At 64.9% G+C, this 54,061-nt stretch carries 57 protein-coding genes (2 of these 57 only partly in view); 20 read left to right on the top strand and 37 right to left on the bottom strand.

All coding sequences use genetic code 11. The annotated features are described in order from the left end of the window. The 6 genes from ACODSD_RS02570 to ACODSD_RS02595 all read right to left on the bottom strand — a co-directional run. Window positions 1-2 carry a 2-nt sliver of a hypothetical protein gene (locus tag ACODSD_RS02570; protein ID WP_019102036.1) on the bottom strand. The gene continues 214 nt to the left of window position 1, outside the view, so only 2 of the gene's 216 nt are visible here; the start codon is cut by the window's left edge — 2 of its three bases fall inside, at window positions 1-2; its stop codon lies beyond the left edge, outside the window. A gap of 14 nt (window positions 3-16) precedes the next feature. Then, window positions 17-214, bottom strand: coding sequence for a TraR/DksA family transcriptional regulator (locus ACODSD_RS02575; RefSeq protein ID WP_043589247.1), 198 nt, complete (start codon window positions 212-214; stop codon window positions 17-19). After that, a complete protein-coding gene (locus ACODSD_RS02580; RefSeq protein WP_146176760.1) occupies window positions 211-789 on the bottom strand; it encodes a hypothetical protein in 579 nt (192 codons plus the stop codon). Before ACODSD_RS02580 ends, ACODSD_RS02575 begins: the two co-directional genes overlap by 4 nt. Continuing rightward, complete coding sequence (locus ACODSD_RS02585) at window positions 789-1,013, bottom strand: hypothetical protein (protein ID WP_227105798.1); 225 nt, start codon at window positions 1,011-1,013, stop codon at window positions 789-791. The genes ACODSD_RS02580 and ACODSD_RS02585 overlap by 1 nt, the downstream gene beginning before the upstream one ends. Beyond that, window positions 1,010-1,432 (bottom strand): M15 family metallopeptidase, encoded by a 423-nt coding sequence (locus tag ACODSD_RS02590; RefSeq protein WP_107801257.1) that lies wholly within the window; start codon window positions 1,430-1,432, stop codon window positions 1,010-1,012. Before ACODSD_RS02590 ends, ACODSD_RS02585 begins: the two co-directional genes overlap by 4 nt. A gap of 150 nt (window positions 1,433-1,582) precedes the next feature. Further along, window positions 1,583-1,996: a Mor transcription activator family protein gene (locus ACODSD_RS02595; protein WP_048415913.1), complete on the bottom strand. Its 414-nt coding sequence runs from the start codon at window positions 1,994-1,996 to the stop codon at window positions 1,583-1,585. A gap of 329 nt (window positions 1,997-2,325) precedes the next feature. Between ACODSD_RS02595 and ACODSD_RS02600 the strand changes: the two genes are divergently transcribed. Both ACODSD_RS02600 and ACODSD_RS02605 read left to right on the top strand, forming a co-directional pair. Then, entirely contained in the window at window positions 2,326-3,045 is a 720-nt protein-coding gene (locus ACODSD_RS02600; RefSeq protein ID WP_158274387.1) for a S24 family peptidase, read from the top strand. A gap of 61 nt (window positions 3,046-3,106) precedes the next feature. Then, the gene (locus ACODSD_RS02605; protein ID WP_107801259.1) at window positions 3,107-3,691 is read left to right on the top strand and encodes an SIS domain-containing protein; all 585 of its coding nucleotides are present in this window, start codon (window positions 3,107-3,109) and stop codon (window positions 3,689-3,691) included. Between the two features lie 146 nt (window positions 3,692-3,837). On the opposite strand, the gene ACODSD_RS02610 is transcribed toward ACODSD_RS02605, so the two are convergent. Both ACODSD_RS02610 and ACODSD_RS02615 read right to left on the bottom strand, forming a co-directional pair. After that, on the bottom strand, window positions 3,838-4,773 hold the full coding sequence (locus ACODSD_RS02610) for an alpha/beta hydrolase (protein WP_107801260.1): 936 nt from the start codon (window positions 4,771-4,773) through the stop codon (window positions 3,838-3,840). A 324-nt stretch (window positions 4,774-5,097) separates the two neighbouring features. Next, window positions 5,098-5,973, bottom strand: a complete 876-nt coding sequence (locus ACODSD_RS02615) for an HD domain-containing phosphohydrolase (protein WP_235085663.1) — start codon at window positions 5,971-5,973, stop codon at window positions 5,098-5,100. A 283-nt stretch (window positions 5,974-6,256) separates the two neighbouring features. Between ACODSD_RS02615 and ACODSD_RS02620 the strand changes: the two genes are divergently transcribed. The 5 genes from ACODSD_RS02620 to ACODSD_RS02640 all read left to right on the top strand — a co-directional run bounded on the left by ACODSD_RS02620 (window position 6,257) and on the right by ACODSD_RS02640 (window position 11,093). Beyond that, the gene (locus ACODSD_RS02620) at window positions 6,257-7,615 is read left to right on the top strand and encodes an SGNH/GDSL hydrolase family protein (protein WP_488876728.1); all 1,359 of its coding nucleotides are present in this window, start codon (window positions 6,257-6,259) and stop codon (window positions 7,613-7,615) included. Between the two features lie 247 nt (window positions 7,616-7,862). After that, the gene (locus tag ACODSD_RS02625; protein ID WP_107801262.1) at window positions 7,863-8,876 is read left to right on the top strand and encodes a class I SAM-dependent rRNA methyltransferase; all 1,014 of its coding nucleotides are present in this window, start codon (window positions 7,863-7,865) and stop codon (window positions 8,874-8,876) included. A gap of 261 nt (window positions 8,877-9,137) precedes the next feature. Further along, window positions 9,138-10,472: an SGNH/GDSL hydrolase family protein gene (locus ACODSD_RS02630; protein ID WP_488876729.1), complete on the top strand. Its 1,335-nt coding sequence runs from the start codon at window positions 9,138-9,140 to the stop codon at window positions 10,470-10,472. Window positions 10,473-10,544: 72 nt separating this feature from the next. Next, window positions 10,545-10,736: a Lar family restriction alleviation protein gene (locus ACODSD_RS02635; RefSeq protein WP_227105808.1), complete on the top strand. Its 192-nt coding sequence runs from the start codon at window positions 10,545-10,547 to the stop codon at window positions 10,734-10,736. 9 nt (window positions 10,737-10,745) lie between these two features. Continuing rightward, window positions 10,746-11,093, top strand: a complete 348-nt coding sequence (locus ACODSD_RS02640; RefSeq protein ID WP_107801265.1) for a DMT family protein — start codon at window positions 10,746-10,748, stop codon at window positions 11,091-11,093. Window positions 11,094-11,099: 6 nt separating this feature from the next. Here ACODSD_RS02640 and ACODSD_RS02645 read toward each other — a convergent pair whose 3' ends face one another. After that, window positions 11,100-11,891, bottom strand: coding sequence for an inositol monophosphatase family protein (locus ACODSD_RS02645; protein ID WP_048408466.1), 792 nt, complete (start codon window positions 11,889-11,891; stop codon window positions 11,100-11,102). A 90-nt stretch (window positions 11,892-11,981) separates the two neighbouring features. Between ACODSD_RS02645 and ACODSD_RS02650 the strand changes: the two genes are divergently transcribed. Beyond that, complete coding sequence (locus ACODSD_RS02650) at window positions 11,982-12,707, top strand: 16S rRNA (uracil(1498)-N(3))-methyltransferase (RefSeq protein WP_227105810.1); 726 nt, start codon at window positions 11,982-11,984, stop codon at window positions 12,705-12,707. A gap of 28 nt (window positions 12,708-12,735) precedes the next feature. Here the strand turns inward: ACODSD_RS02650 and ACODSD_RS02655 are convergent, their stop codons facing one another. Beyond that, window positions 12,736-13,950: an HD-GYP domain-containing protein gene (locus ACODSD_RS02655; RefSeq protein ID WP_107801266.1), complete on the bottom strand. Its 1,215-nt coding sequence runs from the start codon at window positions 13,948-13,950 to the stop codon at window positions 12,736-12,738. Window positions 13,951-14,443: 493 nt separating this feature from the next. Between ACODSD_RS02655 and ACODSD_RS02660 the strand changes: the two genes are divergently transcribed. The 4 genes from ACODSD_RS02660 to pyrI all read left to right on the top strand — a co-directional run bounded on the left by ACODSD_RS02660 (window position 14,444) and on the right by pyrI (window position 19,015). Then, the gene (locus ACODSD_RS02660; RefSeq protein WP_227105813.1) at window positions 14,444-16,519 is read left to right on the top strand and encodes a methyl-accepting chemotaxis protein; all 2,076 of its coding nucleotides are present in this window, start codon (window positions 14,444-14,446) and stop codon (window positions 16,517-16,519) included. A gap of 28 nt (window positions 16,520-16,547) precedes the next feature. Beyond that, window positions 16,548-17,162: a LysE family transporter gene (locus ACODSD_RS02665; RefSeq protein WP_488876730.1), complete on the top strand. Its 615-nt coding sequence runs from the start codon at window positions 16,548-16,550 to the stop codon at window positions 17,160-17,162. Between the two features lie 453 nt (window positions 17,163-17,615). Beyond that, a complete protein-coding gene (gene pyrB / locus ACODSD_RS02670; protein ID WP_107801269.1) occupies window positions 17,616-18,536 on the top strand; it encodes an aspartate carbamoyltransferase in 921 nt (306 codons plus the stop codon). Window positions 18,537-18,556: 20 nt separating this feature from the next. Continuing rightward, the gene (gene pyrI, locus ACODSD_RS02675; RefSeq protein WP_107801270.1) at window positions 18,557-19,015 is read left to right on the top strand and encodes an aspartate carbamoyltransferase regulatory subunit; all 459 of its coding nucleotides are present in this window, start codon (window positions 18,557-18,559) and stop codon (window positions 19,013-19,015) included. A 105-nt stretch (window positions 19,016-19,120) separates the two neighbouring features. Here the strand turns inward: pyrI and ACODSD_RS02680 are convergent, their stop codons facing one another. The 3 genes from ACODSD_RS02680 to ACODSD_RS02690 all read right to left on the bottom strand — a co-directional run bounded on the left by ACODSD_RS02680 (window position 19,121) and on the right by ACODSD_RS02690 (window position 21,637). Beyond that, the gene (locus ACODSD_RS02680; protein ID WP_107801271.1) at window positions 19,121-19,639 is read right to left on the bottom strand and encodes a GNAT family N-acetyltransferase; all 519 of its coding nucleotides are present in this window, start codon (window positions 19,637-19,639) and stop codon (window positions 19,121-19,123) included. 239 nt (window positions 19,640-19,878) lie between these two features. Further along, window positions 19,879-20,745, bottom strand: a complete 867-nt coding sequence (locus ACODSD_RS02685; RefSeq protein ID WP_107801272.1) for an NYN domain-containing protein — start codon at window positions 20,743-20,745, stop codon at window positions 19,879-19,881. Between the two features lie 88 nt (window positions 20,746-20,833). Then, window positions 20,834-21,637: a substrate-binding periplasmic protein gene (locus ACODSD_RS02690; RefSeq protein WP_488876731.1), complete on the bottom strand. Its 804-nt coding sequence runs from the start codon at window positions 21,635-21,637 to the stop codon at window positions 20,834-20,836. Window positions 21,638-21,749: 112 nt separating this feature from the next. Between ACODSD_RS02690 and ACODSD_RS02695 the strand changes: the two genes are divergently transcribed. Beyond that, complete coding sequence (locus ACODSD_RS02695) at window positions 21,750-21,974, top strand: hypothetical protein (RefSeq protein ID WP_488876732.1); 225 nt, start codon at window positions 21,750-21,752, stop codon at window positions 21,972-21,974. Between the two features lie 89 nt (window positions 21,975-22,063). Here the strand turns inward: ACODSD_RS02695 and ACODSD_RS02700 are convergent, their stop codons facing one another. The 3 genes from ACODSD_RS02700 to ACODSD_RS02710 form a co-directional block, all read right to left on the bottom strand. Beyond that, window positions 22,064-22,606 carry a DUF2059 domain-containing protein gene (locus ACODSD_RS02700; RefSeq protein ID WP_107801275.1) on the bottom strand — a complete coding sequence of 181 codons (543 nt, stop codon included), beginning with the start codon at window positions 22,604-22,606 and terminating at the stop codon, window positions 22,064-22,066. 113 nt (window positions 22,607-22,719) lie between these two features. After that, entirely contained in the window at window positions 22,720-23,670 is a 951-nt protein-coding gene (locus tag ACODSD_RS02705) for a substrate-binding domain-containing protein (protein ID WP_235085637.1), read from the bottom strand. A 171-nt stretch (window positions 23,671-23,841) separates the two neighbouring features. Beyond that, window positions 23,842-24,414, bottom strand: a complete 573-nt coding sequence (locus ACODSD_RS02710; RefSeq protein ID WP_107801277.1) for an RBBP9/YdeN family alpha/beta hydrolase — start codon at window positions 24,412-24,414, stop codon at window positions 23,842-23,844. Between the two features lie 210 nt (window positions 24,415-24,624). On the opposite strand from ACODSD_RS02710, the gene ACODSD_RS02715 reads away from it, so the two are divergent. Next, window positions 24,625-25,623 (top strand): sulfate ABC transporter substrate-binding protein, encoded by a 999-nt coding sequence (locus tag ACODSD_RS02715; protein WP_235085634.1) that lies wholly within the window; start codon window positions 24,625-24,627, stop codon window positions 25,621-25,623. 61 nt (window positions 25,624-25,684) lie between these two features. On the opposite strand, the gene ACODSD_RS02720 is transcribed toward ACODSD_RS02715, so the two are convergent. Next, complete coding sequence (locus ACODSD_RS02720; RefSeq protein ID WP_488876733.1) at window positions 25,685-26,182, bottom strand: M48 metallopeptidase family protein; 498 nt, start codon at window positions 26,180-26,182, stop codon at window positions 25,685-25,687. A 54-nt stretch (window positions 26,183-26,236) separates the two neighbouring features. Then, complete coding sequence (locus tag ACODSD_RS02725; RefSeq protein WP_158274389.1) at window positions 26,237-26,764, bottom strand: GNAT family N-acetyltransferase; 528 nt, start codon at window positions 26,762-26,764, stop codon at window positions 26,237-26,239. Window positions 26,765-26,878: 114 nt separating this feature from the next. Between ACODSD_RS02725 and ACODSD_RS02730 the strand changes: the two genes are divergently transcribed. Together ACODSD_RS02730 and ACODSD_RS02735 are read left to right on the top strand one after the other, a co-directional pair. Beyond that, window positions 26,879-27,184, top strand: a complete 306-nt coding sequence (locus ACODSD_RS02730) for an antibiotic biosynthesis monooxygenase family protein (RefSeq protein WP_488876734.1) — start codon at window positions 26,879-26,881, stop codon at window positions 27,182-27,184. Between the two features lie 143 nt (window positions 27,185-27,327). Continuing rightward, on the top strand, window positions 27,328-27,531 hold the full coding sequence (locus ACODSD_RS02735) for a hypothetical protein (protein WP_107801282.1): 204 nt from the start codon (window positions 27,328-27,330) through the stop codon (window positions 27,529-27,531). Window positions 27,532-27,681: 150 nt separating this feature from the next. Here ACODSD_RS02735 and ACODSD_RS02740 read toward each other — a convergent pair whose 3' ends face one another. Beyond that, on the bottom strand, window positions 27,682-28,218 hold the full coding sequence (locus ACODSD_RS02740) for a YaeQ family protein (RefSeq protein ID WP_107801283.1): 537 nt from the start codon (window positions 28,216-28,218) through the stop codon (window positions 27,682-27,684). A 237-nt stretch (window positions 28,219-28,455) separates the two neighbouring features. Next, a complete protein-coding gene (locus ACODSD_RS02745) occupies window positions 28,456-29,142 on the bottom strand; it encodes an MliC family protein (protein WP_107801284.1) in 687 nt (228 codons plus the stop codon). Between the two features lie 378 nt (window positions 29,143-29,520). Here ACODSD_RS02745 and ACODSD_RS02750 point away from each other — a divergent pair, with 378 nt between their 5' ends. Both ACODSD_RS02750 and ACODSD_RS02755 read left to right on the top strand, forming a co-directional pair. Then, window positions 29,521-30,954, top strand: a complete 1,434-nt coding sequence (locus ACODSD_RS02750; RefSeq protein ID WP_488876735.1) for a DEAD/DEAH box helicase — start codon at window positions 29,521-29,523, stop codon at window positions 30,952-30,954. 451 nt (window positions 30,955-31,405) lie between these two features. After that, complete coding sequence (locus ACODSD_RS02755) at window positions 31,406-32,206, top strand: substrate-binding periplasmic protein (protein WP_199225955.1); 801 nt, start codon at window positions 31,406-31,408, stop codon at window positions 32,204-32,206. A 13-nt stretch (window positions 32,207-32,219) separates the two neighbouring features. On the opposite strand, the gene ACODSD_RS02760 is transcribed toward ACODSD_RS02755, so the two are convergent. After that, window positions 32,220-32,831 (bottom strand): EAL and HDOD domain-containing protein, encoded by a 612-nt coding sequence (locus tag ACODSD_RS02760; protein ID WP_107801286.1) that lies wholly within the window; start codon window positions 32,829-32,831, stop codon window positions 32,220-32,222. A 138-nt stretch (window positions 32,832-32,969) separates the two neighbouring features. Here ACODSD_RS02760 and ACODSD_RS02765 point away from each other — a divergent pair, with 138 nt between their 5' ends. Further along, window positions 32,970-33,584, top strand: coding sequence for a 3'-5' exonuclease (locus ACODSD_RS02765; RefSeq protein ID WP_227105838.1), 615 nt, complete (start codon window positions 32,970-32,972; stop codon window positions 33,582-33,584). A gap of 15 nt (window positions 33,585-33,599) precedes the next feature. Here ACODSD_RS02765 and ACODSD_RS02770 read toward each other — a convergent pair whose 3' ends face one another. The 10 genes from ACODSD_RS02770 to tkt all read right to left on the bottom strand — a co-directional run bounded on the left by ACODSD_RS02770 (window position 33,600) and on the right by tkt (window position 44,363). After that, window positions 33,600-35,291: a bifunctional metallophosphatase/5'-nucleotidase gene (locus tag ACODSD_RS02770; RefSeq protein ID WP_488876736.1), complete on the bottom strand. Its 1,692-nt coding sequence runs from the start codon at window positions 35,289-35,291 to the stop codon at window positions 33,600-33,602. 179 nt (window positions 35,292-35,470) lie between these two features. After that, window positions 35,471-36,055, bottom strand: coding sequence for a molybdenum cofactor guanylyltransferase MobA (gene mobA, locus ACODSD_RS02775; protein WP_488876737.1), 585 nt, complete (start codon window positions 36,053-36,055; stop codon window positions 35,471-35,473). Beyond that, entirely contained in the window at window positions 36,052-36,510 is a 459-nt protein-coding gene (gene moaE, locus ACODSD_RS02780) for a molybdopterin synthase catalytic subunit MoaE (protein WP_107801290.1), read from the bottom strand. The genes mobA and moaE overlap by 4 nt, the downstream gene beginning before the upstream one ends. Window positions 36,511-36,512: 2 nt before the next feature. Beyond that, the gene (gene moaD / locus ACODSD_RS02785) at window positions 36,513-36,764 is read right to left on the bottom strand and encodes a molybdopterin converting factor subunit 1 (RefSeq protein ID WP_488876738.1); all 252 of its coding nucleotides are present in this window, start codon (window positions 36,762-36,764) and stop codon (window positions 36,513-36,515) included. 137 nt (window positions 36,765-36,901) lie between these two features. Continuing rightward, on the bottom strand, window positions 36,902-37,966 hold the full coding sequence (fba, locus tag ACODSD_RS02790; RefSeq protein ID WP_107801293.1) for a class II fructose-bisphosphate aldolase: 1,065 nt from the start codon (window positions 37,964-37,966) through the stop codon (window positions 36,902-36,904). Window positions 37,967-38,052: 86 nt separating this feature from the next. Further along, a complete protein-coding gene (locus tag ACODSD_RS02795; RefSeq protein ID WP_107801294.1) occupies window positions 38,053-38,682 on the bottom strand; it encodes a LysE family translocator in 630 nt (209 codons plus the stop codon). Between the two features lie 90 nt (window positions 38,683-38,772). Next, entirely contained in the window at window positions 38,773-39,948 is a 1,176-nt protein-coding gene (locus tag ACODSD_RS02800) for a phosphoglycerate kinase (RefSeq protein WP_488876739.1), read from the bottom strand. Further along, complete coding sequence (locus ACODSD_RS02805) at window positions 39,935-41,050, bottom strand: serine endopeptidase (RefSeq protein WP_227105846.1); 1,116 nt, start codon at window positions 41,048-41,050, stop codon at window positions 39,935-39,937. The genes ACODSD_RS02800 and ACODSD_RS02805 overlap by 14 nt, the downstream gene beginning before the upstream one ends. 186 nt (window positions 41,051-41,236) lie before the next feature. Then, window positions 41,237-42,247: a type I glyceraldehyde-3-phosphate dehydrogenase gene (gene gap, locus ACODSD_RS02810; RefSeq protein WP_048408492.1), complete on the bottom strand. Its 1,011-nt coding sequence runs from the start codon at window positions 42,245-42,247 to the stop codon at window positions 41,237-41,239. Between the two features lie 130 nt (window positions 42,248-42,377). After that, a complete protein-coding gene (gene tkt, locus ACODSD_RS02815; protein WP_227105848.1) occupies window positions 42,378-44,363 on the bottom strand; it encodes a transketolase in 1,986 nt (661 codons plus the stop codon). A gap of 429 nt (window positions 44,364-44,792) precedes the next feature. Between tkt and ACODSD_RS02820 the strand changes: the two genes are divergently transcribed. After that, on the top strand, window positions 44,793-45,548 hold the full coding sequence (locus ACODSD_RS02820) for a BPSS1780 family membrane protein (RefSeq protein ID WP_488876740.1): 756 nt from the start codon (window positions 44,793-44,795) through the stop codon (window positions 45,546-45,548). A gap of 61 nt (window positions 45,549-45,609) precedes the next feature. Here the strand turns inward: ACODSD_RS02820 and hutH are convergent, their stop codons facing one another. The 6 genes from hutH to hutC all read right to left on the bottom strand — a co-directional run. Beyond that, complete coding sequence (gene hutH / locus ACODSD_RS02825; protein WP_107801298.1) at window positions 45,610-47,139, bottom strand: histidine ammonia-lyase; 1,530 nt, start codon at window positions 47,137-47,139, stop codon at window positions 45,610-45,612. A 141-nt stretch (window positions 47,140-47,280) separates the two neighbouring features. Then, window positions 47,281-48,666, bottom strand: coding sequence for an amino acid permease (locus ACODSD_RS02830; RefSeq protein ID WP_107801299.1), 1,386 nt, complete (start codon window positions 48,664-48,666; stop codon window positions 47,281-47,283). A 521-nt stretch (window positions 48,667-49,187) separates the two neighbouring features. Beyond that, window positions 49,188-50,861, bottom strand: a complete 1,674-nt coding sequence (gene hutU / locus ACODSD_RS02835) for a urocanate hydratase (RefSeq protein ID WP_107801300.1) — start codon at window positions 50,859-50,861, stop codon at window positions 49,188-49,190. 75 nt (window positions 50,862-50,936) lie between these two features. Continuing rightward, window positions 50,937-51,860, bottom strand: a complete 924-nt coding sequence (gene hutG / locus ACODSD_RS02840) for a formimidoylglutamase (RefSeq protein ID WP_227105852.1) — start codon at window positions 51,858-51,860, stop codon at window positions 50,937-50,939. A 15-nt stretch (window positions 51,861-51,875) separates the two neighbouring features. Beyond that, window positions 51,876-53,123, bottom strand: a complete 1,248-nt coding sequence (gene hutI / locus ACODSD_RS02845) for an imidazolonepropionase (protein ID WP_488876741.1) — start codon at window positions 53,121-53,123, stop codon at window positions 51,876-51,878. A gap of 254 nt (window positions 53,124-53,377) precedes the next feature. Beyond that, window positions 53,378-54,061: the 3' portion of a histidine utilization transcriptional repressor HutC gene (hutC, locus tag ACODSD_RS02850; protein WP_199225959.1), read on the bottom strand. 33 nt of this gene lie beyond the right edge of the window; only the last 684 of its 717 coding nucleotides appear in the window; the start codon falls outside the window, past its right edge; its stop codon occupies window positions 53,378-53,380.

Here is a 54,061-nt window from a genome sequence, read left to right on the forward strand (position 1 = left end):
ACGTGAAACCCGCCTTTCAGCCTTCGGCCAGTTGTTGGCAAATCACGCAGCGGGTGCAGCTGGGCATGATCGCCCGTCGCGCGGACGGAATGGGGTCGCCGCAATCCTCGCAGTGGCTGTAGCCTGTCTGGTCGAACTGCTGGTAATGGCGGGCAATCGCTTGCTCGCGGAACTCGGTTTCCAGCTCGCTGGCCCGATCGAAAAAGTCGCTCATGGTTGTGGTCCTTCGGAAGTAAACAGCCCGCCGAGCGCCGTCAGCCTTTGTTCCAGCTGCTGGCACCAGGCGCCGTAATCGGCGGCGTGAGCCAGGAGGTCTGCTGCCGGTAGCCCGGCGCCGGCGGAGGCGGCTTGATGGGGATTTGCAATAGATACGGGGTCGGTTGCGGGCACTGCGGCGGCGGCGTAGCCGAGGACTTGCCGGTAGAGGCGCAGGCTGTCAGGGCCAAGGCCGCCATAGCGGCCGCCATCCTGTTGCACGACATATTCGATCCTTTGTTTCTGGTCTCGCAGCCGCTGCTGCAGATCCTGTTGCTGACTCAACAAGCGCGCCTCCTGCCTGCCCAGCAGTTCGCGCAGACGTTGCTGCTGCTGCAAGGCCGCCTGCAGTTGCAATTGGGCGCGCTCCGCTTCCGCGGCCTGGCGGCCTTGATCCGCCGCCCGCTGTTCGGCCAAGCGCGCGCGCCAGTTCTCCGCGCCGTGACGCAGCCCCAGCGGGTAGGCCAGGCCCGCCGCCAGCAAGGGCGGCAGCAGCCAGCCCCCCAATTTCAGCCATGCGAAGCCCGGCCCCATCAGCGCCCGCCTCGATCGCGCCAGGCGGCGATCAGCCGCAAGCCGGCGGAGTAGCCGCCGACGATGCCGAGATAAATCAGCCAGATATCCGCACCCAGGGTGCCGCGCAGCCCTTCCACCACGAACAAGAGCGTGGCCGCCGCGCAGGCGATGTTCGCCCACAGCCGGGAATGGCTCAGCCGGCGGCCGCCGGGCCGGGTCAGCAAGTCGGACAGACGCATCATTTTTTCTCCTTGTCGAGGTCGGTCGGATTCAACTCAAAGTGGGGAAACTCGCGGAATGGCGCGTCCGGTCGGCCATACCAATTCAGGCCTAGCGCGGCGCCGATCTCGCCCATCAGCTGCCAGTGCGGATGGTGGGCGTCCCAGACCGGCTTGCCGCCAATCAGCGGCACCACGTCGAAGGCTCGCGCGGCCGGACTGCCGTGCAACATGGCGTTGTGCGCGGACTGGCCCGCGCGGGCGTTGGTGACCTTGAGACCGGGCCGGCTGCGGCCCTGCGCGTACAAGGCGTCCTGTTCCGCGCCGGAGCGCCAGGTGCAGGTGATCAAAGCCTCCACGCCGGCGTCGCGGCAGCGCCGCACAAAGGCCTCGGCCAGGGGTTGCAACTGCGGATGCAGGTCGGAAATAGCTCTGCTGGCCATGAAAACTCCTTGTTGTTGGCGAAACGTGGCTCATCGGCCGGCCGCAAGCCGGCCGCCTTGCGCGGCGCGCGCGCTGCCCTGCCAGGCAGAGGCGGAACCGGCTGAAAACAAACAGGAGAAATCGGAAGAGAGGAGAAGCGGAGTACAGCCTTAATGCAGATCTTGACTGGGCGTTTTCAGCACGCGCCACACCATGCGGTCGCTCAGTTGGAAGCGGATGGCCAGCACGCTGACCGCCTCGTTGGCGCCCAGGCCTTGGTCCAGCAGCTGATCGAAGTCGCTCAACAGCTGCTGATTGCGCGCCAGACGCAAGGCTTGGCTGCAACGCGGCACGTACAGGATGTCGCCGCCAAAATGATGGGTCAGACTGGCGGCGGCGTCCTCCCCTATCACCTCCACCAACGCGGCGAAGCGCAGCTGGCCCGCCTTGCTTTGGTTTTTGGAGATGGGCAAGGTGGTGCCGCCCAGCGCCTGCACCAGTTGCAAGGTGCGCGGCAGCCCGATCAGCTCAGCCACCAGGCGCATGGTTTCGGGCAGGGCCGGGGCAATATTGGCTACGGTCATCGCGGAAATCTCCTTGTGAGCACGGAACAAAGACGATAAGTTCTAAATGAGTTATAATTAATCAAGGCCATGTACGCCGTTCGCATTTAGAACTCGTGTTCTAAACGCTGTCAAGCCCATGAATTCTATTGAAATCGGCCTCGATAGCATATTCTTCTACGGGGGGATGGCTGGGGGCATATTTGTTTTGAACTTTACCCAGGTGCATGAGTGCCATTTTAGTTCAAAATATAAAACCGATCAATTAGTACGATGTCACTACCTGTCCTTTTGTACAGGGCATTTGACCGGGCCGGGGCGCCGGCCTCGCACGCCAAATGGAGTTCTATATGGAAAAAAACTTGGAACAGAGTGACTTCAAACAGCGGCTGGAGTCGTTGATAGGCGCGGAGAAGCCCTACGCCTGGGCCACTCGCATTGGAATCAACAAAGGCTCGTTCACCAATATGTGGTATCACGGCGGCGTGCCGCGCGCGGCCACCGCCAGCAAGATTGCGGAGGCCAGCGGTTGCAGGCTGGAATGGCTATTGCACGGCAGCGGCCCGCAGTACGACGCGGCGCCGCCGGTAGGCGCCTCGATTAGACTAGAACGCGATTCGGACTGTTTTGTACCCGACAACGTCCATGATGAGTTCTGTTTCATCCCGCGCTATAACCTGAAGGCTTCGGCCGGCTTTGGTTCCAATGCCAGCGAAGAGGCGCCGATGTTCTATATGGCCTTCCGCAAATACTGGATCAAGAACCATCTGAACGCCTCCGCCCGGGACTTGGCGGTGATCAGCGTCAAGGGCGACAGCATGAGCGGCGTGCTGGAGGATCGCGACACCATCCTGGTCAACACCGCCGAGCACTCCCCCGGCGAGGGCCTGTACGTGATCCGCATGGGCGAGGACATCTTCGTCAAACAGTTGCAGCGTTTGCCCGGCGGCGCGGTGCAGGTGCGCAGCGCCAATCCCTTGTACGAGACCTTCACCGTGGACCTGCAACGCAATACCGGCGAGTTCGAGGTCATCGGCCGCGTGGTCTGGTTTGGCCGCCAGATCGGCTGACCCGGACCCGACGCGGGTGTAAACTGCTGTTTTGCCGCACCGCATGAAACGAGACACCACCATGATTCAACACATCGAAGCCAGCCTGAGCGAGGCGCAAACCGCCTTGGCCAATCTGCTGGCCAACCCGGAAGCGCTGGCCAGCATCGACGCAGCGGCGCAAACCCTGATCGCCAGCCTGACGGCCGGCGGACGCGTCTTTTCCTGCGGCAATGGCGGTTCGATGTGCGACGCCATGCATTTCGCCGAGGAACTGACCGGCCGCTATCGCAAGAACCGCCGCGGCATGGCCGCGGTCGCCATTTCCGACCCCAGCCACATGACTTGCGTGGCCAACGACTACGGCTACGAGTTCGTGTTTTCGCGCTATCTGGAAAGCCACGCCCGCGCCGGCGACGTGCTGATCGGCATCAGCACCAGCGGCAACAGCCAGACCATCGTCAACGCCGCGGAGGTGGCCCGCGACATGGGCGTCAAGGTCATCATCCTCACCGGCCGCGCCGGCACGCGGCTGGAGCCGCTGGCCGACGTCTACGTCAACACGCCCGGCGGTCAGTTCGCGGACCGGGTGCAGGAACTGCACATCAAGGTGCTGCACATCCTGATTGAATTGGTGGAACGCCACTTCTGCCCGGAAAACTATTGAGTTCCCCTTTCGTCACGCTTGCCATTGTGCGGAAGACGCGCGCCGCGCCCTATGCGACGCCTGTCAGTACAACGGCATGACGGCGCCGCGTAAAAAACCGCCGCCCGGTCAACCCGGCGGCGGTTTTGCTTTACGGCGGCGCGGCGCTAGCGGTTGAGGAAGGCGCCGATGCGCTGATACACCGCGCGGCATGCCTCGGGCACGATGGCCTCCAGATTGAGAAAGGCGTGCACCATGCCGTCCAGGTGCATGTGCTCCGCCTCCACCTCCGCCGCGCGCAGCTTGTCCGCGTAAAGAAACGCCTCGTCGCGCAGCGGATCGAAACCGGCCGACACCAGCAGGGTCGGCGGCAGTTTGCGGCTGAAGCCGCCATGCAGCGGCGAAGCCTGCAGCCGGTTCTCGGCATGCTGGAAGTAATTGTCGAAATACCAGGCCACCCGCGCCTTGGTCAGCAAATAGCCTTCGCCGTTCTCGTCCACCGAGGGCTGGCTCAAAGTGTAGTCGACGCTGGGATAGATCAGCACCTGACGCTTGATCCGCAAGGAGGCGTCGTACTGGCCCAGGCCGCTGAGGCTGGAGGTCAGCGCGCCGCCGGCGGAATCTCCGGCCAGCGACAGCTGACGCACATAGGGCAGCTGGCGCGCGTCCAGCGCCTGCCACAAACCCTTGGCCACGACGGCGGCGTCCTGCAGGCCCGCCGGATACGGGCTTTCCGGCGCCAGCCGGTAGTCGGCGGCCACCACCACGTGCTGGCTGGCGGCGGCCAGGCGCCGGCAGATCGGGTCGTAAACGCTGACGCTGCCCACCATGTGTCCGCCGCCGTGGAAAAACGCCAGCACCGGCAGCGCGCGCTTCGGGTCCGGGTGGTAGATGCGCACCGGCACGGTGAAGTCGCGGCCCGACACCAGATCGTCGTTGACCCAGGCGATGTCCGGCCCCGGCGTCACCATCTGCCGGGTCAGATTGGCCAGCGCTTCGCGCGCGCCGATCGACGTCGCCTTATAGCCTTTGGCCACCAGTTCGGCCAGTTCGCGGTTGTATTCCTCCAGCCAGACGGCCAGAGCGGGATCGAGCTGATGCATGCGAGCTCCTATCGGCCCAGCGTGATGGACGGCGCGCGGGCGCAAGCGGGAAGAGGGGAAGCCGGACGCGAAACGCGCTGGCAGGCTATTCCGTCTACGGATTTAGCCAGCTTATACCATTGGTATTACAGCGCAAGCCCGCCGCGCGCGCCTGGCATGCCCGCACCCTTAGAACCTGTTCAAAGCCTGCTGCGCGTCGTGGACGCGTTACACGGTGTGCACACCTTCGAAATGCTCATGCAGCACGAGCACATTCCGCTTCCTCGGCTGTTTTCGCCTGGTCTCGCCCTTGCTCGCGAGATTTTGAACAGGCTCTTTAGGCGCTCAGCCAAACAGCCGTTCCAGCAGGCTGGGTTTGCGCGTTTGCAACAACTGCTCGGCGCCCAAGAGCAAATCGTCTATCAGCCCCGGGTCGGCGCGCGGTTGCCGCGCCTGCGCCGGATTGGAACGGCCGGACGGCGCCAGCTCCAGGTTCGGCCCGCGCCGCGTCAGCCTATAGCCGCCGGCGCAGCTGGGACAGAAAATTTCCTCGCCGTCGGCCATGCCGCGCGGCACGGCGATGATGGGGCCGCAGCCCTGGCAGCTTTGCAAGGGAATGCCCGGTTCGCTGTGGCCGATGATGTGATCGAAACGGCCGGCCTCGCCCAGCTGGATGAAGCGCTCGCCCAGTTCGCGGTCGAACTGGCTGCCCAGGTTCTCCCGAATGATGGCCAAGGCGCGCTCCTTGGGCATGCCCCGCCGGTACGGCCGGGTGCTGGTCATCGCGTCGAAGGCGTCCGCGATGCCGACGATGCGCGCCGCCAGCGGTATCTCCTTGTCCCTCAGCCCCTGCGGATAGCCGCGGCCGTCCGGCGTTTCGTGGTGGCGCAGCACCGCGTCCAGCGCCAGTTCCGCCAAGGGATGATCGCTCAACAAATCCGCGCCCACCTGCGGATGGGTCTTGATCACCTCGTATTCGGCGTCGCTGAGCTTGTCCGGCTTGTTCAGCACCGCGTCCGGCACGCCCACCTTGCCCAGATCGTGCAGGAAGCCGCCCAGCGCGATGCGTTCCACCTCGGACTGCGGCAGGCCCAGATGATCGGCCAAGGCGTAGCACAGCCGCGACACCCGCCATAAATGCCCGCCGGTGTAAGCGTCGCGCGCCTCCACCATCATCGCCATCGTATACAGCGTTTTCAGCAGCTCCCGCGCTTGTCGCATCTCTATCCCCGCATGCCGATGAGGCCCGGCCGCGAGAGCGATATCTGCAAGCGCTCCGGCGGCGACTCAGGCCGAATGATTTCAATATGGCATATCAATGCGGCTTTGCTGCGCTGGCAGCAATACGACAGTCAAACGCCCGGAAATAGAGCAATCATTCCATTTGCATGAAATTTTCATTTTTCTTGGCTAGCCTAGGCGGCACGCGGATTGCGCGCCGCCCGCGGCGCCGGTCCATGCGTTTTCGCCGTCGCCTGACGGCGTTCCACACGAGGAGACAACAATGAAATCGCTGCTATTGCTGGGCCTTGCCCTGGGCCCCTTGGCCCATGCCGCCGCCGCCGAACCGATTCAACCCGATCCGCGCTACAGCCATGTGCTGTCCTCGTCCGGCCCGCTCAGCCGCGAACAGCTGCTGAAGACGGCTCCGCCGGCGCCGATGAGCCGCGCCGCGCGCGGCGACGCCAATATCGAGCTGATGTCGGTGCCCGGCCCGGCCACCTACACCTATTTGCGCTGCTATTACCGCACCGGCAGCGACGCCGCCAAGCCCACCACCGACTACGTGTGGGGGCTGGACCCCAGCAGCGGCGATTACTACCGCTTGAACGGCTACTGGTGGTCCAGCAGCGCGCTGGACTGGAAAAACATGTATTACACCGACGTGGCGCAGAGCACGCTGCAATCGGTCTGCCGCAACACCTTGCAGAAAAAAGGCATTCAGCAGAACCCGGCGATGGTGTTCGCCGCCGACAACCAGCTGTCCTTCAACTACACCGTGTGGACCAACGGCAAGGCCGGCCAGGGCGCCGCCGTCAACAAGATCGTCGCCTTCGGCGACAGCCTGTCCGACAACCAGAACGTCTACAACGCCTCGATGTGGACGCTGCCCAACCGCAACAGCTGGTTCCTAGGCCACTTCAGCAATGGCCAGGTGTGGGTGGAATACCTGGCCGGCCGCCTGCAGCTGCCGGTGTACAACTGGGCGATAGGCGGCGCCGGCGTGGACACGCAAAAACTGGTGATACCCGGCGTGCAGCAGCAGGTGCAGTCATGGAAGGATTACATGAAGCAGGCCCGCGACTACGATCCGGCCACCACCTTGTTCACCATGCTGATCGGCGGCAACGATTTCGTGAACTACAACAACTCGGTGGACAAGGTGATAGGCGGCCAGAGCCAGGCGCTGACCAACCTGATCGACGCCGGCGCGCGCAACATCCTGGTGCTCAATCTGCCCGACGTGTCGCGGGCGCCGGTATTCCAGTTCAAATCCGGCGCGGCCCAGGTGGCCGTCCAGGTGCGCGACTACAACCAGCGTCTGAACGCCCTGGCCGACCAGCTGCGTCTCAAGTACGGCAGCGGCCTGAATCTGCGCGTGTTCGACAGCTACGCGCTGTTCAACAAGGTGCTGAACAACCCCTCCGCCTACCAGTTCAACAACACCACCCAGTCCTGCCTCAACATCAACGCGGACTCCAGCACCAACTATCTGAGTTCGCAGAGCCCGCGCGCCAACTGCGTCAATCCGGACAGCTTCGTGTTCTGGGACACCCTGCACCCCACCACCCGCACGCATAAAGTGCTGGCGGACGAGGTGTACGCCTTCCTGAACGGCTCCGCCGCCCTGGCCCGCCGCTGAGCCGCCGCGCGTTCTCCAACAGGCCGCCGCAGGCGGCCTGAGCCCGCGCGGAGAGGACGAGGCCCGGCTTTGCCGGGCCTTTGGGCGACTCGCGGATGCGCTTGGCCCGCCCCTGGCCTATTGTTTTGCAAAGGGTTTTCCCGACACGCATTTGAGCGCGGCTGCGGCAAAGCATACAATGAAGGATTTTCCGGCGCGCCCGCCTCCGCGCAGCGAGCCGGCCCGGAACCGCAAGCGAAGGCCCCCGATGTCCTCCCTGACCCCATTGCTGCACAGCGCCGAAGCGGCGCGCGCAGAACTGATCGCCCGGCTGCAAGCCGAAGACACCAATTGTTACCGCCTGTTTCACGGCAGCGTGGAAGGCATGCCCGGCCTGACCGTGGACCGCTACGGCGAGCAGCTGCTGGCGCAAAGCTTTCACCAGCCGCTGAGCGACGACGAGCTGGCGGAAATCCGCGCCCATTACCAGGCCAGCCACCCCGGCCTGCCGCTGATGTACAACGACCGCAGCGCCGGCAATTCGCGCATCGGCAACGCGCTGAGCCTGGAACAGCAGGCCGAGGCCGAAGCCGACCACACCATTCGCGAGCTGGGCGTCAACTACCACTACCGCGCACGCCACAAGGGCCAGGACCCGTGGCTGTTTCTGGACCTGCGCGCCGCGCGCCGCCATGTGATGCAGCTGGCGGCCGGCAAGAGCGTGCTCAATCTGTTCGCCTACACTTGCGGCGTCGGCGTGGCCGCGGCCAAGGCCGGCGCCAGCTTCGTGATGAACGTCGACTTCGCCGAATCCAGCCTCAGCATCGGCCGCGCCAACGCCAAGCTCAATCTGCTGGCCACCCGCCCGCGCTGCGTGCAAAGCGATGTGTTCGCCGCCCTCCGCCAGCTGTCCGGCATCGGCCAGCCGGAACGCGTGCGCGGCAAGAAAATGCCGCCCTTCCCCAAACTGGAAGCGCGCCAGTTCGACCTGGTGTTCCTGGACCCGCCGCGCTACTCCAAGAGCCCCTTCGGCGTGGTGGACCTGATCAACGACTACCAGGCGCTGTTCAAGCCGGCGCTGCTGGCCACCGCGCCCGGCGGCACGCTGATCTGCTGCAACAACGTCGCGCAAGTGGACGGCGACGCCTGGCTGGAAGCGCTCCAGCGCAGCGCGGCCAAGGCCGGCCGCGAAGTGCGCGCGGCGGAATGGATAAGCCCGGACGCGGACTTCCCCAGCCCGGACGGCAAACATCCCTTGAAGATTGTCGCGCTCAGCGTCTGATCTGTGCTCTTGACGGCTTGAGGCTACGCCCCAGTTGCCGCGACCAGATCCAATCTGGCTAAACGCCCGCCTTGCGCGGGCGTTTTTGCATGAAAAACCACACCGTTTGAACCATATGGCATTTTTACGGATGATTTAAAATTACCGTTTATTTTCACCTGTAAATACTTAAAGATCCCGGTACGGCATCACGCCGCTACAGCCGCGCTAGACGGCATACAACAGACAGCTTGACTCAAATCACGTATCGGGAAAGTCTCTATGAAACCTCAACTGCTACGCGGCCTGCTGGCCGCGGCCGGCCTGTTCGCCGCCAGCCAGGTTCACGCCCAGCTGGACCCGCAACTGGACTATCTGTCCCCGGGCGGCCCGCTCAGCGAAGCCCAGGTCAAGGCCGCGGCGGCCAAACCGGCCGTGGCGATGGGAGCCGCCACCTACACCTATCTGCGCTGCTATTACCGGCTGGACATGAGCCCCGGCAAGCCGCAAACCAATTACCACTGGGCGCTGGACCCCAGCAGCGGCGATTACTACCGCGTCAACGGCTACTGGTGGTCCGGCAGCATCGTCGCGCTGAAGAATATGTTCTACAGCGACGTGGCCCAGGACACCCTGGCCGCCGTCTGCCAGAAGACGCTGGCGGCCAAGGGCCTCAGCCGTCCGGTGGCGCTGTACGCCGCCGCCAACAACCAGATGTCCTACAACCACACCATCTGGAGCCAGGACAGCGCCAGCCAGCCGGCCGGCGTCAACAAGCTGATCGTGTTCGGCGACAGCCTGTCCGACACTCAGAACATGTACGGCGCCTCGCAATGGCGGCTGCCCAACGCCAAGAGCTGGTTCATCGGCCGCTTCAGCAACGACCGGGTCTGGGTGGAATATCTGGCCGAACAGCTGAAGCTGCCGATCTACAACTGGGCGATAGGCGGCTCCGCCGGCGATCAGCACCTGGTGGTGCCGGGCTTGCTGCAGCAGGTGGAATCATGGTCGCAATACATGCAGAAAGCCGCCAATTACCGGCCGGAAAACACCCTGTTCACCATGCTGATAGGCGGCAACGACTTGCTCAACTACGGTCGCACCGTGGACCAGGTGATAAGCGATCAGGGCAAGGCGCTGGAACGCATCATCACCGCCGGCGCGCGTCACATCGTGGTGCTGAACCTGCCCAACCTGGCCCGCACCCCGGCGGCCCAGGCCAGCGGCAAAGCCGCCGCGCTGGCGCCGCAAGTGCGCGACTACAACGCCAAGCTGGCGCTGCTGATCACGCAATTGCAGCAGAAGTACGGCAGCACGCTGAAGCTGAATCTGTTCGACAGCAACACCTTGTTCGACGACCTGCTCGACCATCCGGCCAAGTACCAGGTCAGCAACGCCACCCAGTCCTGCCTGGACATCGCCGGCAACGCCAGCCTGCCCTATATCTGGGAGCAGAAGCCGCGCGCGGAATGCGGCAATCCGGACGCCTTCGTGTTCTGGGACGTGCTGCACCCCACCACCCACACGCATAAGCTGTTGGGCGGCTACGTAGCCAACTTCGTCAAGGCCGCGGACCCGGCGGTCTCCGCCGCGGCGGCGCTGAAGGCGCGCCGCTAAGCGCTGACCCCAAGCCGCCGCCATCACGCGGCGGCTTGGGGTAAGATGCCGGTTTCAGCCGGACTTTCCGCCATGAGCCAGACACCGCAAACCGTCCTCAGACCCTGCCCCAAATGCGGCGCGCCCGCCTTGCTGGTCAAGGCCGGCTCCCGCCGCTTCTGGGTGCAATGCAGCCGCTATCCGGACAACGGCAATTGCAGCGCCATCGGCGCCCAGGCCGACAACAAGAAAGAAGCCGTCGCCAACTGGAACGCCGGCCGCTGAGCGCGCACCATGAATCTCTCGCCCTATCTGCTGACGCCGCTGCTGCTGGTGTTGTCCAATGTGTTCATGACCTTCGCCTGGTACGCCCACCTGAAGGACATGTCTTCCAAGCCCTGGTGGCTGGCCGCGCTGGCCAGCTGGGGCATCGCCTTGTTCGAGTATTTGCTGCAGGTGCCGGCCAACCGCGTCGGCTACGGCGCGATGACGCTGTCGCAGCTGAAGATCATTCAGGAAGTGATATCGCTGTCGGTATTCATACCGTTCGCGGTGTTCTACATGAACCAGCCCTTCCGCTGGGACTATGTCTGGGCCGGGCTGTGTCTGGTGGGCGCGGTCTACTTCATGTTCCGCGGCTGAAGCCGGCTACTGGTTGGCGCGCACCCAGCGATGCCATTGGGAGAACAACTCCGGATTGAGCGCGGCGATGGCGGAACGCTTCCAGATCACATCGCTCCAGTAATCGTCGCTGTTGAGGCTGGCGATCTGGCCGCCGGCCTCTTCCAGGATCACCGCGCCGGCGGCGTAATCCCACAGCCGCTGCCCGCCATGAAGATAAAGATCGTAGCGGCCGGCCGCCAGATAACACCAATCCAGCGTGCTGGAACCCAGATTGCGCAGGCTGCCGCAGGGGCAGGTGCTGCCGATGCGCGCGGCCAGCTTGCCGGAGCGCAGGTATTTGACCTCCACGCTGGCGATGGCGTCGCACATGGTGTTGACCACGGTTTTCAGCGGCAGGCGCTGACCGTTCAGATAAGCGCCCTCGCCGCGGCTGGCGTAGAACATTTCCTGGGACACGGGGTTGTAGATCACGCCCAGCCGGCTCTTGCCGCCCACCATCAGGCCGACTGAGATGGCGAAATACGGCAGGCCGTTGACGAAGTTGGTGGTGCCGTCTATCGGGTCCACCACCCACAAACCGTCCTGATTTTCCGCCCACAGCCGGTCCTGCTCGGCCAATTCCATCTCCTCGCCCAACACCGGGTGCGGCAGGATGCGGGGCAAGGCGGCCTGCAAAGCCTGCTGGCAAGCCATATCGGCCTCGGTGAACAGCGTGCCGTCGTCCTTGCGGCTTTTGCCCACTCGCAAAAAGCGCGGCATCACCTCGTCGCGCGCCACTTCCCTGAGCACCTGCATCACCTGTTCCAGCACCTGCATTCGTTTTCCCCCAAGGCCGCTGCAATCTATTTGCTGCAATCGCAGCAAACAAAGCAAAATACCGGTATCAACAGCGACTTTCAATACGTCATGCCCAGGTTTTACATTGACGCCGACCTCAGCGTCGGCCAAACGCTGGCCCTGCCGGACACCGTGGTGCGCCATGTCCAGGTGTTGCGGCTAGGCGCCGGCGACGCCGTCACCTTGTTCAACGGCCGCGGCGGCGAGTACGCCGCCACGCTGGACGCGGTGATGAAGCGCGACGCGCATTGCCTCATCGAAGGCTTCGACGACGTTTCACGTGAAACGCCGATCTGGCTGGGCCTGGCCCAAGCCATTTCCGGCGGCGACAAAATGGAGTTCACCCTGCAAAAAGGCGTGGAAATGGGCATATCCGCGTTCCAGCCCATCGCCGCGGAGCGCTCCATCGTCAAGTTGTCCGGCGAGCGCGCCGACAAGCGCGTGGCCCGCTGGCAGGAGATCGTGATTTCCGCCTGCGAACAAAGCGGCCGCAACGCCATTCCTCAAGTATTGCCCATCCTGTCGCTGGAGCAATGGCTGAAACAGGCTCCGGACGCCGACGCGCGGCTGATTCTGTCTCCCGCCGGCACCCGGCGCCTGGCCGACATCGCCGCCGCGCCGGCGCGCGCCTGGCTGATGGCCGGCCCGGAAGGCGGTTACTCCGCGCGCGAAGAAGCCGCGGCGCTAAGCGCCGGCTGGACGCCGCTGAAACTGGGGCCGCGCATCCTGCGCACCGAAACCGCGGCGCTGGCCGCGGTGGCGGCGATACAGACCGTGTGGGGGGATTACCGCTAGCCCGAGCGGCGCGGGGCGCTCTGCCCCGCTATAGGAAACGCAGCGGATCTATCTTCCACTTGTCCGGCGACTCATGTTTGACGATGCGGTCGCCGCCGCCGAAACCCATGCCGCGCGACAGGTCCACCAGCTCCGGGGGGATGTAGACATTGCTCTTGGTGCTGAAAAACACCTTCACCTTGGGCGAGATCAGATTGCTCTCGTTCTGCTCCACCACCACGCCCAGCCGGCCGCTCTCCAGCCGCACCAGGGTGCCGATAGGATAAATGCCTATGCTGCGCATAAAGGCCTGCACCAGCTGCGGATTGAAGTGGAACTTCGACCACTCGTAGATCTTGCGCAAGGCGTCGGTGGGCGCCATGCCCTTGTGATAGCAGCGGTCCGAGGTCAGCGCGTCGTAGACGTCGACGATGGCCGCCATCTGCCCCAGTTGTGAAATCTCCTCGCCCTTGAGCCCGGCCGGATAGCCGCTGCCGTCGTGGCGCTCATGGTGCTGGGCCGCCACCAGCACCGCGGTTTCGGAAATGCCGGTGGTTTGCAGCAGGATCTGCTTGCTCTCCACCACATGGCACTTCATCACCGAGAACTCCTGCTCGGTCAATTTGCCCGGCTTGTTGAGGATGCGGTCCGGAATCTTCATCTTGCCGATATCGTGCAGCATGCCGCCGATGCCGGCGTGATGAATCACCTCCTTGCTCATCCCCATCGCGTTGCAGAAACTGACCATCAAGGCGCCGACGCTGACCGAATGCTGGAAGGTGTAATTGTCCTTGTCCTTGATCCGGCACAGCGACAGCAGCGCGCCGCCGTTGCGCAGGATGGACGAGGTCATCTTGCTCACCGAGGGCTCCACCATCTCCAGCTCCACCTGCTTGCCCAGACGCACGTCCTTGAGAATGCCCTGGATGATCTGGTTGGCTTCACTGTGGATCAGCTGGGCGCGGCCGAACTCGGCGCCGGCCTCCACCTGCCGCTCCAAAATGGTTTCGCTGCTGCCGAACTCGCGGATCTGCTCCTCCAGCAGCTTCTTCACCTCGGTGGCGGTCGGCGCGGAAGGCAGATCCAAGCCCTTGCGCGTGTCGATGTACACCTCGTGAATGCCGGAGTCGGCGATCTTGTGGATCTCTTCCTCGTGCTTGATCAAAAAACGCTTAAGCAAAAAGGGGTGCGACATCCAATCGCAGTTCAGATCGTGGATGTACATGCCCACCTTGAGATCGGCCACTTCTATGCACTTGATCATTCTGTGCTCTTTATCCCGCCGCGCGCCTGTGCCGCCGGCCGCGCGCATGCGTCTCCGCCATCCTGTCACCCAGACCCCGCCGGCCGATGTCGCCGGCGAAAATGGACCGGCCCGCCCCTTGCCGCCCGGGCGCGCCTTCTTTCAGCATCAACTCCACTATCGGCATTTGCAAGGTATTCCATTAGCCCGTCGGTCAGGCAAGCGGCTTCGCATGACGTGCGAATTCACCGTCAAACTCGCGCAAAGCCTGCTAGATAACGCAGCGCGCCGCCGCTTGTCACGCGGCTGTAAATATTGCCGCCGCGTCCGCTGTGGCGCGCTCCCCACGTTCGGCCGCTCCGCGGCCCGCTTTTAGCGCGTCGGCATGGACCGGTGCGTGGCTCTGGCTTTAATGTCTATAAATAAGGGCAAGACGCCGGGCTTCGCCTCCGCGCGCGCGCGGCCGCGGCAGACCGCCATAGAACAAGCTTCGCAAGGTATTGGGGAAAGAAGAATGGAACAGCAGAAATGGGGCCGCCTGAGCACCCGCATCATTCTGGTGGCCGCCGCCGCCATCGCCGTCGGCTTCGCCGTCATGATCGGCCTGATCGCCTGGCAGAGCTATAGCTCGGCGGTGGACCAGGGCTACAAGCTGGCCTCGGAGCAGGCCAGCAGCTACGCCAAGGACGCGGAAAGCGACTTCGCCCGCAACTTCACCCTGCCGCGCCATCTGGCCGACGCGGTGCAGGGCATACAGCGCGTCGCGCACCCGGACCGCAAGCACACCGACAACACCATCCAGCAGATGCTGGACAACGCGCCGCAATCCGTGGGCCTGTGGATGTTGTGGGAGCCCAACGCCTTCGACGGCAACGACAACGGCTTCCGCATGGACTGGCCGCGCCACGACCCCACCGGCCGCTACCAGCCCTATGTCACCAAGAACGACAAGGGCAAGGCGCAGATGGACGTGATGATGTCGGCGGACCGGGTCAAGGAATTCCCCAAGTTCAAGGAGCATCCGGAAAGCTATCAGCCGGACTACGAAAAACCGGGCTGGGGCGATTTCTACTACGTGCCCAAGCAACGCGGCCGCGACACCATCACCGAGCCCTACCCCTACGAGGTGCAGAACCGCAAGATCCTGGAAAGCTCGCTGGCCGTGGTGATCAAGGACGCCGCCGGCAAGATGCTGGGCGTGTCCGCCACCGACATCGCGCTGGACGATCTGCAAAAAAAATTCGGCCAGATCCGGCTGTATGAAACCGGCTACGTCAGCATGCTGTCCGAAGGCGGCCTCTACGTGGTGAACCCGGAAGCCGGCCTGCTGGGCAAACCCGCGCCCAAGGACAGCCCGCTGACGCCCTATCTGGCCAAGATCAAGCAAGGCGAGGACTTCGTCTACGAGGCCGGCGGCTTCACCCACTTCTTCCACCCGGTCAAAGTGGCCAATACCGGCCAGTTCTGGACGCTGGGCGTCAGCATTCCCACCGCCGCCATCACCGCCGACGCGCGCAGGCAAAGCCTGACCGCGGTGCTGATCGGCGCGGTGGCGCTGGCGCTGATCCTGCTGGTGCTGGCCGGCGTGGTGCGCGCGCTGACCCGGCCGCTGAACCATCTGGCCGCCACCATGGAACAGTTGGCGTCAGGCAAGGGCGATCTGACCATACGCATCCCGATCCGCAACCGCGACGAAATCGGCCGCACCGCCGACGCCTTCAACCGCTTCATCGCCAGCCTGCGCGACATGTTCGTGGAAGTGCGCGAGCAAAGCCTGGCGGTCACCGCGGCGGCGGTGTCCCTGCAGGAGTCCGCGCGCCAAGTGGAAAGCGCCTCCGCCTCGCAATCGGACGCCGCCAGCGCCACCGCCGCCGGCGTGGAGGAAGTCACCGTCAGCGTGCAGCACATCGCCAACACCGCCCAACTGGCGGAGAGCACCGCGCGGGAAACCGGCAGCCTGACCGAGCAGAGCGTCGCCACCGTCAACCAGGTCACCGCCGAAATCCGCCGCATGACCGACAATATGCACGCGCTGGCGGAGCGGGTGAACGGCCTGGGCGCGCGTTCGGCCGAGGTCAGCACCATCGTCAACGTGATCAAGGACATCGCGGACCAGACCAATCTCTTGGCGCTGAACGCGGCGATCGAAGCGGCGCGCGCCGGGGAAATGGGCCGCGGCTTCGCCGTGGTGGCGGACGAGGTGCGCAATCTGGCCGGCCGCACCGCCGAGGCCACGGTGGAAATCAGCCGCATCGTCAACGCCATCGGCCAGGAAACCCGCGACGCGGTCAGCGATGTGCAAAAGAGCAGCCAGCTGGTGGGCAATAGCGTGGCCATCGCCGAAGACGCCAATCAGGCGATGCAAACCGTGCTGGACCGCAGCCACGGCCTGGTGGGCAGCATCGTCGACATCGCCTCCTCCACCCGCGAGCAATCCGCCGCCAGCCTGGAGATCGCCCAGAACGTGGAGCGCATCAGCAGCATGGCGCAGAGCAATAGCGACGTGGTGCGCCAGGTGGCCGCCTCGGTCGGCCATCTGCGCGAATTGTCGGCGCGGCTGGAGGCGCTGGTGGGCGATTTCCGCACTTGAACCTCCGGACCGCGAAAGGACAACCCTGATGACGGCAATCGACTGGTGGCCGTTTGTCGCCGCCTCGCTGCTGCTGGTGGTGACGCCGGGCGCCGGCACCCTGTCCATCCTCGGCGCGCTGAGCGGCGGCGGGCTGCGCGCCGGCTACGCGGCCCAGGCCGGCCTGCTGGCCGGCGACCTGATCCTGATCGCGCTGGCCGGCGGCGGCGTGGCGGCGCTGCTGGCCGCCCACCCTGGCTGGTTCGAGCTGCTGCGCTACGCTGGCGCGCTGTACCTGGCCTGGCTGGGCGCCAAGCTGCTGTTCCGCCGTGACGGCGGTGCCGCGGCCGTGACCGCGACGGATCAACGCAGCGCCGGCGCCTGCTTCCGCCGCTCGCTGTTGATTACCCTGGCCAATCCCAAGGCCATCCTGTTCTTCATGGCCTTCTTCCCGCAATTCCTGGACGCCGGCCGCGCCGGCCCGGCCGGCTTCGCTCAGCTGGCCGCGGTGTTCTGCCTGATCAATATGCTCTATCTGGCGCTGCTGGTGTGGCTGGCCGGCCATCTGCGCCGCCGCGCGTTCGCCCCCGGCGGCCGCCTGCTGCTCAAGCGCTTGCTGGGCGTCTGCTTTCTCAGCCTGGGGATCAAATACGCGCTGCGCTGAGAACCTGTTCACAGTCTGCTGCGCGTCGGCAGGATGGATGGAAAAGGGCGTTGAAACCGGCTTCGAAATGCTCATGTGCCACGAATACATTCCGCTTTCTCAGCCGCAAGGCCTTGTCTCGCTCTAGCTCGCGAGACTTTGAACAGGCTCTGGGCTCCAGCTTGCCCGCGCGCGGAAGTGTCCCTTTTCTGCCATCAATTTCGATAAATGCGACACGGGTCTTACCGCCGATCCGGAATTGGGATTACAATCCCGCAATTTTGTTCGGACCACAGGCAATGAACCACGCAACGACGCTTCCCGCACGACGCACCGCCCGCCACGGCGGCGATCTGGCGTTGGCGCGAGGCCTTGCCGTTCCCGGACCCCGACGCAGTAATAAAACAAGCTCCTGATGCCAGGGGCTTTTTTTTTACCCGCGACTCATAAAGCCAATATTGAAAGGACGCGACCATGGCCAACCCCCTCTACCGCAAACACATCATTTCCATACCGGACTTCAGCCGCGAGGAACTGGAGCTGGTGGTGGCCACGGCAGCCCGCCTGAAACAACAGCCGCGCAACGACCTGCTGAAGGACAAGCTGGTGGGCAGCTGTTTCTTCGAACCGTCCACCCGCACCCGGCTGTCCTTCGAGACCGCGGTGCAACGGCTGGGCGGCAGCGTCATCGGCTTCGCCGACGGCGGCAACACCAGCGCCAAAAAGGGCGAAACCCTGGCGGATTCGATCAAGATCATCGCGTCCTACACCGACGCGGTGGTGATGCGCCATCCCAAGGAAGGCGCGGCGCGGCTGGCCAGCGAATTCTCCGACGTGCCCATCATCAACGGCGGCGACGGCTCCAACCAGCACCCGACCCAAACCCTACTGGACCTGTTCACCATCCGCGAAACCCAGGGCACGCTGGAAAACCTCACCGTCGCCTTCGTCGGCGACCTCAAATACGGCCGCACCGTGCATTCGTTGACCCAGGCGCTGTCGCTGTTCGGCGCGCGCTTCTACTTCGTGTCGCCGGAGCAGTTGGCGATGCCGGACTACATCTGCGAAGAGCTGGACGAAAAAGGCATTCAGTACACCGTGGTCGGCAGCCTGGACGACGTGATCCCGCAAGTGGACGTGCTGTACATGACCCGGGTGCAGCGCGAGCGCTTCGACGAGGCCGAGTTCAAGAAAATCCAGGGCAAGTTCGTGCTGCGCGCCGACATGCTGCACAGCGCCCGCACCAATATGAAGATTCTGCACCCGCTGCCGCGCGTCGACGAGATCGAAACCAGCGTGGACGCCACGCCGCACGCTTATTACTTCGAACAGGCCAAGAACGGGGTCTACGCGCGCCAGGCGCTGCTGTCGCTGGTGTTGAACGAGACCGTCTGATTCAGGAAAAGGAAACCATCATGCAATACACCCGCACCGTAGAAGCGCTGAAGCAAGGCACCGTCATCGACCACATCCCGGCCGGCCAGGGCCTGATCATCCTGCGCCTGTTCAAGCTCAGCGAAACCGGCGAGCGCGTCACCGTGGGCCTGAACCTGTCCAGCCGCCACATGGGCGCCAAGGACATCATCAAGGTGGAGAACATCGCACTATCGGAGGAACAGGCCAACGAGCTGGCGCTGTTCGCGCCGCAGGCCACCGTCAACGTGATCGACAATTTCGAAGTGGTGAAGAAACACAAGCTGGCGCTGCCGGACACCATCGAAGGCATCTTCTCCTGCCCCAACTCCAATTGCGTCTCGCACAATGAGCCGGTGACCAGCTTTTTCTACGTCAAACCCCAGGCGCGCGACACAAAAATGAAATGCAAGTATTGCGAAAAGGTGTTCAGTAGGGATATCGTTGCAGAGGTGCGCTAAGTCGTACAAGGGTGAATAGAGAAATATCAAGAAAACACTGCGTTCGACAGTGGTAAAAAGCACGAGCAAGCGCCGCAGTCATCTGCGGCGCTTCTCATTTCAGGCTCAGGACGCCGCCGGGCCCTCGCTGGCGCCGTCGATGAAGCGCTGCAAGAACACCAGGTCCAGCCAGCGGCCGAACTTGAATCCCACCTGCGGCAGCATGCCCACCTGCTGGAAACCCAATTTTTCATGGAAGCGGATAGAACCCGCGTTGGCGGCGTCCACCGCGCCCACCATGGTGTGTTTGCCCAGCGCCTTGGCACGCGGGAACAGCGCTTGCACCAAGGCGGTGCCTATGCCCTTGCCGCGCGCGTCGGCGGACAGATGCACGCTGTGTTCCACGGTGAAGCGGTAGCCCGGCTTGACGCGGAAATCGCCAAAGCTGGAAAAGCCCAGGATCTTGCCGTTTTCCTCGGCCAACAGCACCGGATAACCGGCGGCGGTGCGGTCCTGGAACCAGACGGCGAACTCGCCGGCGGACAGCGGATCGTCGTTGTAGATGGCGGTGGTGGTGGCGATGACCTCGTTGTAGATATCGAGTATCGCCGCCAGGTCTTCCAGCGTGGCGTCGCGGATAATCATGTTCTGTCCCTTGCTGATGTGGCTTGTTTTTTGGATCGCGGGCACGGACGCCGACGCGGATCCTTAGAACCTATTTACGATCTGCTACGCGTCGGCGATACCGCGTTGAAACCAACTTCGAAATGCTCATGTACCACCTGTACATTCCGCTTTCTCAGCTGTTTTCGCCTTGTCTCGCCTTAGCTTGCGAGATCGTAAACACGTTCTTTAGGAATGCAAACAGTGTACCAGCAGCCGGTTCAGCCGGCAGCAGCCGGCTTTTTGCGCGGGCTGCGCTTCTTGCGCACCGGCGTCTCCGGCGTCGGCTCCGCCGCGGGCGGCGTTATCACGGGCGCCGCGAGCACGGATTCCCCGTCCTGTTTGAGCCGGATCTCGCAATGCAGTTTGGAGCCGTTTCGGCTTTCCTGCACCGTCAGGAAGTCCAGCTTTTTCACCATCTGCGACAGCCGGGAATGACCGTAAACCCGCGGGTCGAACGAGGGGTCGTTCTTGGCCAGATAAGTGCCCACCACCGACAGCTCGGCCCAGCCGCTGTCGCGCGACACCGCCTCGATCGCATTGGTGAACATGTCCTGCAGCGGATGGCGCTCCTTCTCCGGCTGCGGTTTGGCGCGGCTGCGCGCGCTGCGCGTCTTGGGTTTGTCGGCCACGCTCTTGGCCGCCGCCGGCTCCGGCCGCAGAATCTCGGTGAACACGAATTTGTCGCAGGCGGCGATGAAGGGCCGCGGCGTCTTGGACTGTTCGCCCAGGCCGATCACCATCAGCCCGGATTCGCGCAGCCGGGTGGCCAGCCGAGTGAAATCGCTGTCGGAGGACACCAGGCAGAAGCCGTCGAAATTGCCGGTGTAGAGCAGATCCATCGCGTCTATGATCAGCGCGGAGTCGGTGGAATTCTTGCCCTTGGTGTAGGCGAACTGCTGGATCGGCGAAATCGCGTACTGGTGCAGCACTTCCTTCCAGCCCTTCAGCTGGCTGGTGGTCCAGTCGCCGTAGGCGCGCTTGACCACGGCGGTGCCGTATTTGGCCACCTCGGCCAGCAACTCGGCGATCAGCGCCGACTGCGCGTTGTCCGCGTCGATCAATACCGCCAGTTTGCGGTTTTCCATGCTTGCTTTCCCTTAGGCAACCGAGCCATGCTAAAACCGGCCGTCGCGGCTGTCAAAACCGGCGGCCGGACGCGGCGATGAACCGCGGCTACGGCGGCGCGGCGCGCAGCGTCTGCTCCACAATGGCGGCAATCCGCCCCTCGCGCTTCATCTGCTCCAAGACGGCGTTCAGCTGCCGGATGAAATCGTCCAGATAGGGAAAACGCTGCTGGCCGTGCTTGGTGAAACCGACATAGGCCTGCTCGCCGTTCAGGCTGGCCGCCGCCACCAGTTCGCCGCGCTGCTCCGGGCTGATTGCGCCGCGCCGCTGCAAGCGCTCCAGCACGTAGAGAATGGACAGTTTGTCGTTCAAATAACAGTCGGTGCGGCCATTGATCAGCTTCAGCAGATTGCCCTGGGTGTCCGGCGCCTCGTCCAGCTGGATGTCTCCGCGCTGCACCGCCAGCCAGAACGCCTTGCCGCCGGGACGGAAACCGGCGTTGTTGCCGAAGCGCAGGCCCAGGAAGTCCGCCGGCCAGTGCGGACGCGGCGCGCGCATGATCTCCGCCCGGCAATACACCGCCAGCTGCTCCTGCCAGAACGGCGCCGAATATCCCATGTAGTCGCGCTCCGGCCGGTAATACGGCGGCGACAGCGCCGGCGCGCGGCCGGCTTCCAGCTCGGACAGACCGCGCTTCCACGGCACCGGCCGCAGATCGATGCGATAGTCGCTCAAACGCTGCGAGGCCGCGCGCAGCACCTCGTTGTAAACGCCCTCCGCCCGGCCGTCCTTCTCGTAGGAATACGGCGGATAGCCGTTGTCGACCAAGACCACCACCTGGCGCGGCGGCGCGGCGGCGGCGCCCGCCGCCAGTCCGGCCAGCAACCATAACAACAAGCCCGATCTGATCATTTGAATGACATAATCCGTGTCGATAAACACGTTATAGCCGCTGCGCCGTCCAGGCGTTGGCACGAGTCTTGCAGCGTCGCAGGCATCGTCCACTCCCGCCGCGAGGCCCGCCATGAAACTGTTTTCGCGCCAAACGCCCGCCGCCACCAGCGAGGTGGTGATGTTCAATTATCGCCGGCCGGTGCGCGCGCGCCAGGTGGCGCTGGGCGGCGGCGGCCGCCTGTGGCTGGTCGAGGCGCTGGACCCGACCCACAATGTCTGGGTATGGCAGGAAGAATCCAGCCAAGCGGAGGCCGCGGTGGACTCCGCGCGCCGGCTCAGTCTGATGCTGAACTGAACCGGAATGGTGCGCCGCGGCACCAAGCTGGCGCGCGGACAAGCAAAAAGCCGCCCTTGGGCGGCTTGGATCGCGCTACGCGTCTTCGCTTATTTCTTGGCGACGCTCTTGCCGAAGCTTTCCGCGGCGGCGCGCATCTTGGGCAGCAGCACCGGCTCGGCGGCCTTCAGCGTATCGCCGGCGATGGTGTTGATGATCTGCGGCTGCTGCTTCAGCAGCTTCTGACCGGCGGCGGTCTTGTAGAACACGTTGATCTGCTTGAGTTCGTCGGCGCTGAACTGAGCGCTGTAGGCCTTGGCCACGGTCTGTTCGAACTGCTGCTTGGCCGCGCTGGAACCGAAGTAATCGCTGGCCAGCTTGTGCACGTTCTCGCCGTAGGTCTTGAAGCCTTCCTGCGCTTTTTTCTGCTGGGCTTCGCTCAGCTTGATCTTGTTCTTGACGAAGTATTCCTGCAGCAGCGGCATGGCGCTGGCGGTGGTGCGCTGCGCCAGCTCCGGCAGCATATTGTTCAGGTTCAGCGTGGCGGACAACTCTTTGACGGCGGCGTCCTGGGCGGCGTCGGCGTGCGCCAGCAGCGGCAAAGTCAGCGCCAGGGCGGCCAGGCCGGCTTTGAGCGGGCGTGATGCGAACATGTGGAATCCTTTGGCTTGAGTTGGAAACAGCTGGCGTCGGCCAGGCCGACGCGGAAACACCGGCAGTGTGACACCGCCGCCGCCGCAGGTCAAAAAAGACCGGGAGCCGTCTCCTAGCGCGCCGCCGCGGGCGCCGGCGGCAGCTGACTCTGCCAACCCTGATAGGCACCGATATTGGCGCGGGTGATCAGCTGCACCGGCACCGTCACCGTGCGCGGCTTGGCTTTGGGATTGTCCAGCAATTGACGGCCCAGCTTCACCGCCTCCACGCCGATAGCGTACGGGGCCTGGCTGGAGGACGCCACGATCTGGCTATCGCCGCGCAGCGCCTTCTCGATGTCCGGCGAACCGTCCACGCCGGCTATCATCACCTCCTTGCGGCCCGCCTCCCTCACCGCCTGCTCCGCCCCCAGCGCCTGGCGGTCGTTGCTGGCGAACACGCCGTTGATCTCCGGGTAGCGCCGCAGATGCCGCTCCATCAGCCGCTTGCCGCCCCAGCTGGACGCCAAACCGCTCTCCTGATGGCTGAGCAGCCGGATCTTGGGGAAAGCGGCCAGACTGCGGCGACAGCCGGCCACCCGGTCCCAGACCGAAGACACCGGCGGACCGCTCTGAATCACCAACGCGCCGCGGCCGCGCATCCGCTCCGCCAGATAACGGCAAGCCAGCGCGCCGGCCTGGACATTGTCCGATTTGACCGTGCCGTCGGCGCCGGGCGCGTCCACGTCCACCGCCACCACCCGCACCCCGGCCTGATGCGCCAGCCGCACCAGCGGCGCCACCGCCTTGCTGTCCGCGGCCACCAGCAGGATCAGCTCCACCTGCTGGCGCAGCAGCTGCCGCACTTGTTCCTCCTGCCGCTCCAGGCTGAAATTGGCGGACAGGGTGGTGACTTGCGCATTGGGATTGGCCGCGCGCGCCTCGTTCAGCGCGCCGCGCGCGACGATCTGGTAGAAAGGGTTGTCCAGCGCTCCCACGGAGATGCCGATGCGGCTCAAGGGCGCGGCGTAAACGGCTCCGGCCAGGGACAGCCAGCAACAGGCAAGGAATCGGCTCGATCTCATGGCCACCCAGGATGGTTAGATGCGTGTCACCCCAGTTTAGATCACGCCGACCCCGCTACGAAACCGGACTCGGCGCCGCCGAGCCAGGGCGAGGCAAGGCCTTGCGGCCGAAGCCGCGGATAGGCGAGCCCGCTATCGCCCGCCGCAAGGCGGCAGACAGTCAACCGCTTCTCAAGCCGCCTGGTTCAAGCTGGCCCTCACCCTTTGCGCCAGCAAATCCAGCTGCAACCAGCCCTCCTCCCACTGCCCGTGGCCGGACTCCACATTGATGTGGCCGGCCTGGCGCAGCCAGGCGATGGGCGCGCGCCAGTAACCGGCCAGCCGCGCCGCGCGCGGGGTCTTGCAGAAGGGATCGTTGCTGCTCGCCACCATTCTGGCGGGAAACGGCAGGGCTTGGCGCGGCGTCGGCGCAAAGCCCATCAGCTCGCGCGGCACGAAGGGCCGCTCCACGTCCGCCGGCGCCACCAGCAAGGCGCCGGCGATCCGCCGCGGATGGCGCTGGGCGTAATGCGCCACCGCCACGCAACCCAGGCTGTGGGCGATGACGATGACCGGCTTGCGCGTCCGATCCAGCGCCTGATCCAAACCCCGCAGCCAGTCGTCCAGCTGCGGCGCGTCCCAATCGCCCACCTCCACCCGCGCGGCGTTCAAGCGGCGTTGCCAATGGCTTTGCCAGTGCCGCGGGCCGGAATTGCGCCAGCCGGGCTGAATGATCAAGTCGAAATCCGCCAGCGAAGGTTCCATCGCTCAGCTCCTCAAAGGGGGAACTCGCACTGTAGAATGACTTTGATATTCTTGGAAATGATATTGAACGAGAAACTTATTCCCTATTCCTCTAAAAGATCACGCCATTACATAGACTTATTTGGAATTTAAAGATAAAAAACAATCACTTCTGGCGCTAAAACATTTCTGATTAGATGCATTCATCGCTTGCCTCCTCAGGACACCGCCATGCCACGTCATACCTTCCGCCACGCCCTGCTGTCTCTCGCCCTGTTCGGCGCCGCCGCGCCGCTGCTGGCCGCCGAGTTGCTCAACGTTTCTTACGACCCCACCCGCGAGCTGTATCAGGACGTCAACAAGGCTTTCGCCGAACAATGGAAGAAACAGGGCGGCGACGTCGCCATCAAGCAATCGCACGGCGGCTCCGGCAAGCAATCGCTGGCCATCCAGCACGGCCTGGAAGCCGATGTGGCCACGCTGGCGCTGGCCTACGACATCGACGTGCTGGCGGACCAGGGCCTGCTGCCCAAGAACTGGCAAAGCCGGCTGCCGGACAATAGCTCGCCCTACACCTCCACCATCGTGTTCCTGGTGCGCAAGGGCAACCCCAAGGGCATCCGCGACTGGGGCGATCTGATCAAGCCCGGCATCCAGGTGATCACGCCCAATCCCAAAACCTCCGGCGGCGCGCGCTGGAATTATCTGGCGGCCTGGGGCTATGCGCTGAAGCAGCCCGGCGGCAACGAGGCCAAGGCCCGCGCCTATGTCGGCGAACTGTACAAGCACGTGCCGGTGCTGGACACCGGCGCGCGCGGCGCGACGCTGACCTTCGCCCAGCGCGGCTTGGGCGACGTGTTGCTGGCCTGGGAAAACGAGGCGGTGCTGGCGGTGAAGGAACTGGGTCCGGACAAATTCGACATCGTCACCCCTTCGCTGTCCATCCTGGCCGAACCGCCGGTGGCGGTGGTGGACAAGGTGGCCGACAAGAAAGGCAATCGCAAGCTGGCCGAAGCCTATCTGAAGTTCCTGTACACCCCGCAGGGACAGACCATCGCCGCGCAGAACTACTACCGGCCGCGCGACGCCAAGATCGCCGCGCAATACGCCGGCCAGTTCCCCAAGGTCAAGCTGTTCACGCTGAAAGACACTTTCGGCGATTGGCGCGGCGCCCAGCACAAACACTTCGCCGACGGCGGCGTGTTTGATCAGCTCATCACCAAGAAATAACCCGCCCCTCAACGCGAACAGCCCGGCAAAGCCGGGCTGTTGTCAATGCGGGAAACGCGGATCAGGCCGTCTGGCTTTCTCTCCAGGTCAGCCACACCCGCATGTCGAACTCCAGCTGGTGGTAGTCCGGCTCCATGTGGCAGCACAGCTGGTAGAAGGCCTTGTTGTGGTCCTTCTCCTTCAGGTGGGCCAGCTCATGCACCACGATCATGCGCAGGAAGGGCAAGGGCGCGTCGCGAAACAGCGCGGCGATGCGGATTTCGTTCTTGGTCTTCAGCTTGCCGCCCTGCACCCGCGACACAAAGGTATTGGTGCCCAGCGTGCCCTTGACCGGGTGCTGCTGGCTGTCGTACCTCACCTTGGCCGGCAAGGCGGCGTTCTTCAGATAACGCAGCTTGATCTCGGACACGTACTGATACAGCGCCTTGTCCGTCTGCACATCGTGGCTTTCCGGATACTTGCGCGCCAGCCAGCCGCCCAGCTGGCCGGAATCCAGCAGCGCCTGCACCTGGCCGAGCAAGGCGGCGGGATAATGCTGCAAATAGTTGAGGGTAGACATCGCGCCATTGTAAAACGACTGCGCGATCAGGTGTTGCCGCGGCGCAAACCGGCATTACAGCAAGCAGGACGGATCGTCCCACTGATAACTGAGCGCCAGCGCGCGCCGGCCGCCGACGGTGTCCACCTCGCAAGGCGCGGACGCCTCGCCGCCCAGCGCCCGGTAAAAGGCGCAGGCGTCCCGGTTGGCCTGGTAGGCCCACAGAAACAAGGGCCGCCCCGGCGCGACGCGCAAGGCCTCCGCCGCCGCCGCCGCCATCAGCGCGCGGCCGATGCCGCGTCCCTGCTGCCCGGCCTTCACATGCAGATTATCCAGATACACGCCCCGCTCCGGCGCCTCGTCCGGCAATAGGCAAACAAAGCCCGCCGGCTCATCCTGCCACAGCGCCAGCCGCACCCACAGCGCGCCCGGCGCGGCGAAGCGCTCCCGCCACATGGCCAGGCGTTCGTCCGCGGCGCGCAAATCCAGGTATTCGTCCGGCAAGATGCCGCGATAATGCTCTTGCCAACTGGCGACATGCAGCGCCGCGATCCGCTCGGCGTCCCGAGCGTCGGCCGCTCGCAACAACAAACCCTGATTCATGTTCGCTCCCCTTGCCGCGGTGGTTCCACACCGGCGGTCCAACTGGCTCTGGCCAAGGCCGCCGGCAATCGAGACAATACCGATACCGCCTACCTTATGCGAGGAAGACTTTCCATGCATGTCGTGATTTTTCGCGCCGCCACGCGGCAACTGGATGCGGAATACTCCGCGGTCGCCCAGCAGATGCGCCGGCTGGCCATGGAGCGCTTCGGCTGCCTCGCCTTTGTTTCCGCCTGTGAGGACGGGCAGGAAATCGCCTTGTCCTACTGGCCGGACGCCGACAGCATCCGCGCCTGGAAGGCGCATGCCGACCACGTGCTGGCGCAGCAACTGGGACGGGAGCGCTGGTATCGGCAATACCGGGTGGAGGTGGCCTGTATCGAACGCAGCTATGAATGGACCTTGGACGCGTCAGACTGAAGTCCGCGGCATGGCCCTGTTTCACGTGGAACCGGACCGTAGCGCGACTAGCCGCTTTTTATCCGCGCCCGCGCTTTCTTTAGCCGCTTTTTACGCGCCGGAGCCTAGCATGCAGCCAAGATCCCACTGCGAGGCCCTTGCCGATGAGCGCAAGCAAACCCGTCCGCCGCGCGCTGCCGACGCGCGGCATTCCCGACTATCTGCCGGACGATGACGCGGCGCCCTTGGCGCTGCGCCGTTATATTCTCAACGCCCGCTTTCCGGCCGCGCCCGCCCGGACCCCGCCCGATGGCGGCTGGCGAGCGTCCTTGCGCGCCTGGTGGCGCTTGGTGAGCGCGCGGCGATGAAGCGCGGCGATCTCGCCCTGCGCCACCGCCGGCTATTGCACGCTTACGCCCAGGCCCGCCATCAGGATAGGCCCTGGCTCAAACGCAAGACGCGGCTGCCGCGCGCGGCCCAAACGGGCTTGCTGCAGCGGCTGCGCGCCTGGCTACGCCTTATTTGAGCCGCAGCGGCTCCACCAGCACATTGTTGGACTCGTCGGCCAGCCACATCTGACCGTCCTGAATGGTGGCGCTCAACTGCATGCTGCGCTGGCAGATGGCGACCAGTTCCGCCAGCGTGGCCGTCTCGACGCGAAACACGCTGAGCTTGTCCAGCCGGGCCAGCTTGTTCTCCATCTGCGGCCACCACACTTCGCTAGCGCGGCCGCCGTAGCTGTACAACACCACGCGCTCGGCGCGGCTGCACGCTTTCTTCAGCCGTTTTTCGTCGGGCTCGCCCAGTTCCACCCACAGCTCGATCTCGTCGGCATAGTTTTTCTGCCACAACTCGGGCTCGTCGTCGGCGCTCAGACCGCGGCTGAATTGCAGGGTTTCGCTGGCGTTGAGCGCAAAGGCGGCCAGACGCAGCATCATGCGTTCCACGGTTTCGGACGGATGCTGGGCCAGCGTCAGCTGATGACTGGCGTAATAGCCGCGATCCATGTCGGATACGGCGAGATTGGCTTTATAAATGGTGGCGGACAGGGCCATGCGGAAACCGGCTTTGCGAAAAAAGAAGCCATTGTACGGGGCCGCCGGCCATTGCGCCCGTTCAATCGCTAGACGGCGGGGCGCGCCGCCATGAACGGCCTCTTAGAACGCGTTTACGATCTCGCAAGCTAGAGCGAGACAAGGCGAAAACGGCTGAGAAAGCGGAGTGTACACACGGTACGAAGCGGTACTCACCGTGTGACGTCTGACGACGCGCAGCAGATCGTAAACAGGTTCTTAAGGCGAAGGCTGGCTGGAGCAGTCCAAAGGTTCGCCGCGCCAGGTGATACTGGCCTCGCGGCCCTTGATCCATAGTTCCAGCCCCGGCGCCGCGTAACGCGCGCCGCTGCCGCTCAGGCCCTGATGCAGAATGGCGGTGGAGCCGTTGTACTCCAGCTTCACCGTGGGCGGGTGGGTGCGATAGAAGGTGGCCAGCACGGTGCGGGTGGCGTTGCCCTTGCAGACATAGCGCAAGGGCGTCAGCGACGGCGCCAGCCCCCAGGCCGCCTGCAATTGGGTGATGCGCATGATGTAGACGTCGCCCAGACACATATGCATGTCCTCGGTCTTGACGCAGTCCTTCAGACTTTTGACCCAGCGGCGCTGCTCGGCGATCAGCTTGGCCTCGGCCCCCGGCCGGCCTTGCTGAGCCTGTTCCAGCGCCAGGGCGTAGACCTTTTCCAGCCGATTGTCCTGGCGGGTCAGGCTGTCGTCCTGGCACACCATGGCCTCCACCGGATTGCCCGGCTTTTCGCAATTGAAATCGGTCGCCGCCGGCGGATTGGCCTCCGCCGTGTCCTCTGCGATCCTGCCGCTCTCCGCCGCGCGGCCGTGGCCGCCTTCCGACCCGCCCTTGCCGGCGGCCAGCGCCAAGGCCGGACACAATATGATCAAGCCGACCAGCCTATGGGCGGATCCAGGCATACCGATTTCCTCTGAACTGCGTTATTCGCCGCCCATGCCGGGCGGACACATCAAAACAGGGCATCTCTCCGCCGCGGGCCGATGCGCTCAACCCCGGCGACGTGACAGCATGATACCAGTTCGCCCATTCGCATTTATTAATAATATCGGCCGTCAAAAAGGCTTTTCGCGGCTCAGGATTCCGTTGGAATGGATATGACAATGCCGCGACAAGTTCCCAAACCGACAATTTGAAGGTAAACTCCGGCCTCTCGCGCGCAATTCCAATCTTTGCGCGTCGCGCGCGCTTCATCCCGAAGCGCCCATCGCATCCCTAACTTTTTCCCGTCAGCCTGGATTGGTTCGCACATACTGCGATAGGCCGTCGCAGGAGCAAACATGTCCACACTCACCTTTGCCGACCTCGGTCTGGCCGAATCCCTGTTGCGCGCCGTCAGCGAAACCGGTTACACCACCCCCACCCCGATCCAGGCCCAAGCCATCCCGCAAGTGCTGCAAGGCGGCGATCTGCTGGCCGCGGCCCAGACCGGCACCGGCAAAACCGCCGGCTTCACCCTGCCCTTGCTGCAGCTGCTGATGGGCAAACCGTCCACCCAGCCGGGCCGTCCGCGTGCGCTGGTGCTGACGCCCACCCGCGAGCTGGCCGCTCAGGTGGAGGAGTCGGTGCAAACCTACGGCAAATACCTGCCGCTCAAATCCATGGTGATGTTCGGCGGCGTCAACATCAACCCGCAAACCCGCGAGCTGCGCAAGCCGCTGGACATCCTGGTGGCCACCCCCGGCCGCCTGCTGGACCACGCCGGCCAGCGCAACATCGATTTGTCCGGCGTTGAGATCCTGGTGCTGGACGAAGCCGACCGCATGCTGGACATGGGCTTCATCCACGACATCCGCAAAGTGCTGGCGCTGCTGCCGGCCAAGCGCCAGAACCTGCTGTTCTCCGCCACCTTCTCCGACGAGATCAAGAGCCTGGCCGATCGTCTGCTGGACAGCCCCAAGCTGGTGGAAGTGGCGCGCCGCAACACCACCAACGAGCTGGTGGATCAGAAGATCCACCTGGTGGACCGCGACCGCAAAACCGATCTGCTGATCCATCTGATCAAGGAACACAACTGGTTCCAGGCGCTGGTGTTCACCCGCACCAAGCACGGCGCCAACCGTCTGGCGGAAAAACTGGACAAGACCGGCATCCCCGCCGCCGCGATTCACGGCAACAAGAGCCAGAACGCGCGTACCCGCGCGCTGGCCGACTTCAAGAGCGGCGAATTGCAGGTGCTGGTCGCCACCGACATCGCCGCGCGCGGCCTGGACATCGACCAACTGCCGCACGTGGTCAACTTCGAACTGCCCAATGTGCCGGAAGACTACGTGCACCGCATCGGCCGCACCGGCCGCGCCGGCAGCAGGGGCGAGGCGGTGTCCCTGGTCTGCGTGGACGAGTTCAGCTTCCTGAAAGACATCGAGAAGCTCACCAAGCAATCGATCGAGCGCTTCGCGGTGCCGGGCTTCGAGGCCGATCTGTCGGTGAAGCCGGAACCCATCCCGATGGGCGGCGGCAACCGCCGCGGCCAGCCGCAACGCCAGGGTGGCGGCGGCAAACCGCGCCACCAGCCGGACAGCAAGCCCACCGGCCACGGCCATCGCTCGCCGGCGTCCAAGCCGCGCCAGGGTCAAGGACAGGGTCAGGCCAAAAACGCCACAAACGGCCAGCCGGGTCAGCGCTCGTCGCAAGGTCAGGGTCAGGGCCAGCGCGGCAAGCCCGCCTCCTCGCGTCCGAGCTCGGCGCTGTTCAGCCCGCCGAAAGGCCGCTAAGAACCAGTTCAGTCTGCTGTGCTTCGGCGATACGGCGTTGAAAACAAGCTCAAAATGCTCATGTACCACATGTACATTCCGCTTTTTCGCTTGTTTTCGCCTTGTCCCGCCCTTGCTCGCGAGACTTTGAACAGGCTCTAAGACCCGCTAACAAAACCCCTGATCCAGCGTTGCGCCTCCTTGTCGTACGACTAGTACTGCCTACGTCGGCGCGCCTTGGCTCAGGTTCTCTGCGAGGTTTTGTTAGCGGCTCTAAGCCCGCGCAAGCGGCGCCGCGCTTCTTCGCCGACCCCGCGGCGATGGAAGCGCTTTACGCCGGACGCCAAACCTGCCTACGATTCAGCAATAGGCCCTTGGGGCCGACAACAATATCGAGCGGAGACGGCGCGCGCCGCGCTCCGCACGGGCAGCACGCATGCCGCGCGCACAGATCGAGCAAGGATTCGGGGAAATGATGAGACTTCGCAGCTGGCTGCTGGGCAGCCTGGCTGTAGTCCTGCTGGCGGCAGCTCAGCCGCAGGCCGCGCCACGTCTGAAAATCACCCTGTCCAACCAGGAGTGGCCGCCCTATATGGGCAAGGAACTGCCGTACGACGGCATTTTGTCGCGTTTGGTCAAAGAGGCCTTCGCCCGCGCCAACGTCGACGTCGCCTTCCGTTACTACCCCAACAACCGCACGCTGCAATCGGCGCGCAACGGCACCGTGGACGGCAGCTTCGGCTGGGCGCCGACGCCGGAACGCAAGCAGGACCTGCTGTTCACCCAACCGGTGTTGCATGCGCGCATGGTGTTTTTCCAGCGCCGCAGCGCCAGTTTTCCCTGGAACGATCTGTCCAATCTGCGCCACGCACGGGTGGGCGTCACGGTCGGCAACTTCTATTCCGACGAGTTCAACCGGCAGGTCAAGGCCGGCCACCTGATTCCGGACATGGCGCCGGACGACGTCACCAATCTGCGCAAGCTGCTGGCCGGCCGCATCGACTTATTCCCCATCGACGTGGAAGTGGGCCAATACCTGATCGCCCGCAACTTCCAGCCGCGGCTGGCCCAGCAATTGGAGCCGCAGAGCAAATCGTTCTGGGTGGCGCCGCTGCACGTGGTGATCTGGCGCAAGCACCGCCAGGGCCCGGAGTTGGTGGAACGTTTCAATCGCGGCCTGAAGGCCTTGCAGGACAGCGGGGAGTTCGAGCGCATCGTGGCGGAGACCCGCGCCGCCAGCCTGGCCTACCACAAACCGATCAAGGCGCAGTGAAGCGAGAACGGCGCTAAGGCGCGTCCGCGCTGCTCAACACCACCGGCCGGCCGTGAAAATAGCCCTGGAACCAATGGAAGCCCAGCGCGCGGCAACGTTCGAACTGCTCGCGGCTGTCCACCTTTTCCGCCAGCAGGATGCCGTCGAAATCGCTCAATTGCGCCATCAGTTCCGGCAAGCGTTCCGCTTCCACCGCCGCCACGTCCACTTTGACGATGTCCACCAGCGGCAGCATCGCCGCCTGATCCGGCCCCAGGTGGATCACGTCGTCCAGCGCCAGGCGAAAGCCGCGCTGGCGCAACAAGGCCATGCGTTGCAGCAAGTCCTGGGTGACGGTCACCGTTTCCAGGATTTCCAACACCAGCCGCTCCGCCGGCAATTGGTCCAGGATGGGATCTTGCAACAAATCGGCGCTGGCGTTGATGAAGCCGGGGAACTGGCCCAACACATCCGCGCAGCCCAGCTCTCCGAAGGCGTTGCGCAGCACCTCGGCGCTGGCGAGCAGATCGTCGCGCACCAAGGCGAAATTGGCCGGGCTGGAACGGAACAATAGTTCATAGGCCACCAGCTGCTGCTGGCGGTCGACGATTGCCTGCCGGCCAAGATAACGTGAAGAATTAGGCATGCCGACGATACTACAGGATATTGCCGCCGCTGTTGGGCATCTCCTGCTGGTGCCGTCAAAAAATATGACAGCTTATGCCTGACCATCGTCATTAAATGCGGTAAGGTTGCAAATTACCCTCAAGTCAGCGAGTCCGCCATGTTGCCAACCCGACAAATTCCTCGCGAGGAGATCAAGGCGCTGCCGCTGTTCGCCGGCCTGACGCCGGAACAGGTGCGGCTGGCCGCCACGCCAGAGCTGGCCGCCGCCGCGTTGCGGGACCTGGCCGGCTGCGCGGAGCTGGGCTTCGACACCGAATCCCGCCCCACTTTCCACAAGGGCGAAAAACCGACCGGTCCCCACCTGGTCCAGCTGGCCTGCGACGACCGCGCCTGGCTGTTCCCGGTGCAGGACGGCCAGTGCGCGCCGGAGCTGAAAACCCTGCTGGAAGACCCTCAGCGGCTCTTGGTGGGCTTCGAGCTCAGTTCGGACCAGACGCTGCTGCAACAGCGGCTGGGCATCCGCTGCGGCCGGGTGCTGGACCTGGTTGACCACTTCTCCAGCGACGATGCGCGCATCACCGTCGGCGCGGTGCAGGCGGTGGCGCGGCTGTTCGGCCAGTACTTCCGCAAATCCAAGAAGCTGTCCACCACCAACTGGTCCAAACTGCCGCTGACGCCGGCGCAACAAGCCTACGCCGGCAACGACGCCTGGGTGGCGCTGCGGGTGTACCGCGAGCTGGACGCCCGCGGCGGTTTGCGGCGCGGCGGCTGAAGCCGCGCCGGAACATCAAGGCAGCCGCGTGATGCGGTTCAGCGCCGGCACCGCCACTGGCGAAGCGCTGGCGAAATAGCTCTCCAGCACATCCACGTCCACGCCGCCGCCCACCCGGTTGCTCCCCTGGGTCAGCACGGTGAAGCCGTCGCCGCCGCCGGCTATGAAGTTGTTGACCTGCACCCGGTAGCTGGCCTGCGGATCGATGGCCACGCCGTTGATCTTGATGCTGGCGATGTCCACCTTGGCGCCCGCCGGCGCCGACAGGCTCCAGCTATAGCTGAATCCCTTGGACACTTGCAGAATCTTGACCTTGGACGGATCGCTCCATTGCTGCTCCAGCAGCTGGTCGATCTGCGCGCCGCTCAGGGTCAGCGTGGTCATCACATTGCCGAAGGGCTGGGTGGTGAACAATTGGTTGTACGTCACAGCGCCGCCGACGCCGGGAAGGATGTCGGCGCGCACGCCGCCCGGATTCATGAAGGCCACCACCGCGCCCTGGGCGGCGCCGGCCGCCAATTGCGCGTCGGCCACCACGTCGCCCAGCACGGTTTCGCCGGCCGCGGACGGAGTGCGGTCCAGGGTGCCCGCCGCCTGGCCCACCACGCGGTTGGCCACCGGGGCCACCAAGTCCTTGTACAGCTTGACCAGATTGCTGACCGAGGCCAGCGGCGCGATGTCGCGCGCCACCACCCGGTTCTGCGCCTGGATGGAGCCGGGCTTGACGTCGCGGGTGGCCGGGTCCAGCACGAAGTCGATCTCGGTGAACAACTGACCGTAGTTCTTGGCGCTGGTCACCCGGCGGCCGTCGATCACGCAGTTGTAGGCCTGATGGGTGTGGCCGGTGACCACCAGCTTCACCGCCGGGTCCAGCTTCTTGACGATGTCGACGATGGGGCCGGACACGCCGTTGCATTCATTGAAATTGCCGCTTTGATAGCCGCCCTCGTGCACCACCACCACCACGGCGGACACGCCCTGACGTTTCAGTTGCGGAATCAGCTGGTTCACCGTGGCCGCCTCGTCCTGGAAGCTCAGCCCCTTGATGCCGTCCGGCGACACGATTTCCGGCGTGCCTTTCAGCGTCATGCCGATGAAGGCCACCGGGATGCCGCCGAACTTCTTGATCTCGTAAGCGGGGAACAAGGTGCCGCCGTCGCTTTTCTTGACGTTGGCCGCCAGAAACTTGAACTTGGCGCCGGCGAACTTGCCGTTCTGGCAGGAGGTGGTGGGCGCGCCCGTCTTGCAGCCGCCGTTCTGCATGCGCAGCAATTCCTGCTGGCCGTCGTCGAACTCATGGTTGCCGACGGCGTTGAGGTCCAGGCCCAGCAGATTCATCGCCTCGATGGTGGGCTCGTCGTGGAACAGGCCGGACACCAGCGGGCTGGCGCCGATCAGATCACCGGCCGACACCACCACGGTGTTGGGCGATTTGGCGCGCAGCGATTGCACCCAGGCCGCCAGGTAATCAACGCCGCCGGCGTTGATCTTGATCGTCTTGCTCGGGTCGGCCGGATCCGGCACCGTCAGTTGGCCCGGCATGTCCAGATTGCCGTGGAAATCGTTGAAGGCGATCATCTTCACCGCCACCGGCTGGCGCGAGACGCCGGTGTTCTGGTCGCCCGGCCCCCAGCCGCCGGAGCCGGCGGAACAGCCGAACAGCGCCAGGCTCGCCGCCAGGCACAGGCTCATGGTTTTCAGTTTCACGAAACGCATCCTTGTCTTGTTTGTTGTCGCGCGCGCCGGCGCTGCCGGCCGCGACCGAATGAGGAGACGTCCGTCCACTGCCATGGACCGCGATAGACGCTCCGATCGCGCGCACTATAGCAAAACAAAATGACAAAGAGTTAAAACTTTCGTGATGCGAAGCAAACCGCCATGCGGCCTCAGTCGGCGCGCGGCTCCGCCTCCAGCGCCGCCAGCGCGTCCGCGGTGTTGAGATTGGGAAAGAGATGGTCGAAGCCGACTTCGACATGGTTAAGACCGGCCAGCCAACCGCGGATGGAACGGCCGCCGCCGGCCAGATAGGCGGCCAGTCCGGCGCGGAGGCCGGGCCCCAGCGCCAGTAGGCTGGGATGCCAGCCTTCGCGGTCGCGCGCGCTGGCGGCCTGGCGGCCGTTCGCCACTTCCGCCAGCAGCCGGCGCGAGAAATCGGCCGGCAGCCGCACCGCGTCGCAAGGCATCACCAGCCAGACCCCGCCGTCCTCGCGCTCCAAGGCCGCCAGCACCCCGGCCAGCGGCCCCGGATAATCCGGCAGGCTGTCCGGCAGCAGCGGGCAGCCAAAGCCGGCGTACACGTCCAGATTGCGATTGGCCGAGATCCACACCCGTTCGGGCGGCGGCGTCTGCGCGGACAAGGCGGACAAGGCGTGCGCCAGCAGCGGCCGCCCGGACAATATCGCCAGGCCCTTGTCGACGCCGCCCATGCGCGTGGCGCGGCCGCCGGCCAGAATCAGCGCCTGGTGGCTCATTGCCAGCGTTCCGCCGCCTGGGCGTCGCTGTGTTTGGCCTCCACCCAGCGCTCGCGGCCGTCCGCCAGGATTTCCTTTTTCCAGAACGGCGCGTCCTGCTTCAGATAGTCCATCAGGAATTCCGCGGCGGCGAAGGCGTCGCGGCGGTGGCTGCTGGCCACCGCCACCAGCACGATGGGCTCGCCCAGCGCCAGCCGCCCCACGCGATGGATGACGGTGGCCGCCTGCAGCGGCCAACGCCGGCGCGCTTCCTCCACGATGGCCTCCAAGGCCTTTTCGGTCATGCCCGGATAATGCTCCAGCTCCAGCGCCGTCACATCGCGGCTGTCGCCGTAATCGCGCACCAGCCCGCTGAAGCTGACCACCGCACCGCAGGCCGGGTTGCCGGACAGCGCGTCGATTTCCACGCCGGCGCTGAAACGCTGCGGCTGCACCCGCACCGTGAACGCGTCCATGCTCATCCTCCGGTCACCGGCGGAAACACCGCCACTTCGTCGCCGTCGTTCAGAACGGAGTCCAACCGCGCCATCTGCTGGTTCACCGCCACGCGGAACACCCGGTCGGCGGCCAGTTCCCGCGACCAGGCCTCGCCGCGCAGCCGCAACTCCACCAACAGTTCCTCCACCGTGGCCGCGTCGCTGTCCAAATGTTCGCTCTCCAGGCCGAACTCGTCCCGCAAGCGGGCAAAATACAAAAGATTCAGTTTCATCGCCTGCCTCTGCGCAGTTGAGCGGATACCGCAGTGTAAGCAATCCGCGCCGGGCCTCCAATACGTCAAGGTGGCTAGGCGCCCGCCCGCAAAAAAGCCCGCTCGCGGCGGGCTGATCCAAGAAGAAGAACTTGGCCTTACTTGACGATCTGCGCCAGCTCGCCCTTCAGGTATTTATTGGCCATGGCGTCCAGGTTGATCGCCTTGATCTTGCTGGCCTGACCGGCGGAGCCGAAGGCTTCGTAGCGGGCGATACAGATGTCGCGCATCGCGTCGGTGGACACTTTCAGGTATTTGCGCGGATCGAACTCGGCCGGATGCTGGGCCAGGAAGCGGCGGATGGCGCCGGTGGAGGCCAGGCGCAGGTCGGTGTCGATATTGACCTTGCGCACGCCGTGCTTGATGCCTTCCACGATCTCTTCCACCGGCACGCCGTAGGTTTCGCCCAGATCGCCGCCGAACTCGTTGATGATCTGCAGCCATTCCTGCGGCACGCTGGAGGAGCCGTGCATCACCAGGTGGGTGTTGGGGATGCGGGCGTGGATTTCCTTGATGCGGTCGATGCGCAGCACGTCGCCGGTGGGCTTCTTGCTGAATTTGTAAGCGCCGTGGCTGGTGCCGATGGCGATGGCCAACGCGTCCACGCCGGTGTCCTTGACGAACTGGGCGGCCTCTTCCGGATCGGTCAGCAGCTGGCTGTGGTCCAGCACGCCTTCGGCGCCCACGCCGTCTTCTTCGCCGGCCATGCCGGTTTCCAGGCTGCCCAGGCAGCCGATCTCGCCTTCCACCGACACGCCGCAGGCGTGGGCGAAATTAACCACGGTGCGGGTCACGTCCACGTTGTAGGCGTAATCGGCCGGGGTCTTGCCGTCGCTTTTCAGCGAGCCGTCCATCATCACCGAGGAGAAGCCGAGCTGGATAGAACGCTGGCACACGTCCGGGCTGGTGCCGTGGTCCTGGTGCATCACCACCGGGATGTGCGGAAACTCTTCCACCGCGGCCAGGATCATGTGGCGCAGGAAGGGCGCGCCGGCGTATTTGCGCGCGCCGGCGGAGGCCTGCACGATCACCGGGGCGTTCACCTTGTCGGCGGCCTCCATGATGGCGCGCATCTGCTCCAGGTTGTTGACGTTGAAGGCCGGCAGGCCGTAGCCGAATTCCGCTGCGTGGTCCAGCAGCTGACGCATGGAAACGAGAGCCATGGTGTTCAATCTCCGCAAACTGCTCCGCCGGGGCGGAGCATGGTTGGCGCCCGGACCGCGCGGCGGCCCGAGGCGAATTCATCAATTCAGTGTCTGGACACGCCGGACAACAACAGGCCGGCGCCGACGAAAGCGCCGCCGGACACTTTGTTGACCAGCTTGAGGCGCCGCGCGCTGTTCAGCCAGCCGGCCAAACGCGCGCCGCCGCCGGCGTAAGCCAGCTGCCAGGACGCCTCGATCACGTAAAACGTCGCCGCCAGGATCGCCAACTGCGGCCCCTGCGGCTGCTGCGCGTTCATGAACTGCGGGAACAGCGCGGTAAAAAAGATAAAGGCCTTGGGATTGCTCATCGCCACCAGAAAGCCGGTGCGGAACATGCCCCAGGGCGTGTGCTTGCCGGCCGCCGCCTCGCGGATTTCCTCCACCGGCTGCGGCTGGCTGCGCCAGGTCTTGATCCCCAGATAGATCAAATACGCGGCACCGGCGTATTTTACCAAGGAAAACAGCAGTTCGGAGGTGGCCAGCACCGCGCCCAGTCCGGCGGCGGAGCCGAACATGATCAAACCCAGCGCCGTCATCAGGCCAAGACAAGTCATCAGCGTGCGCCGCACCCCGTAGTGAATGCCGTGGGTCATCGCCAGCAGCATATTGGGGCCGGGCGTGGCCGAGACGAAAAACACGGTGGTGACGAACAGCAACCAGGTATTGAGCGACATGGATATCTCCGGCGGGTGGGCCATCAGAATGAAACGGCGGCGAATACGCCAGTGTAACGCAAGCCATTCATCCCGATAGCCTTTTTCCCTTCAGCCCGCGCGCTCGCCCAGGATGGCCACCGCCGGCAGCTCCTTGCCTTCCAGGAACTCCAGGAAGGCGCCGCCGCCGGTGGAGATGTAGCTGATGTCGTCGGTGATGCCGTACTTGGCGATGGCGGCCAGGGTGTCTCCGCCGCCGGCGATGGAGAAGGCCGGCGAGGCCGCGATGGCCTGGGCCAGGGTCTTGGTGCCGCCGCCGAACTGCTCGAACTCGAACACGCCCACCGGGCCGTTCCACACCACGGTGCCGGCCTGGGCGATGATGGCGGCCAGCGCCTGCGCGGAATCCGGGCCGATGTCCAGAATCATGTCGTCGGCCTCCACCTCCGCCGCGCTCTTGGTCACGGCGGCGGCGGTTTCGGCGAACTCCTTGGCGCAGACCACGTCAGCCGGCAACGGCACATCGCCGCCGCGGGCGCGAATCTTGGCGATCACTTTTTTGGCCTCGTCCACCAGCTCGGCTTCGGCCAGCGATTTGCCTATGGCCTTGCCCTCGGCCAGCAAGAAGGTGTTGGCGATGCCGCCGCCCACGATCAACTGGTCCACCTTGTCGGCCAGCGATTCCAGAATGGTCAGCTTGGTGGACACCTTGGAGCCGGCGACAATGGCCACCAGCGGCCGCGCCGGCGCTTGCAAGGCCTTGCCCAGCGCTTCCAGCTCGGCGGAGAGCAGCACGCCGGCGCAGGCGGCCGGCGCGAACTGGGCCACCGCGTGGGTGGAGGCTTCGGCGCGGTGGGCGGTGCCGAAGGCGTCGTTGACGAACACGTCGCACAAGGCGGCGTAGGCGCGGCCCAGGTCGGCGTTGTTCTTTTTCTCGCCCTTGTTCAGGCGCACGTTTTCCAGCATCGCCACTTCGCCGGGCGCCACGCTGAGGCCGGACTGCCAGTCCGCCACCAGGCGCACCGGCTTGCCCAGCAAGCCGGACAGGCGCTCCACCACCGGCGCCAGGCTGTCTTCCGGCTTGGGCTCGCCCTCGGTGGGGCGGCCCAGATGGGTCATCAGGATCACGCCGGCGCCGGCCTTCAGGCACAGCTCGATGGACGGCAGGCTGGCGCGGATGCGGGTATCGTCGCCGATAACGCCGTTTTTCACCGGCACGTTCATGTCCACGCGGATCAGCACGCGCTTGCCGGCCAGGGCCTGTTCGGAAAGTTTATTGAATTTCATCGTTCGCTCGCTCGGGTTTGGATTCGCTTGTCGATTGATTCATCGGCGCAGGCTCCGGCTTGGCGCCGGGGCGGCCGCATTTTTTGCAGTACGGAAAAAAGGCGAAATTGCGCGCGCCGCAGTCGCAGCCGCGGAACAGCTGCAGGCCACAGTGCACGCAGTAATCGGCGTCGTCGCCGGCAATATTGTATTGATGGTCGCAGGACGGGCAAGTTTTCTTCTGGTAGGCGCCCAAGGCCTGGGCGTAGGCCACGTGGCGCGCGCGCTCGCTCTGGCTTTGCTGCAGCTCGGCGCGCTTTTTCTCGGCGTAGCGCTGGAAGGCCTGAATCATGCGCAGGCCGGCGAACACCGTCAGCGCGATGCCGACGGCCAGCCGCACATAGCCGCCGAAATTGGGCAGATAGGGCAGCAGTTCGACGAAGAAGGCGAACAGCGCGAACAGGCCGAAGCCGTAAACGAAGAACCAGTAGCGATGCGTCCGATAGCGGCTGAACAGCCATACCGCCAGCAAGAGCAGCGGCAAGATCACCGCCAGCCGCAGCAGGAAGACTTTCAACTCGAAACGCTGGTAGGCCTGCTGGTAACGGTCCTGGGCGACGGCATCCACCCGGGCGATCTCTTCTTGCAGCGTTTGCCGGCTCCGCTCCAGCGCGCGCAGGCCGTCGCTCGCCCGGTCTTCCTTCTGCTGCCATTGCAGGATCTGCGCCTGCAGGGCGTCCAGTTCCCGAGTGCGGCGGCTGACTTCGGCGCTTTGCTGCGGATCGGCGCTGGCGGCGCGGCTGGCCAGCCAGTTGGCCAGGCCCTTGCGCTGAGTCTGGTAATTGCGCTCCAGCTGCTCGCGGGTGGCGCCGAGGTTTTCCAGCTGGGCGCGCTGCGCGTCGTTCTGGCGCTGCAAGACCTGCTGCCGCTGCCGCAGCGGCTCGATGCCGGCCTGCTGTTGCAGCGTTTCCAGCTGCGGCGGGCCGCCGTCCGGCACGTAGAACAGATCGCGGATCACCAATTCGCCCAGATTGGACAGAAAGCCGGCGAACACCAAAGCCACCAGCCAGGAGGCCAGCCGGACCCATTTTTCCGGGCGGGACAATGCTTGGTTCTGTCGCATGCTGCTCTCCTGTGACGGCGGTTCAGCGGGGGGCGATATCGGCGATCGCCCGGCAAGTGTATGCCAAAAAAACGGCCCTACCTTAACACCAATCAAATGCCGGTGGATGTAGCGCCCGCGCTAGCGGACGCAAAAAATCCGGGCCGGCAACGCATGCCGGCCCGGATTTCCTGGATCACTTCGTCGTCAGCAAGCGAACATCGCGCGCGCGGTGCGCAGCATCTGGCAGCTGAAACCCCATTCATTGTCGTACCAGGCCAGCACTTTCACCATATTGCCGCCGGTCACCTTGGTCAGCGTGGAGTCGAAGGTGGAGGCTTCCTCGGTGTGGTTGAAGTCGCCGGACACCAGCGGCAGGGTGTTGTAGCCCAGGATGCCCTTCATCGCGCCGTTGGACGCTTCCTTCAGGATGTCGTTGACCTCGTCCTTGGTGGTGTCGCGCGCGGCGCTGAACGTCAGGTCCACCAGCGACACGTTGATGGTGGGCACGCGCACCGAGAAACCGTCCAGCTTGCCCTTCAGCTCCGGCAACACCAGGCCCACGGCCTTGGCCGCGCCGGTCTTGGTCGGAATCATATTGTCGGTGGCGGAGCGGGCGCGGCGCAGGTCCTTGTGCTTGACGTCGGTCAGCACCTGGTCGTTGGTGAAGGCGTGGATGGTGGTCATCAGGCCTTTCTTGATGCCGATGGCCTGGTGCAGCGCCTTGGCCACCGGGGCCAGGCAGTTGGTGGTGCAGCTGGCGTTGGACACCACGGTCATTTCCGGCTTCAGCACGTCGTGATTGACGCCGTAAACGATGGTGGCGTCGACATCGTCGCCGCCCGGCGCGGAAATCAGCACCTTCTTGGCGCCAGCGTCCAGGTGGGCCTGGCATTTTTCCTTGCTGGTGAAGGCGCCGGTGCATTCCAGCACCAGATCCACGTCCAGCGCTTTCCACGGCAGTTCCGCCGGGTTGCGGGTGCTGAAGAACGGGATTTTGTCGCCGTTCAGGATCAGGTGGGCGTCGTCCTGCTCGACCTCGCCGGGGAAACGGCCGTGCACGGTGTCGAACTTGGTCAGGTGGGCATTGATGTTGAGATCGCCGGTGGCGTTGACGGCCACTACTTTGAAATCGTCATGCAGCTGGTTTTCGTAGATGGCGCGCAGTACCTGGCGGCCGATGCGGCCGTAACCATTGATGGCGATGCGGATAGTCATGCTTCTAAATCTCCTGGGGACGATCCGGAGCGCCCGGTTTCCCGGCCGGCGCTCCGCGTGTTGTGTAGTGCGTCCACTACATGAAACGGCGAACAAAAGGCCATTGCTTTCGCAATGGCCTGTCTTTACATCACAGCAGCGCTTTGGTCTTGGCCACTACATTGTCGACGGTGAAGCCGAAGGCCTGGAACAGCTGCGGGGCCGGGGCGGATTCGCCGAAGTGGTCGATGCCGACCACATCGCCGTCCAGGCCCACGTATTTGCGCCAGAAGTCCGGGTGGCCGGCTTCGATCGCCAGCCGCGGCAGGCCCGCCGGCAGCACGCTGTCGCGCCAGGCCTTGTCCTGTCGGTCGAACACATTGGTGCACGGCATGGACACCACGCGCACGGCGACGCCTTCCGCCGCCAGCGCCTCCTGCGCCTTCAGCGCCAGTTCCACTTCGGAACCGGTGGCGATCAGCACCGCGCGGGCGCCGGCGGCGTCGCGCAGCACATAGCCGCCCTTCTGGATGGCGGCCAGCTGCGCCGCGTCGCGGGCGACGAAGGGCAGGTTCTGGCGGCTCAGCACCATGCTGCTCGGCGTGGTCTTCTGCTCGACGGCGTGCGCCCAGGCCGCCGCGGTTTCGGCGGTGTCGCACGGACGCCAGGTGTGGTGGTTGGGGATGTAGCGCAGCGTGGCCACTTGCTCCACCGGCTGGTGGGTGGGGCCGTCTTCGCCCAGGCCGATGGAATCGTGGGTGAACACGAAGATCGGGTTGATCTTCATCAGCGAAGCCATGCGCAAGGCGTTGCGCGCGTATTCGCTGAACATCAGGAAGGTGCCGCCGTACGGACGCAGGCCGCCGTGCAGGGTCATGCCGTTCATGATGGCGGCCATGCCGAACTCGCGCACGCCGTAGCTGATGTAGTTGCCCTGGCCGTCGCGGTCAATCCACTTGGAGCCGGACCAGTTGGTCAGGTTGGAGCCGGTCAGGTCGGCGGAACCGCCGACGAATTCCGGCAGCGCCGGCGACAGCGCTTCCAGCGCGATCTGGCTGGCCTTGCGGGTGGCCACGGTCTGGGCGGCGTCGGCGATCTTGGCCAGCGCGGCGGCCTTGGTCTCTTCCCAGCCGGACGGCAATTCGCCGCTCATGCGGCGGCTGAATTCGGCGGCCAGTTCCGGGAAAGCGGCGCGGTAGGCGTCGAAGCGCTTGTTCCATTCGATCTCGGCCAGCGCGCCCTTGTCGCGCGCGCTCCACTCGGCGTAGATCTCGGCCGGGATCTCGAACGGCGCGTGCGGCCAGTTCAGGCCTTCGCGCGCGGCGGCGATTTCGGCCGCGCCCAGCGGCGCGCCGTGACAATCGTGGCTGCCTTGCTTGGTGGGCGCGCCAAAACCGATGGTGGTCTTGCAGCAGATCAGCGTCGGACGCGCGCTTTCCTTTTGCGCGGTGGCGATGGCGGTGGCCACTTCCACCGGATCGTGGCCGTTGACGTTCTTGATCACCTGCCAGCCGTAGGCTTCGAAGCGGGCCGGGGTGTCGTCGGTGAACCAGCCTTCCACATGACCGTCGATGGAGATGCCGTTGTCGTCCCAGAAGGCGATCAGCTTGTTGAGCCCCCAGGTGCCGGCCAGCGAGCAGGCTTCGTGGCTGATGCCCTCCATCAGGCAGCCGTCGCCCAGGAAGGCGTAAGTGTGGTGGTCTACGATTTGATGACCGTCGCGGTTGAACTGCGACGCCAGCATTTTCTCGGCCAGCGCCATGCCCACCGCGTTGGTGATGCCCTGGCCCAGCGGGCCGGTGGTGGTTTCAATGCCGGGAGCGTAGCCGTATTCGGGATGGCCGGGAGTCTTGGAGTGAAGCTGACGGAACTGCTTGAGGTCTTCGATGGAGAGGTCGTAACCGGTGAGGTGCAACAGGCTGTAGATCAACATGGAACCGTGACCGTTGGACAGCACGAAGCGGTCGCGGTCTGGCCAGTTGGGATTGGCCGGGTTGTGTTTCAGGTGATCGCGCCACAATACTTCCGCGATGTCTGCCATCCCCATCGGGGCGCCGGGGTGACCGGATTTGGCTTTTTCAACGGCATCCATGGACAGGAAACGGATGGCGTTGGCAAGCTCGGTACGGGTGACCATTTCGGGAAAACCTCAAGACTTGTGTGGAAACCGGGACGACGGCCGCGCCATCCGAACATGCCTCCGGCATGGACCAACCGTCGCAAAATCATGGAATTATCGCCGATTTTCACCATTGGCGGCAACCGCCCCGCCGCGCGGAATACCGCTGCGGCATGAAGGGGCATGAAAAATAGCCGGATGCGGCCGTTTTGCAAGATAATGCCCAGGCCGGCATAAAATGCATTTTGAATCAAAAGCCTGCGAGCGACTCCGCGCCGGGTTCCGCCGATGACGAATGGGCAGAATGCGCGACGGACGCGCTGGCAGGGAAACCCGCGACGCAAATCGCTGTCAGTCTGGCTCTGTCTTTAGCCGCGAAAAAAAACGAACCGGCCGACGCGGCCAAGCGCCGCCGGCTCGATCGCCACAACCTTTTTGGAGATTTCGATGCAATCATTCGATGCCCTACCCGCTCCGCGCAAAGTCGCTTTCGGACGCGGCTGGCGCTGGATCGTGGAGGCCTTTTACATCGTCCGCCAGCAGCCGCTGACCTGGGTCCTGCTGGCGCTGGCCTATCTGGTGATCAATTTCATCGTCAACATGATCCCCTTGCTGGGCGGCCCGCTGTCCTTCTTCCTGGCGCCGGTGTTCGCCGCCGGCTTCATCCTGGCGGCGAAGAAATGCGAGCAGGGCTCGGAGCTGGAACTGGGCGATCTGTTCGCCGGTTTCAAGACCGCGCTGCGGCCGCTGATCAATGTGGGCATGCTCTACCTGGCCATCCTGATCGTCATCGGCGTGGCGCTGGGCCTGTTGATGGGCGCGATGGGCGTGAGCGTGGCCAAGAGCGATCCCAACGCGATCCCGGTGATCGCCGGCCCCATCGCGCTGTTCGCCTTCATCGGCAGCGTGGCCATCTTCCTGGTCAGCCTGGCTTACTGGTTCGCGCCGGCGCTGGTGACGCTGAACCAAGCCGGCCCGTGGCAAGCGATCCGCACCAGCTTGCAAGCCGGCCTCGCCAACTGGGGCGCGGTGCTGGTCAGCGGCCTGATGCTGGCGGTGCTGGCCTTCATCGCGATGATTCCGCTGGGTCTGGGCCTCTTGCTCTGGTTCCCGGTGCTGTACGTGACCGCCTACACCGGCTGGAAGGATATCTTCGGCCAATCCGCGGCGCCGGCGCGGCCGGACGAGCCGGTGGTGTTCTAAAGGCCGTTGAATAAGAAAAGCCCGCCGTCAGGCGGGCTTTTTTTTGCGGCGGCGGCTGCGCTTACAGCGAGGGCAGCAGGCCGGCTTCGACGAAGCGGTTGTAAGAGCCGCTGGCCACCAGCGCGGCGGCTTTCTCGATGTCCGGCGCGAAGTAGCGGTCCTTGTCGTAGAAGCTCACCTGTTCGCGCAGCTCGGCCTTGGCCGCTTCCAGCTTGGCCGAGGTCTTGTGCGGCGCGCGGAAGTCCACGCCCTGGCAGGCGGCCAGCAATTCCACCGCCAGGATGCCGGCGGTGTTGCCGGCCATGTCGCGCAGACGGCGGCCGGCGAAAGTGGCCATGGACACGTGGTCTTCCTGGTTGGCCGAGGTGGGCAGGCTGTCCACCGAGGCCGGGTGCGCCAGCGATTTGTTTTCCGAAGCCAGGGCCGCGCCGGTGACCTGGGCGATCATGAAGCCGGAGTTGACCCCGCCGTTGTTGACCAGGAAGGGCGGCAGCTTGGACAGATTGCTGTCGATCAGCAGCGCCATCCGGCGTTCGGACAGCGAACCGATTTCGGCCAGCGCCAGCGCCAGATTGTCGGCGGCGAAAGCCACCGGCTCGGCGTGGAAGTTGCCGCCGGACAGGATGTCGTTGTCGGCGGCGAACACCAGCGGGTTGTCGGACACCGAGTTGGCCTCCACCGTCAGCACCGCGGCGGCCTGGCGGATCTGGGTCAGGCAGGCGCCCATCACTTGCGGCTGACAGCGCAGCGAATACGGGTCCTGCACCTTGCCGCAGTTCTCGTGCGAGCCCTCGATCTCGCTATGCTCCAGCAGATCGCGGTAGATGCGGGCGGCGTCGATCTGGCCGGCGTGGCCGCGCACCGCGTGGATGCGCTCGTCGAACGGGGTGCGGCTGCCCAGCGCGGCTTCCACCGACAGCGCGCCGGCCACCGAAGCCGAGGCGTACAGGTCTTCGGCGGCGAACAGGCCTTCCAGCGCGAAGGCGGTGGACGCCTGAGTGCCGTTCAGCAAGGCCAGGCCTTCCTTGGGCGCCAGGGTGATGGGTTCCAGGCCGGCGGAGCGCATCGCCACCGCGCCCGGCACGCGGGTGCCGTTGACGAAGGCTTCGCCCTCGCCGATCAGCACCGCGCTCATATGCGACAGCGGCGCCAGATCGCCGGACGCGCCCACCGAGCCCTTCTGCGGGATCACCGGATAGATGCGCTGGTTGAACAGGGTGATCAGCGCCTCGATCACCAGCCGGCGGATGCCGGAAAAACCGCGCGCCAGCGAGTTGATCTTCAAGGCCATCACCAGGCGCACCGTGGATTCGTCCATCGGCGCGCCGATGCCGGCGGCGTGGGACAGCACGATGGAGCGCTGCAACAGCTCCAGCTCTTCCGGCGCGATGCGGGTATTGGCCAACAGACCGAAACCGGTGTTGATGCCGTAGGCGGTGCGGCCTTCGGACAGCACCCGCGCCACGGTGGCGGCGGAGGCGTCGATGCCGGCGTGGCTGGACGGGTCCAGATGCAGTTGCAGATCGGTTTCACGTGAAACGCGGCGCAGCTCGGCCAGGCTGAGCGTGCCGGGAACGATGTTCAATACCATCTTGAGATTCTCCTTCTAAAGCGTTTGCAGCGCCGCTTGCCGCGGTGAGCGCTGGTCTTGTGTTATCGCGCCCTGCCGACAAGCGGCTTGAATGTTCCGGCGAGCCCGCGCCCGCCGGACAGAAAACCTTGCGCCGCGCCTTTAGGCGGCGTCGCGCCGAGCCTCCGCCTCCGCGCCGGGCGCCAGCACCCGGCTCCACAGGAAGTGGCCGGCCACCACCAGCGCCACCCAAGCGGCGCCCACCAGCAGCGCGGAGCGGGTATCCTCGAAGTAACCGAGCACGCCGATCACGAACAGCATGAACCCTATCGCCGCCAGCGGCGCGTACGGCCAGAACGGCACCGGGAATTTCAGCTCCGCCGCCTGCTCCTTGCTCATCTGGCGACGCATCGCCACCTGAGACAGCAGAATCATCAGCCATACCCACACCGTGGCGAAGGTGGCGATGGAGGCGATCAGCAGGAACACGTCCTTGGGCATCAGGTAGTTGAGCACCACGCCCAGCAGCAAGGCGGCAGCCATCACCAGCACCGTCATCCACGGCACGCCGTTGGCCGACAGCTTGGCGAAGCTTTGCGGTGCCTGGCCCTGACGCGCCATGCCGTACAACATGCGGCCGGCGCCGAAGATGTCGCTGTTGATCGCCGAAATCGCCGCCGAGATCACCACCGCGTTCAGAATGTGGGCGGCGGCGGGAATGCCCAGGCTTTCGAAAATCTGCACGAAGGGGCTGCCCTGGCTGCCGATCTTCGGCCACGGGAAGATGGACATCAGCACGGTCAGCGTCAGCACGTAGAACAACAGGATGCGCACCGGCACCGCGTTGATCGCGCGCGGGATGGTGCGCTGCGGATCCTGCGCCTCGCCGGCGGAAATGCCGATGATCTCGATGCCGCCGAAGGCGAACATCACCACCGCCAGCGAGGCGATCACCCCGCCCCAGCCATTGGGCATGAAGCCTCCGTGCGACCATAAATTATGCAGGCCGCTGGCCTCGGCGCTGCCGAAGCCGAACAGGATGATGGCCACGCCGCCTATGATCATCGCGATAATGGCCCCCACCTTGACGATGGACAGCCAGAACTCCATCTCGCCGAACACCTTGACGCTGCACAGGTTCAAGGCGCCGATGAAGAAGATGATGCTCAGCACCCAGACCCAGCGGTCCACTTCCGGAAACCACAAACTCATATAGATGCCGAAGGCGGTCACGTCGGCCAGGCAGACGATGATCATCTCGAAAGCGTAGGTCCAGCCGGTGATCACCCCGGCCAAGGGGCCCAGGTAGCTGGTGGCGTAATGGCCGAAGGAACCGGCCACCGGATTGTGCACCGCCATTTCGCCCAGCGCGCGCATCACCATGTAAACGGCGGCGCCGCCGATCAAATAGGCCAGCAATACCGCCGGACCGGCCATCTGTATCGCCGCCGCCGAACCGTAGAACAAGCCGGTGCCGATGGCCGACCCCAGCGCCATGAAACGGATGTGACGGGCGGACAGGCCGCGCGTCAGTGTTTGTGTTTGCATCTCTCTCCTCCTGGGCATGGCTGCGCTTGCCGACCGAACGCGGATGCGCCCGCTACGCCGCATCCCGCGGCCCGGCATGTTTCGTTGAGCAACCCAGCGCCGGCAAACTGTAGAGCCAGCGTGGGCGGATCACAAGACCAAGACGCGGAAAGAGCGGCCGGTCATGACGAAGCAATGCGGACTGCGGGCGCGAACGCGCCGGTGCGTCTCAGTGGACGGGCAAGAACAACATGACCGTTTTTTTCCTTTGCAAGACGATTGCCAGCCCCGCCGCTTATTTGTACAAGCTTGTCGTGCGGGACCGCGGATCCGGGCCCTCCCGGATGCCGCCAGCCGCCGCCGGCGTGAGCGCGGCGGCGTTCCTACATTCAGAACAGGTTTACGATCTTGCGCGCTAGAGCGGGACAAGGCGTTGCGGCTGAAGACACGGAATGGTCATATGGCACATGAGCATTCTGAAACGGCTTTCAACGCCCTTTTCCATCTATCCTGCCGACGCGCAGCTGATCGTAAACAGGTTCTCAGCGCTTCAGCATCGGCAGGTCCAGCCCTTGCTCGCGCGCGCAGTGCTCGGCGATCTCGTAGCCGGCGTCGGCGTGACGCATCACCCCGGTGCCCGGATCGTTGCGCAGCACGCGGCCCACGCGCTTGGCCGCGGCGTCGCTGCCGTCGCAGACGATGACCACGCCGGAATGCTGGGAGAAGCCCATGCCCACGCCGCCGCCGTGATGCAGCGACACCCAGGTGGCGCCGCCGGCGGTGTTGAGCAAGGCGTTCAGCAGCGGCCAGTCCGACACGGCGTCGGAGCCGTCCTTCATGCTTTCGGTCTCGCGGTTGGGCGAGGCCACCGAGCCGGAGTCCAGATGGTCGCGGCCGATCACGATGGGGGCTTTCAATTCGCCGTTCTTGACCATCTCGTTGAAGGCCAGGCCCAGACGGGCGCGGTCTTGCAGGCCCACCCAGCAGATGCGCGCCGGCAAGCCCTGGAAGCTGATGCGCTCCTTGGCCATGTCCAGCCAGTTATGCAGATGCGGATCGTCCGGGATCAGCTCCTTGACCTTCTGGTCGGTCTTGTAGATGTCTTCCGGATCGCCGGACAGCGCTACCCAACGGAAGGGGCCGATGCCCTCGCAGAACAGCGGACGCACATAGGCGGGCACGAAGCCGGGGAAGTCGAAGGCGTTGGCCACGCCCTCTTCCAGCGCCATCTGGCGGATGTTGTTGCCGTAGTCCAGCGTGGCGGCGCCGCGTTCTTGCAAAGTCAGCATCGCGCGCACCTGCGCCGCCATAGATTTCTTGGCGGCGGCGGTGATTTCGGCGCCGGAGGTCTTCTGCTTGGCGCGCCATTGCTCCACGGTCCAGCCCTGCGGCAGATAGCCGTGCACCGGGTCGTGGGCCGAGGTCTGGTCGGTGACCACGTCCGGGGTGATGCCGCGCGCCACCAGCTCCGCGAACACGTCGGCTGCGTTGCCCAGCAAGCCCACCGACACCGCCTTGCCGCTGTGCTTGGCCTCGTCGATGATGGCCAGCGCCTCGTCCAGGGTCTTGGCCTTGCGGTCCACATAGCGGGTTTTCAGGCGGAAATCGATGCGGGTCTCGTCGCATTCGACGGCGATCATGCTGAAGCCGGCCATGGTGGCGGCCAGCGGCTGGGCGCCGCCCATGCCGCCCAGACCGCCGGTCAGGATCCAGCGGCCTTGCGGCTTGCCGTCAAAATGCTGATTGGCGACGGCGAAGAAGGTTTCGTAAGTCCCCTGCACAATGCCTTGCGAGCCGATGTAGATCCAGGAGCCGGCCGTCATCTGGCCGTACATCATCAGGCCCTTCTTATCCAGCTCGTTGAAGTGCTCCCAGTTGGCCCAGTGCGGCACCAGATTGGAGTTGGCGATCAAGACGCGCGGCGCGTCGGCGTGGGTCTTGAACACGCCCACCGGCTTGCCGGACTGCACCAGCAGGGTTTCGTCGTCCTCCAGACGCTTGAGCACGTCCAGGATGGTGTCGTAGCACTTCCAATCGCGGGCGGCGCGGCCGATGCCGCCGTACACCACCAGGCTTTGCGGGTGCTCGGCCACTTCCGCGTCCAGATTGTTCTGGATCATGCGGTAGGCGGCCTCGGTCAGCCAGCTCTTGCAAGTCAATTCGCTGCCGCGCGGCGCGCGGATGTGGCGGGTCGGATCAAAACGCGGGTCGGACATCGGTATTCTCCTTTGTAGGCCCGCCGCCGGTTGTGGCCCGGCGGGCGGGGAATGACGCTATCGCTATCAACGGGTTCAGGGCTGTTTCAGATGCCGGCCTATGCTCCACGCCAGCCGGGCGGCGGTTTTGGCGCCGTGGCTGTCGATGTCGAAGGCCGGGTTCAGTTCCACCAGGTCGGCGGCCGCCAATTTGCCGCTTTCGGCCAGACGCCGGACCAGGGCCTCGACCACGGGCAGCGCCACCCCCATGGCGGCGGGGGCGGAAACCGCCGGCATCACGCTGGCGGGCAATACATCCAGATCTATGGTCAGGTAGACGATGTCCACCTGATCGACGAAGGCCATCATCGCGCTGCGCACCGTGGACAAGGTGTCCAGCGTCATATCGCTGTCCAGCGTCCACTTGACGCCGAGCGCGCGGGCGCGGGCGAACAAGGCCTGGGTGTTGGACGGCTCGGCCACGCCCAGGCACAGATAATGGAAGGGCCGGCCGGCCTGCGCGCAGTCGGCGGCGATCTGGGCGAACGGGGTGCCGGAGGTGGCTTCGGCCGCTTCGCGGATGTCGAAATGGGCGTCGAAATTGACGATGCCTATTACCTTGTCCGGATGCGCGGCCGCCAGTCCGCGCCAGGTGCCGTAGGCGGTTTCGTGGCCGCCGCCCAGCACCAGCGGAAAGTGGCCGTCGGCGCGCAGCCGGCGCACCTGCTCGCCCAAGCGCGCCTGCGCGGCGTCCAGGTCGCCGTCGGCGCAGGCCACGTCGCCGGCGTCGCACAAGGGCAAGGCCTGATGCCAGGCCAGATTGGCCAGCGCCTTGCGGATCGCCGTCGGGCCGGCGGCGGCGCCGACGCGGCCCTGATTGCGGCGCACGCCCTCGTCGCAGGAGAAACCGACGATGCCGACGCCCGGCTCCAGCCCGGCGGCGTAGGGACGCGCCAGCTGATGCCAGCGCCGCGCCAGATCGCCCTCGCCGGCGTCGACCCGGCCGCTCCAAACACTCATGTCCACGCTCATGCTTCAACAGCCTTTCATATGCTGCGCCACGCCGCGGAACACGCGCTGACGCAAAGGATTGTCGCCCAGGCCGTAAACGATCTCGGCCGGCGAATCGATGTCCCACACCAGCAAGTCGGCGACATGGCCGGCGGCCAGCCGGCCGTGGCTGGCGCCGCGGCCCAGGGCTTGCGCCGCGTGGCGGGTGACGCCGGCCAGCGCCTCTTCCGGCGTCAGACCGAACAGCACGCAGGCCTGGTTCATCGCCAGCCGGATGGAGGCGAACGGACTGGTGCCGGGGTTGAGATCGGTGGACACCGCCATCGGCACGCCGGCGGCGCGCAGCAGGTCCACCGGCGGCTTTTGGGTTTCGCGCAGGAAGTAGAACGCGCCCGGCAGCAGCACCGCCACGGTGCCGGCGGCCTTCAGCGCGGCCACGCCGGCGGCGTCCAGGTATTCGACGTGATCGGCGGACCAGCCGCCGAACTCGGCCACCAGTTCGGCGCCGTGCAGATTGGACAACTGCTCGACATGGCCCTTGACCTTGAGGCCGTGCGCGCGCGCCGCTTCGAACACGCGGCGGGTCTGCGCCGGCGAGAAGCCCACGCTCTCGCAGAAAGCGTCCACCGCCTCGGCCAGGCCGGCGCGCGCGGCGGCCGGCAGGATGGCGTCCACGATGTGGTCGATGTAGGCGTCGGGCCGGCCGGCGTACTCCGGCGGCAGCGCGTGGGCGGCCAGCAAGGTGGCGGACACTTCCACCGGCAGCTCGTCCCGCAGGCGCCGCGCCGCGCGCAACTGCTTGAGTTCGTCCTCCAGGCTCAGGCCGTAGCCGGACTTGATCTCCACCGTGGTCACGCCCTCGGCCATCAAGGCGCGCAAGCGCGGCTTGGCGGCGGCGGCCAGGCCGGCTTCGTCCAGCGCCCGGGTGGCGCGCACGGTGGAGACGATGCCGCCGCCCTCGGCGGCGATCTGCTGATAAGGCACGCCGTTGAGGCGCTTTTCCCATTCGGCGGCGCGGTTGCCGCCGTAAACCAGGTGAGTGTGGCAATCGATGAAGCCGGGCGTGATCCAGGCGCCCTTGGCGTCGATCACCGCGCCGTCGAAGCCGGCGGGGTCCACGTCCGCGGCCGCCGGCAGCGCGACGATGCGGCCGGCTTCCAGCAATAGCGCGTGGCCGTCCAGCGCGCCGTAAGGCGCCGGGCGGCTAGGGTCCATGGTCGCCAGCCTGGCGTTGATCCACAGGCTGCGGCGATCCGTTTCGGCTTGACTCATGGTGGGCTCGCTGCGGGTTATTTGTATATACAATTAATCCTATCCAAACAGCCTGTCAAGTTTGAAGCGGTGATTTTTGTAAACAGGCCGAATTGGCAGATTTTACTTATAGTCCAATCACTTGATGTTGCATGGCAACAAAAAAGCCGCCCGGCGGCGGCTTGAGGCGACTGGAAAATTCAGCCTCTATTTGTATATACAATATTGCGTTCGAACAAGCGCGGCAAGCTGCGGCGCAGCATCCCCGCCGCCGCTCAGCGCTTGACCCGGGTTTGCGAACGCAATTTGTAGCGCGAGCCCGGATGCGTCAGCCGCGCGAAGCTGACCAGCTTCTTGTGCGACCAAGTGCGGCGCAAAACCAACAGGCAGGGCTCCTGCGCCCTCATGTCCAGCATCGCCTGCTCGGCCGCGCTGGGCAGCACCGCCTCCACGCTGTGCTCGATGTCGGTCAGCGGGCAGTTCTTCATCAGGTAGTCGTTGGGCGTGCGGCTGCTGAAGTCCTGCTCCAGATAATCCGGCGCGAAAGCGGGATTGACGTAGCGGTCTTCCAGCTGGATGGCCACATCGTCCTCGCGGTGGACGATGAGCGAGCGGAACACCGTGCTGCCCTCCTTCACGCCCAGGCGCAGCGCCACGTCTTCGGTGGCCTGCACGGCCTTGAGTTCGTAGACGTCGGCGCTGTGGCGATGACCGCGCGCCTCGATTTCTTCGGAGATGTTGTTGATGTCCAGCAGCGGTGACTCCGCCTTGCGCTCCGCCACATACGTGCCGTCGCCGGCGAAGCGCAGCAGGATGCCGGCCTCGGCCAGATCCCGCACCGCCTTGTTGACGGTCATGCGCGATACCTGGAACTGACGCGCCAACTCCAGCTCGGGCGGAATCTTGCCGCCTGGCAGAAACTGGCGGGAACGAATGCCTTCAAGGATGTATTCCTTGAT

The sequence above is a fragment of the Chromobacterium sp. FG22 genome (assembly GCF_057809415.1).

What these genes read in the sequence shown, in the direction of transcription:
- ACODSD_RS02655 (WP_107801266.1), bottom strand. Translation starts at nt 13,950, where the DNA reads ATGATCAAGTGCATAGAAGTGGCCGATCTCAAGGTGGGCATGTACATC.
- hutG (WP_227105852.1), bottom strand. Translation starts at nt 51,860, where the DNA reads ATGAGTGTTTGGAGCGGCCGGGTCGACGCCGGCGAGGGCGATCTGGCG.
- ACODSD_RS02700 (WP_107801275.1), bottom strand. Translation starts at nt 22,606, where the DNA reads ATGTTCGCATCACGCCCGCTCAAAGCCGGCCTGGCCGCCCTGGCGCTG.
- ACODSD_RS02800 (WP_488876739.1), bottom strand. Translation starts at nt 39,948, where the DNA reads ATGAAATTCAATAAACTTTCCGAACAGGCCCTGGCCGGCAAGCGCGTG.
- ACODSD_RS02620 (WP_488876728.1), top strand. Translation starts at nt 6,257, where the DNA reads ATGAAATCGCTGCTATTGCTGGGCCTTGCCCTGGGCCCCTTGGCCCAT.
- ACODSD_RS02740 (WP_107801283.1), bottom strand. Translation starts at nt 28,218, where the DNA reads ATGGCCCTGTCCGCCACCATTTATAAAGCCAATCTCGCCGTATCCGAC.
- mobA (WP_488876737.1), bottom strand. Translation starts at nt 36,055, where the DNA reads ATGAGCCACCAGGCGCTGATTCTGGCCGGCGGCCGCGCCACGCGCATG.
- ACODSD_RS02750 (WP_488876735.1), top strand. Translation starts at nt 29,521, where the DNA reads ATGTCCACACTCACCTTTGCCGACCTCGGTCTGGCCGAATCCCTGTTG.
- ACODSD_RS02725 (WP_158274389.1), bottom strand. Translation starts at nt 26,764, where the DNA reads ATGAATCAGGGTTTGTTGTTGCGAGCGGCCGACGCTCGGGACGCCGAG.
- ACODSD_RS02630 (WP_488876729.1), top strand. Translation starts at nt 9,138, where the DNA reads ATGAAACCTCAACTGCTACGCGGCCTGCTGGCCGCGGCCGGCCTGTTC.
- ACODSD_RS02765 (WP_227105838.1), top strand. Translation starts at nt 32,970, where the DNA reads ATGTTGCCAACCCGACAAATTCCTCGCGAGGAGATCAAGGCGCTGCCG.
- pyrI (WP_107801270.1), top strand. Translation starts at nt 18,557, where the DNA reads ATGCAATACACCCGCACCGTAGAAGCGCTGAAGCAAGGCACCGTCATC.
- ACODSD_RS02705 (WP_235085637.1), bottom strand. Translation starts at nt 23,670, where the DNA reads ATGAGATCGAGCCGATTCCTTGCCTGTTGCTGGCTGTCCCTGGCCGGA.
- hutH (WP_107801298.1), bottom strand. Translation starts at nt 47,139, where the DNA reads ATGGTATTGAACATCGTTCCCGGCACGCTCAGCCTGGCCGAGCTGCGC.
- ACODSD_RS02685 (WP_107801272.1), bottom strand. Translation starts at nt 20,745, where the DNA reads ATGGAAAACCGCAAACTGGCGGTATTGATCGACGCGGACAACGCGCAG.
- ACODSD_RS02735 (WP_107801282.1), top strand. Translation starts at nt 27,328, where the DNA reads ATGAGCGCAAGCAAACCCGTCCGCCGCGCGCTGCCGACGCGCGGCATT.
- tkt (WP_227105848.1), bottom strand. Translation starts at nt 44,363, where the DNA reads ATGGTCACCCGTACCGAGCTTGCCAACGCCATCCGTTTCCTGTCCATG.
- ACODSD_RS02830 (WP_107801299.1), bottom strand. Translation starts at nt 48,666, where the DNA reads ATGCAAACACAAACACTGACGCGCGGCCTGTCCGCCCGTCACATCCGT.
- ACODSD_RS02660 (WP_227105813.1), top strand. Translation starts at nt 14,444, where the DNA reads ATGGAACAGCAGAAATGGGGCCGCCTGAGCACCCGCATCATTCTGGTG.
- ACODSD_RS02680 (WP_107801271.1), bottom strand. Translation starts at nt 19,639, where the DNA reads ATGATTATCCGCGACGCCACGCTGGAAGACCTGGCGGCGATACTCGAT.
- ACODSD_RS02690 (WP_488876731.1), bottom strand. Translation starts at nt 21,637, where the DNA reads ATGATCAGATCGGGCTTGTTGTTATGGTTGCTGGCCGGACTGGCGGCG.
- moaE (WP_107801290.1), bottom strand. Translation starts at nt 36,510, where the DNA reads ATGGACGCGTTCACGGTGCGGGTGCAGCCGCAGCGTTTCAGCGCCGGC.
- ACODSD_RS02650 (WP_227105810.1), top strand. Translation starts at nt 11,982, where the DNA reads ATGCCCAGGTTTTACATTGACGCCGACCTCAGCGTCGGCCAAACGCTG.
- pyrB (WP_107801269.1), top strand. Translation starts at nt 17,616, where the DNA reads ATGGCCAACCCCCTCTACCGCAAACACATCATTTCCATACCGGACTTC.
- ACODSD_RS02730 (WP_488876734.1), top strand. Translation starts at nt 26,879, where the DNA reads ATGCATGTCGTGATTTTTCGCGCCGCCACGCGGCAACTGGATGCGGAA.
- ACODSD_RS02745 (WP_107801284.1), bottom strand. Translation starts at nt 29,142, where the DNA reads ATGCCTGGATCCGCCCATAGGCTGGTCGGCTTGATCATATTGTGTCCG.
- ACODSD_RS02715 (WP_235085634.1), top strand. Translation starts at nt 24,625, where the DNA reads ATGCCACGTCATACCTTCCGCCACGCCCTGCTGTCTCTCGCCCTGTTC.
- ACODSD_RS02665 (WP_488876730.1), top strand. Translation starts at nt 16,548, where the DNA reads ATGACGGCAATCGACTGGTGGCCGTTTGTCGCCGCCTCGCTGCTGCTG.
- ACODSD_RS02580 (WP_146176760.1), bottom strand. Translation starts at nt 789, where the DNA reads ATGGGGCCGGGCTTCGCATGGCTGAAATTGGGGGGCTGGCTGCTGCCG.
- ACODSD_RS02710 (WP_107801277.1), bottom strand. Translation starts at nt 24,414, where the DNA reads ATGGAACCTTCGCTGGCGGATTTCGACTTGATCATTCAGCCCGGCTGG.
- ACODSD_RS02600 (WP_158274387.1), top strand. Translation starts at nt 2,326, where the DNA reads ATGGAAAAAAACTTGGAACAGAGTGACTTCAAACAGCGGCTGGAGTCG.
- ACODSD_RS02760 (WP_107801286.1), bottom strand. Translation starts at nt 32,831, where the DNA reads ATGCCTAATTCTTCACGTTATCTTGGCCGGCAGGCAATCGTCGACCGC.
- ACODSD_RS02585 (WP_227105798.1), bottom strand. Translation starts at nt 1,013, where the DNA reads ATGATGCGTCTGTCCGACTTGCTGACCCGGCCCGGCGGCCGCCGGCTG.
- ACODSD_RS02615 (WP_235085663.1), bottom strand. Translation starts at nt 5,973, where the DNA reads ATGCGACAAGCGCGGGAGCTGCTGAAAACGCTGTATACGATGGCGATG.
- gap (WP_048408492.1), bottom strand. Translation starts at nt 42,247, where the DNA reads ATGACTATCCGCATCGCCATCAATGGTTACGGCCGCATCGGCCGCCAG.
- ACODSD_RS02605 (WP_107801259.1), top strand. Translation starts at nt 3,107, where the DNA reads ATGATTCAACACATCGAAGCCAGCCTGAGCGAGGCGCAAACCGCCTTG.
- ACODSD_RS02595 (WP_048415913.1), bottom strand. Translation starts at nt 1,996, where the DNA reads ATGACCGTAGCCAATATTGCCCCGGCCCTGCCCGAAACCATGCGCCTG.
- ACODSD_RS02645 (WP_048408466.1), bottom strand. Translation starts at nt 11,891, where the DNA reads ATGCAGGTGCTGGAACAGGTGATGCAGGTGCTCAGGGAAGTGGCGCGC.
- hutI (WP_488876741.1), bottom strand. Translation starts at nt 53,123, where the DNA reads ATGAGTCAAGCCGAAACGGATCGCCGCAGCCTGTGGATCAACGCCAGG.
- ACODSD_RS02635 (WP_227105808.1), top strand. Translation starts at nt 10,545, where the DNA reads ATGAGCCAGACACCGCAAACCGTCCTCAGACCCTGCCCCAAATGCGGC.
- ACODSD_RS02590 (WP_107801257.1), bottom strand. Translation starts at nt 1,432, where the DNA reads ATGGCCAGCAGAGCTATTTCCGACCTGCATCCGCAGTTGCAACCCCTG.
- hutU (WP_107801300.1), bottom strand. Translation starts at nt 50,861, where the DNA reads ATGTCCGACCCGCGTTTTGATCCGACCCGCCACATCCGCGCGCCGCGC.
- ACODSD_RS02805 (WP_227105846.1), bottom strand. Translation starts at nt 41,050, where the DNA reads ATGCGACAGAACCAAGCATTGTCCCGCCCGGAAAAATGGGTCCGGCTG.
- ACODSD_RS02820 (WP_488876740.1), top strand. Translation starts at nt 44,793, where the DNA reads ATGCAATCATTCGATGCCCTACCCGCTCCGCGCAAAGTCGCTTTCGGA.
- ACODSD_RS02575 (WP_043589247.1), bottom strand. Translation starts at nt 214, where the DNA reads ATGAGCGACTTTTTCGATCGGGCCAGCGAGCTGGAAACCGAGTTCCGC.
- ACODSD_RS02625 (WP_107801262.1), top strand. Translation starts at nt 7,863, where the DNA reads ATGTCCTCCCTGACCCCATTGCTGCACAGCGCCGAAGCGGCGCGCGCA.
- ACODSD_RS02695 (WP_488876732.1), top strand. Translation starts at nt 21,750, where the DNA reads ATGAAACTGTTTTCGCGCCAAACGCCCGCCGCCACCAGCGAGGTGGTG.
- ACODSD_RS02795 (WP_107801294.1), bottom strand. Translation starts at nt 38,682, where the DNA reads ATGTCGCTCAATACCTGGTTGCTGTTCGTCACCACCGTGTTTTTCGTC.
- fba (WP_107801293.1), bottom strand. Translation starts at nt 37,966, where the DNA reads ATGGCTCTCGTTTCCATGCGTCAGCTGCTGGACCACGCAGCGGAATTC.
- ACODSD_RS02755 (WP_199225955.1), top strand. Translation starts at nt 31,406, where the DNA reads ATGATGAGACTTCGCAGCTGGCTGCTGGGCAGCCTGGCTGTAGTCCTG.
- ACODSD_RS02610 (WP_107801260.1), bottom strand. Translation starts at nt 4,773, where the DNA reads ATGCATCAGCTCGATCCCGCTCTGGCCGTCTGGCTGGAGGAATACAAC.
- ACODSD_RS02720 (WP_488876733.1), bottom strand. Translation starts at nt 26,182, where the DNA reads ATGTCTACCCTCAACTATTTGCAGCATTATCCCGCCGCCTTGCTCGGC.
- moaD (WP_488876738.1), bottom strand. Translation starts at nt 36,764, where the DNA reads ATGAAACTGAATCTTTTGTATTTTGCCCGCTTGCGGGACGAGTTCGGC.
- ACODSD_RS02640 (WP_107801265.1), top strand. Translation starts at nt 10,746, where the DNA reads ATGAATCTCTCGCCCTATCTGCTGACGCCGCTGCTGCTGGTGTTGTCC.